The sequence below is a fragment of the Lactiplantibacillus nangangensis genome (genome assembly GCF_005405065.1).
GTDB classification, from domain to species: domain Bacteria; phylum Bacillota; class Bacilli; order Lactobacillales; family Lactobacillaceae; genus Lactiplantibacillus; species Lactiplantibacillus nangangensis.
On record NZ_BJDI01000020.1, the window covers coordinates 1 to 45250 of the forward strand.

Here is a 45250-nt window from a genome sequence, read left to right on the forward strand (position 1 = left end):
AACCTCCATAACTTTGATAACCTAAGGATATCAAGAATATGGAGACCATAAAATACGTCATCTTATTTACTGCTTACGATGAGTGGGCTACTATGATAAGTGAAAACGAAAAAATGAGGTCTGATTATAGTTGTGTGAGTCTAAAAGGCAACCCTCAGCGAGTACGAGAAGTCTCAGGTTTTATGCTGTTTGATGGTTGCAATTGCAACAGCTGCAAAGCTTTATCGCAAGGAGCAACACTGTCAGAGTGGTCAAGTCTATTTATGGTGAACATCGCCCAACAGCCAGTCTTAATGAGTGGGGGCGGAGGGTCATAACCGTGAAACAGAATGCGCTAAGCATTGAAATTGATTAGTGGTTTGTTATACTATTTAAGGAGCAAATGCCGTTTTAGCTCAGCAGGTAGAGCACTTCCATGGTAAGGAAGAGGTCGGCAGTTCAAATCTGCTAAACGGCTTAACTAAAAAAAATCACTTAATCGATAACGATTAAGTGATTTTTTTTAGTTGTGGGCGGGTGTCTGAATGACCTGCTTGGTAAAGTCGCTAAAGAAGGCAAGCATGCTTTCTACCCGTGTATGGCCTAGTTGCTTGACCCAGCCATCAAAGACGTTCTGAATGGCTGCGATCAGCTGTTGATCGATCTCTTGGCCCTTCTTAGTGAGCAGTAAACTCTTCTGCCGTCGATCTGCTGGATTGGCCACTTGGTAGACGTAATCGTATTTGAGTAAGATACTGATCTGTCGTGAAATAGCACTGCGTGAAACGTGGTGACTGGCGGCAATGTCCATTAATAATAAGGGCTTGGGGCTAGTACCGATCTCATGCATAATTAGAAATGCATCAAACGTTAAATGGAATTCCGTAATTGGTTCTGAAATGTAATCATCCATGTAACGTAAAACGGTTGAATAATATTTTAAAAAGTCATTTAGCATTTTGGACTTGTCGTTCATGCCAATCCTCCTCGAAGGTATAATTCCTTTAAAATCAATTAATTGCATCAAATTAATTATAACATTAGTCAATTTATTTCTACATAGGTATCATAAATCTAAATGAATATAATTGGTAGCGTTTTATCACGCAAACTAAAAAACGACCAACATCTCAGCAATGTTGGTCGTTTTTGTGTTAAGCGGTTGTCCGATGACGACGCGCAATTAATGGTAAAATCATACCTAAAGCGACGAAGACGATTGGGGTAATGATGTTTAAGGCTAATTGGAACCACCAGCCACTAGGGTTAGCAGCCATATCAGTCTTAGGCACCATCCCTAAGATGCAGGCAAAGGCGGTGAATAAGAAACACCAACCACCGACTAATTTACCAATCAGTGGGTTCTTTAAGAACATGTAATCGCTCTTGAATTCTTTCAGATGCTTATTCAATAAGATGTAAGCCAGGAAGACCCAGAGGTAACGCATTGGCATCACAACGGAGTTCAAGTTTAAGAGCCAGTTGAATAATTCGTTCATGTTTCCAATACCAAGGGCCGGGATGATAATTAAGATGCTGACCAAGACACCGGTCATAATATAACCGTTAATCGGAACATCTTTTTTATTCATCTTGCTTAAGCTCTTAGGAACAAATTCAGGATCGGCATCACCTAACAAAATCTTTAATGGGGCATCGATTGAGAAGGCTAATGCGGAAACTTGAGCTAAAACATTCGCAATTGCGTATAAGATCAAGAAGAGGTTACCAACATGGTAAAAAGCACCCAAACGTTGGAATGCATAGTAAGCACCGTTAGCCATTAAGTCCTTAGGAATATCATTTGAGTTGAACAGAATCCCCATGGCAAAGGACCCAAGTATGGCACAGACGGCAACCATACCGGCTAAAATCAACATCCCGAGTGGGAACTCACGCCCAGGGTTTTTAGTTTTGTTAACGTACGGTGAAATCTTTTCAGACCCACCGACCGCAAAGACTAACATGGAAACGGTCGTGAAATAAGCAAAGTCAAATTTTGGTAGATATGATTTAATTGAAAGCATATCTGGCGTTTGAACGGTGGCCTTAGTCATCAATGGTGCTGAAACGGCTAAAATAATGAACAGGATCGACATGATAAACATCCCGGTACCAGCGACACTCCCGATGCGTTTCAAGGTCGTTAATCCTAATGAAGCAATCCAGAGGAAGAACAAAAATAGCACTAAACAAATGGATTGAACGACTAATGCTGGGGTGTTGTTGATAAAGTTCCCGTTACCCTTAAATAACCAGCTGAGGGCAATGAGAATCCCTTGAGGTTTCTGGGCCAAATATGGAACGTGCACGATCCAGTAGGTCCAGGCGGCGTAGTAAGCTAAACGCTTAGTACTCGTTGCCCGAATCCAGGATGAGACCCCACCTTCGGCTTCCTTGAAGGTTGATCCAAGTTGTCCCACAATCAAAGTGTAAGGGACAAAGTAGATGATCATGATCAAGATCCAAGAAGTGACCACTGATAAGCCTTGTAACGCAAAGTTATTAACAACGTTACCCAAGCCCCAGACGGCCACGAACGCAATTAGCGCAATGTTGGACCAACGTAGCTGTTTTTCGGTTTTCATAATTTTGCTCCTTTTTTAGTATGAATACGCCTTATTATAAATCGGCAATGGAAGCGTTGACAAATTAATTTTTTGAATGTGAGAAAGCGGTAACATTTCCATTTAATAAATGAGGTTTAGCTGTTAGAATGGCGAAAATTTGCTATTATAGAAGAGGAGTCTTGAAAAAATGTGAATTTAGCGGCTATTAAAGTTGGGTGAAAGTAGGGATAGGTTTGAAGAGTGTAACAATTGGAACGGTGCCTTTGACCGTTGGAATGCCTAAAATAGGCGTTGTTTTGCGGGGAGCCGAGCGTTCGACCTTGATTGGTCAGGCGGCACAGGTCCTTTCATCGGCGGCACAAATCGTTGAGTGGGACTTAACTGGTGCAGACGGTTTAGAAAACCGTGCTGAGCTAATTAATACGGCAACTCAATTGCGCCAAGTTTTGGGAACGATTCCGCTGATTGCGACGTTACAATCGCCGAGTCAGTCAGCCACGATTGATGAGCAGACCTATTATGAAACGTCTGTGACCTTAGTCAATAATCGCTTGGTTGATGCATTAGAAATTGATATGGGCATGGTCACCAAAACGCGCTTTATGGCGCTGACCAAACAAATGCGTGCGCAAAAGATCAAATTGATTTTAAGCGAGACCTATGTTGAAACGATGCCAACGGCACCTCAAATTGTGACCGCTTATCAAACGATGGCTGCTGCAGGGGCTGATATTGCCCGGGTACGGATGCAACCGCAAACCGCCACCGCACTATTGACGTTGATGGCAGCGACTGCCACGGCGGGGACCGAATTAAGCTTACCTTTAGTAGTGACCGCGACTGGGAGTTTGGGACGCTACGCTGCCGCTAGTGGGCAACTATTTGGGTCGACGCTAGTCTTTGGTCGTGTCGGTCGCGTTGGGGGTTCCGGTCAACTACCAGTCAGTCAATTGAAACAGACCTTACAGACGTTAGCAACGGTCGAAGGGGGTTCCTAAAATGAAGTGGCAGTCGATTTGGCGGCACACGAGTTATATTATCCAGACACTGATGATTTATTTTCTACTGATCCAGGGACCCTATGACGTTTGGATTGCAAAAGTCGGTTATCGCTTAGGGGCCTACCTAATTGATATCGTGGGTATCTCAGTATTATTTTTCATTGTTGAACTAAGCTATAATTATTTTCGGCAACGGCTATTAAAGCGTCGACGCAAATAAATCAGACAGCCTTAAAAAAGGTGACTCAGAAAGTTATGCCTTTCTGAGTCACCTTTTTATTATAGTAGAAACAGGTTTAGTTATTTTGTGCGGCCACTAGTTTTTCAACAAAGGCGTCTAAGCGTTGAATATCGTCACCTTCAGGCGCTAAATTGACGAAGACATCATCAGCACCTTTAGTGGCACCCGTTTTAGCTAATGCAGCGCTGAAGTCCGTCACGGCACGGCAGTAGTCATCTTCGTAGAAAGTGTCACCCGAGCCGGCACAACCATAAATCTTGCCAGTCAAATCTAAATCTTGTAAATCATCGTAGAAATCAAGGCCTTCTTCAGGAAGTGCGCCTTCGTCATATGTATAGGGGACAACGACGCAAATGTCGACTTTTTCAAACTCAGTGGCATCTGCCTGTGAGATCTCTTCCTGGGTGACATCAATCCCCAGCTTTTCAAACTTTTCTGTGATCAAATCAGCGACATCTTCATTATTACCCGTGATAGTTGCAAAAATTACTTTGGCAGTTGCCATGTAAACCCCTCGCTTTCAAAAAGTGATACCCCGATTATAACAGAATTTTAATCTGAAATTAAATTAAGCGACATTTATTCGGAAAAGCCGACCGAGAGCGGTTTCTCCGGCACCCATTCCATGCTATAATTTAACTATTATTAGTCGGTTTAACCCGACTAAACAGCGGTTTTACCCGGTAAGTGAGTAAACCTTAAGTTAAAAATGAAAATTGACGTAAGCTAGGGGTAATTAAATTGTCTAAAAAATCAAAAAAGATGGGTCTCGGAAAACGGTTATGGCATTCGATTACCGAACCAATTCCAGACGATAATGAAGATCAAAATAGTGAACAAATTCCATTGGCCTATGACTTAAAGGGGTCATCAGCACCAACTGCTGAAAGTGCTGCGAAACCAACAGCAAGTTCAGTGGGCGCTTCAACGACGGGCAGAACAGCTGAGTCGGCTGATTCCTCAGCACCACAAACGCGTGCAGCAATGCGAGAAGCTCGAGAATCAGCAGCCGCTCAATCACAAGCAACTGTTTCACAACAGGGGCCTGCCGCGACTGTAACCGAATCGGCAGTCAGTGAGGCGACAAAAGTTGATGTAAACGCTAAGTCACAAGTAACGAAACCGGTAGCGCCAGCTAAAGCCCATTCGGCGCAAGCAACAATTACGCCGCGACAGGCTGCTAAGTCGGCACCACGTGCGTCGGTTAGTGAAGCCGTGATTGAGCCAGATTTAGTGGCTGAATCTGCTGGCAAACAACAAGGACGTGTCGTTAGAGCGGCGGCGCCCAAGTCTGCGGACGATCCAGATGCGGCCACTAGCACGATTTCACTGGCTAACAGTACGGCCCGCGTTGCCGCTGGTCGGAAATCACAGGCTGCTGCAGCGACGAATGCCGTCAGTGGTCAAGGCCAACCGGTTATTTCTGTTCATGGTGCAGAACATCCTGACTCTGATGAGACAACGCCTGAATTGCCGTTGTCACGAGAAGAACTTTATGGTGATCAACAACCAAATGGCGGCAGTGAGGCGCCACGCCAACGTCGCGATGAAGTTGATATTGAACCGATGTCACGATTGGCACGTCATGGTGAGAATGAGCCTAATGAGGCGTTAAATGATGAGACCAGTGAGAATCCTCATTTGAAGAAAAAAGGGTCACGGCCACATCAAAAACCTAAGCAACGTAAAAATGGTAAGTTAGTTGCGACTGGGGTCGTTTTATTAATTGTGGCGGCTTTGGGCGCGTTCTTCATGTTCAATCGGGCGAAGACGACAGAAGCCAATGCGCGGACTAACGCTGAAACGGTGGTTAAAGACATTTATACCTCAAGCGCGCAACGTGATATACGGGCCGATGCGTCAAAAGCAAAGTTAGCACAATTACAAACGTATATTGATGAAATGAAGCAATCGGACTCGAAGACCGCCCTACAAACGCAACATGATAATGCGGCCAAAATGTTGAAAGTTCGTCAGCAATATGATGGGTTATACAATACAGATAAATTAGTCAAAGCTAGTGTGACGATGGCCGATGTGACCAACGCCCAGAAAGCTATCACGGATTCTGGCCTCAAGACACGCAAGACTTACTTTACTAAAAAGTATGATAAAAAGTTAATGGCCACAGCTAAGATTGTTAAACCAGTTCGGAAGGCTGATGCCGAGTTCAAGAAACTGTACAACAGCAAAGACAAGCTTAAGGGCAGTGTTTCTACGAGTGATCTCGATAAGGTCCTCAAACATTTGAAACCTTACCGGACTAAGGCGCAATTAGCGGCGGATGACTACAAACGGTTAACGACCGATCGCAAAGCCTTGGCTAAGAAGGAACACTCTGCAGCAACGAGTGCTGCCAATGCAGTCAGTTCCAGCAGTTCAAGTTACAGTGAACCTGAATCTTCGAGTTATTCGAGTGATGATTCAAGCTCGTCAAGTGACACAACTTATTCAAGCACAACGGATACGACTTCTGGTAATGATACGGGAACGACTTCTACTAATAGTTCAAGCACCTCGACGTATTATGACAACAACGACTATTCGTCAAGCAGTAGTTCATCAACTTCTTATGGAACTGATAACACGACTAGCAGCAGTACTGACAGTAGTGACAGTACTGGTGTCAGCACCTATTCGTCGTCTAATTAAAAAGCAACTGGAAGGACGCAGCGTTGATATAAACGTTGCGTCTTTTGTCTAAATTTGAGAGGAGTGTTTTGATGAAAATTGTTTTAATGAGTCAAGCAACCAAACCGGAACAGTTAGCAACGTTGATCAAAAATTATCCGGATTGGGAATTCAAGACACCAGCGACGTTAACGCCGGCGGAATATGATCAAGTTGTGGTGATGTATGGCAATCATCCGTTGTTGAGCCAATTTTTAGCGAGTTCTAAGTCACAATTAGCATTCCTCCAAGTTATTTCAGCAGGAGTGGATTATTTGCCTCTAGCCAAATTAGCTGCGGCAGGGGTGCTAGTTGCCAATACGAGTGGGATTCATGCGGATGCGATTAGTGAATCGGTCTTGGCTGCAATGCTGACGGTCGTTCGTGGTTACCATGCTGCTTGGGAAAATCAGCAAGGTGCCCAGCAATGGTCGCTACCCATGACGACGAGCACATTAACTGGTCAGCAGTTGCTAATTTACGGTACTGGTCAGATTGGTCAATCATTGGCTGCCAAAGCGACGGCCTTTGGGATGCAAGTGGTAGGGGTGAATACCACCGGCCACCCGTCACCCCATTTCAGGAAAACGGTTGCCTTGACTGCAACCGGTCCAGTTCTAAAAACAGCTAATTTTATTGTGAATGCTTTACCGTTAACGCCGACGACCACACACTTGTTCAATCATGAGTTATTTGAGCAACTGCAGCAAAGCCCAATGTTGATCAATGTTGGCCGTGGCCCTGCAGTTGAGACGGCGGATTTGAGTCGCGCCTTGGATCAAAAACAATTGAGTTTCGCTGCGTTGGACGTCACTGAACCAGAACCTTTGCCAGCGGACTCCCCACTATGGCGACGGTCGGATGTGTTGATTACACCGCATATTTCGGGTCAAATTGAACATTTTCGTGAGACTGTCTTTCCAATCTTTCAGGCGAACTTCAGTCAATATGTGAAAACGGGGCAACTTTCCCGCAATCAAGTCGATTTATCACGAGGGTACTAAACTGGTTAAATTGAAGGTGGTCGTATCAGTATGTCGCTTCCGGTTGTTGTTGAGTGCATGCGGCCGAGGGATCGGGTCAAGCCTGAGAAACGTCTTGCCCCTCGCCCGGAAGCTTTGCCTAAACCGCAAATCTTCCGGCCGGTCCGTGGTGTAAGACCGGAAAATTGCCGGTCAAACGCCGCCCACACGGCCGATGTACTCAACAACAACCTACAGCTAGTTAACTGTTTCGAATGAGTGGTGAGTGGATTGCGTCCATTTGGGGCATAACCAACGCCAGTATTACTGGATGCACGATAGAATCGGCACTTTAAGCTCTAGTTGTTTTTAATAAAGGATATACCAAATTCAATTGTAAAATTTGTATGAGCATCAAAAAGGCTGCCAAAACTTGGATTATCCAAGTCTCGACAGCCCTTTTTAACTAGTCATTGTGATTGTTAAGCTATTGAATGCTATCCGAGAATTGAGCCGATTTAGCGCAGGGTGGACTGGCTGAGGCTCAGTGGTGAAATTTTACTTAGGCGGGCGGTTTTTCCCGGCTTAGTAAAAGCCCAGCTTGCGAGACCGCATTTTGGCTCGCAACTGTGGCCACCACGTTCCAGCCTCAGCCGGACCACCCGGAGCGGCAATCAATCGAAAATCACGGATGCTCACGGAAATCTGAAGCCGCACGATCATTGTGGCGCTGACCAATGGCTAAAATGAACACGGTGCTGATAATCAGCAGACTGCCGAACACATCCAACCATTCAAAGCTAACGCCTAAGAGGGCGACGGCAATGACGGTCGCGGATAACGGTTCAAACGCATCGAGTAGACTGGCAACGGTCGGTTGAATATATTTCAGACTTTGTAAGAAGAATAGAAAGGCTAACAAAGTCCCAAATAGCACGACAAAGCTTAATTTGCTAATGTTGCCAAGCGTTAATGGCACGTGGATACTCCAGAACGGCTGAATGCAGTTGAAGAGAATCCCGCCGAGTAGCATCGACCAAGTATTCACGGTCATCGCACTGTATTTGGTCAGTAATTTGGCCGGCATCAACGTGTTGGTCGCGGAGGTCACCCCTGAAAGGAGTCCCCAGATCAATGCCCAGCCGGAAATGACTAATGCGGCGGGATTACCATGAGTCACCAGTAAAAATGCGCCGATGATTGCTAACAAAATGGCGAGCCCTTCCGAACGAGTCGGCCATTGCTGATGCGCAATGACTAACCAGAGTGCGATAAAAACCGGACCGGTGAACTGTAAAATAGTCGCGGTTGCCGCATTACTCGCTTCAACAGCTAGAAAATACGTGAATTGAACCGGCATTAATCCTAGCAAGGTGTAACCGGCAACTTGTAATAAGTCGCTCGGATGGTGCCAAATTGACCAGAGATCAATTTTAGTCACGAGGCTGATGAGCAATAAACAAATTCCAGCGCCTAGCATGCGGATGCCGGTTAGCCAAATCGAGTTGATGTCGGTCGTATCAAAGAGCGTCTGCGCGATGGCGCCTGAGACACCCCAAAAGGTGGCACTGACGCTAGCAAGCAAAATGCCTTTGATTTCGTGTGTCGTTTCCATTAGTACGTCCTCCCAAGTCAAACTGTCTAATCATCATTGTAACTGATTTGACTTGGAAAAGGGGATTTAAAAATTAAGCCGTGGCGGCATCCGTTGTGGTTTCCGTAGTCGCTGCCGCTTGCCGGGTCGTTTCTGCGAGGTGGACTAAGTGGGTCAAGAAGGCGTGCGTCTTCGCTTGATAGTGGTACTTTTGGCCCAGATTAACGAGGTAACCGTTGATATAGTCGACTTCAGTTGGCCGATTGTGCGACATATCTTGATACATTGATGGGTAGTGGAGCGGATTCGCAACTTTGCTGACATAGTTTACGGAGGCCAATTCTTCGGCACGTGTATTCAACATAGTGACACCGTCCCGCTCGCAAACATCGTAAGCTTCATTGATCAGCTGTTTGCTGAGTTCATCAGCACCTGGGTACGCGGCATATTCGCCCATCGTGATTTCAAAAAGCGTGCAAAGGGTATTGACGACGGAATTGAAAACAACTTTTGCGAGCAAGGTACCGCGGAAATTAGTTGTCAGTTTAGGATTAAATTGACATTTTTCCAGTTCGGCAACGACACGGTGGGTCATCTCGTCTGGTTGTTCGGTGTAGTTAGCGAGATTCATCGTGCCAGCACCGCGCGCGCCGATGAAGTCGACGTCGCCAGGGCCATTCAAAACGGTCGCAACTAAGGCCGTTCCCGCCAAAACTTTATCTGGTTTGAAATACTGTAATAATTTTTCCACATGGCCCATACCATTCATGCAAGTGAGCACGTATTGTTGGTCGTTGAAACAGTGGGCGGTTCGTTTGAGAAATTCTGCCAGTTGCATCTGTTTCGTGAAAACGACCCAGACATCCGGTTGACCATGATAATCTTCTGGATAATAAACTTTGACTGGGACCAAGTGTCGGTTCTGATGATCGCGTGAAACGTAGACACCGCCCTGTTGATGCATCTTTTCCACGTTAGGTTCCCAAGTATCGACAAAATCGACCTGATTGCCAGCTTCTTGTAATAAAACGCCGTAACGTAATCCCATGGCGCCTGCGCCGAGTACTGTAAAATGCATATGTATGACCATCCTTTAGATTGATTTAATTAAATGTGATGAAAAAAGCGCCCAGCAGACGATTGTACGTCTGCCGGGCGCTAAGTGCGTGATACCACCGGTTTTCGTCAACAACTCACATTGTTGACCTCAAAACGACCCCAAATTGTTGCGAGTCGCGGCACGATAATGGGTGCAACCATTGAAGGTTATGACGATTAGGGTTAGCCTTCACGCTCACAGTCGATATTCAAATCAGGGTAACCGGTCTGCTTACACCACCTCAGACTCGCTTGACGGTCGGACTGATTTTACTGAACTGCTCATTGCTTTTCTCATCAAATATTAATTGTTCCTTAATCTACACGCCTTTTGAAAAATTGTCAACGCTGGACTTCAATTTCTTAAGAATCTTCGGCAACGACCGATTGAAATGACCGTTTAAAGGTTAGTTGACTTAGGATTCTTTTGTAAGGCCTTGATGACGGCGTTTAGGTTACTGTCGAGGGTTAGGGGCGTCACTTGACCAAAACGTTGTTGCAGAATTTGTTGGGTGACCAAGCTGAACTGGCCGTGTAGCTGTGGCCAGTATTGATCGACCCGGGTCGCATAAACGCTTAAAGTTTGACTAGCCGCACGAGGTAATTGGTGCTCGAACCAATGTTGTAATTGTTGATAACTCTGCGACGGGGTTCGCCAAGGTCGTTGCCAACTAATGAGTCTTAGCCAAACGTGGTAACGGCGCAACCAAAGCGTCGTGAGACCACCGATGAGGCACAACCCAAGTAAACTCGGCCATAGCCAAGGTAGGGCCGTTGTCCGGTTGGTCTTTTTAATGGCTTTGGGTGCGGCGGGACTGCTGGTTGTTGATTGTTCTGAAGAACTGCTGACATTGGTGCTGGGGCTACTGCTGCTAACACTGCTAGACTGTTGAGAACTGCTGTTTGTTTTAGCGGTTGCTTTCGGCGTGGCTTTTTTGAGTCCTGGATTCTGATAGCCGGGGGTTGGATCAAATGGTACCCAGCCAATTCCTGTAAAGTAAACTTCGGCCCACGAGTGGGCATTTGAATTCAAAATTGAATAATGGTAGCGGCCGTCTTTGGTCTTTTGACCGCGAGACCCGCCGGTGAACCCTTGGGCCCAACGTGCGGGAATCCCAATTTCACGCAACATGACGACGAGTGCGGTTGAAAAGTTATCACAATAGCCGCGTTGGCTAGTGAACAGGAAGTAATCCACGTAGTCACGGTCGTTGGGGGTCGCGGGCGTATCCATCTTCGTATAAGTAAAGCGGTTATCATTTTTTAAATAACTGAGCAACGCCTGTACTTTGGCATACTGCGTTGGGGCCGTTTTTATCAGGTTTTCGCTGAGTATTTTGACGCGATTGGGCACTTCTGCCGGGAGATCGGTTTCGGACTCATCGAGTTCCTCGGTCGGCTCACCGGTTGCAGCTTTCAACTGGGCCGCCGTATATTGTTGCGGTTGGAACGCATAGTTGAGCTTGGTGAGCGGCTGCTTGCTGAGATTGATGTAAAGCCGTCCACGTTGCTTGGCATAGCCAATACCATGCCGTTTTTGCTGCGACTTGCTCACGGCCCAAGTGGTCCCACCATAACTGACGGGGACGTAGGTTGCAGTCGCTGCTAGGTTTACTTGGATGGCTTGTTTAGGGCTCGTTGGCGTTTGCAAATAGCCAGAATCAGTCAAAGTCGGTTTGCGACTGATCTTGGTCGACTTATCGACTTCCCAACCTTGTCCTGAATAGGTGTCACGCGTATCGACCCGCCAATAATGACTTTGACTAGCAATCACTTTTAAGGCGACGCTATTGTCATCTTGAATCGCCCCGCCAAGCGTAGTGGTGTCTTCAGAAAAGCCGGTCCGTTTAGCAGCTGCCGCTTTCTCTAAAAAGTTATAGAAACCATGACTACTGAGGGTATTGCGCCAAGCAACGGTTTGTTGAGATAGCTGCTTGAGTGGTTGCCGTCCCCAAGTATTGAGGGTGGTGCCAGCGAAAATTAAGGCGAGTGATAAAACGAGATAAATTGCGTTCGTCCAAGTGACCCGCGGGTGCGCGCGGACGAGCAGGAGGGCAGCCGCTAAACCAACGACGGCTGCAATTGAACTAACTTCATTACGAGTGGCAAATAACGTGACGGCTAAGAGGTAGCTGAGGCTGACCAGCAGGCTTAAATACGGTTGTTGCCAACGGACCGTTAAGAGGGTCAAGGCAATGACGAGCGCCATGATCAGGACCATACTCAGCAAAATCGGCATCATTTGGGTACTACCGGCGTTGCGAAAAGTGCTGGTTTGTTGGATCAGATTGTTCATGAAATGTTGCGCCCAATTAAACGAAAAGGCTTGTTTGAGCGGATAACTGGCGTAACAGCTGCCGATGAAGCTCGCAACAATCAATCCGATCCAAAGCAAATCGAGTCGTGGCCACCAAGTGCCAAGTAGAATCAAGGCATTGACAAGCACGAGAAAAATTAGAATTGGCCAAGGGTGCTGGAAAGTATTGACCGTGGTATAGGTGGTTAGTGGCAGCGCCAGTAGGCCAGTGTGTAAGGCGGCCGTGAGCGCTGTTTTGACTTTTTCAGGCATCGGCCACACCTCCTTTGGGCCACTGAACAGTTGTGACAAGAGCATTATGTGGTTGTAACGCGGTGACCAAAGCAGTTCTTAACGGACTGTCATCACCAAAGACCACAACGCGGTGTTGCCGAATGGCCGTTGTTGGCAGGTCGGTTGCACGATAAGGCTGATAACTCGCAAAAGCTTCAGTGGCGGTTGGCGTGATCAACTGTTGGGTTTGCCCAATCAGGAGAACTTGCCCTGGCAAGGCACTGACTAATTGGACGAAGCTGTAAAAAGCCGCCAGCCGGTCTTCGAGTTGGTCGTCAGTAGTTGCCAAAAAGACCCAACACCAAGACTGTGGCTCATCAGAATTGAGCACGCGTAGCATCGGTTGTTGTTGGCGAGCGGAGAGCTTCCAGTCGATCTGGTTACTAGGGTCGCCCGGCTGATACGCGCGAAAGTCCTGCGTCTCGAAGCCTGGTTGATCATTAGTTCCAGCTTGGTTGGTCCGTAAGATGGGCTGCAGTTGATCAAATAAGGCTTGTGCGGCGACTGGCCGTGGTTGTGGTGGGACGATCAACATCGTCTTTAACGATTGGCGATGTTTTTTCATGAGTAAGTGTAAGGGGTCGGTCTTAGTCAATGTAACGGTTATGTCAGTATAAATGCCGCGAGATAACGGTATGGTGGTCTCAAATCGCCGCATGGCTGAATTGAAAGTGACCGGGATTGCGGGGTCATTTAAACTTAAAGTCACATTGGCCGTGCGCCAACTTTTGGGGAGCGTACAGGCTAAAAGTTGACCGGTCGCGGTCGGGATGAGTTTAGCTTGTACCGTCACCCGCGAGAGTCGGGGTAACAGGCTGAGTAGACTGAGCAGGTCTAACCCCAGTACCATCCAAGCAATCGCCCAACCAGTGGCGTTATTAAAGCTGACCGCGTAGCCGCAAATGATCACGGTGAAGATGATTAGGCCACTATTATGAAAAGACGATTTTAGCCAGTTCATCGACTCGTCCCCTTAGTTGGTACTGGGATTGTTTGCATCAGTTCAGTCACCACTTGTTGTTTGGCGGACAATGATTGGGCGCCATTAGCGAGCACTAAACGGTGACTAAAGGTCGGCACTAAAATGGCTTGAATATCGTCTGGTAGGACATAGTTGCGTTGGTTCAAAAAGGCGTAGGCCCGACTCGCTTGCAACAGGGCTAAGCCACCACGGGGACTGATACCTAAGCGAATTTCGGCTTGTTGACGCGTCGCTTGAACAAGTGCGAGCGCATATTGGGTCACAGCTGGTGCAATCGTGACTTGAGCGACGGCCTGCTTTAATTGGGTCAAATCGCTTTCTGACAAGACGGCTTGTAATTGACGTAATTGCACTTGGCGATCATCACCGGAATACAGCGCCAATTCATCATTGGTCGCGGGATAGCCCACTTGTAGGCTAAATAAGAATCGATCCAGTTGAGCTTCAGGGAGCGGATACGTGCCCGCATATTCACTCGGATTTTCAGTTGCTAAGACGAAGAAATTCGCTGGCAGGTCGTAAGTCTGACCGTCGAGGGTGACTTGTCGTTCAGCCATTGCTTGCAGCAGGGCCGATTGGGTCCGCGGGGTCGCACGGTTGATTTCGTCAGCCAGTAGCATGGTCGTAAAAATTGGACCGGGATGAAACTCGAATTGTGTGGTTTGCTGATTTAAGATGGCGACACCAAGAATATCATTTGGCAAGAGGTCGGGCGTGAACTGGATGCGATTAAAGTCACCAGCGACACTGCGCGCCAAAGCGCGGGCCAGCGTTGTTTTCCCCACGCCAGGGACATCTTCAAACAGGACGTGGCCGCCAGCTAAGAGGGCGGTCACCGTTAATTTAATGATTTCAGATTTACCAACGACGACTTGTTGGATTTGCGTTAAGAGTCGCTCGATTGCTTGATTTTCCACTGAAAATCCCTCCGTTTTTTGGTTGAATTCAATAAGTTCAGAATACACTGTTTAGGCGCCAAAGATGACTTGGAAGACTCACTTTTGTAAGCGATTTCCATTATTGGCTCGAATAGCGTACAATTAAGGTTGTAAAAATGTAGGAGGAGATTAGCGCATGCCAAAATATCTAGTCTTTATGGACATTGATGGCACCTTATTAACAGACCATCAATATGTGACAGAACACACGAAAGCCACCATTGAACGGCTGCAAAAACAAGATGTCATGTTCTACATCGCAACGGGGCGGATGTATGAACTCGCTAAGATCGTGCGTAACAAAATTAATCCAGACGTGCATTTAGTGACGTCAAATGGGGCCGTTTTCGATGGCGCCCAAGGTCGTGAAATTACCAAATTAGGTGGTGCCGCCGTTGAATTAGCCTATTTGATTGCTCGCCGAGACAACTTACCAATGATGTTGTTCACACCCGAAATGGCCTATTATACTGAACAGATTCCACGGTTCGTGGCTCGGAACGCAGCCAACTTCGATGCGGATGAAACGTCGATCGGTTATGCCGAGGTCAAGAGTTTCACGCAGTTGGCTAAGATTGAAGATCAGATTACCAACGGGGTCATTTTAAGCCGTGAAGATATGTCACGCTTAGATTCTGCCCGTGAAAAGTTGACCAGTAGTAAGCTATTACGTCTCTCGTCATCGAATCCAAATAATATTGAAATGATTCCGTTAAACACGGATAAAGGGACGGCGGTCAAACAGATCCAACGGGAACAACAGGTCGATGCCGACCACACTTTTGTTTTCGGCGATGGTTTGAATGACGTTGGGATGATGGCTGAAGCTAAGTACTCAGTCGCAATGGGCAATGCGCTACCACAGGTGAAGTCAATTGCTAATTATGTCACGGGGACCAACTATAATGATGGTTTAGCCCAGTTCTTGGACGATTATTTTGCGGAAACCGCACACTAATGACTAAAAAAACTTCACGATTAGCGTGAAGTTTTTTTAGTTAGGTCAGATTACAATCTAAATGTCGTCTCCGATTGTCGCTGATGACATGCGGGCGTGGGACCGGGCCAAGCCTGAGGAACGTCTTGACCCTCGCCCGGAACCCTTGCCAAAACCGCAAGTGTCCCGGCCGGTCCGTGGTGTAAGACCGGGAAAACACCGCTCTAACGCCACCTTCACGCCCGATGCCATCAGCGGCAATCTCCGACTAGGCTGGTTTTTGAATGATTAAACGACTTGTTTTTTTGGACCAACCCTATATATCTGGCTGCAACTTATTCGCTGTCGTGGATTTAGCCTGGCTGGCGATGATTTCACTGAAAACTTGTTATTACGGCTAACATGATGATACCAACCTTTACAACGCTTTCATCTGTTAACTTTAAGTAAAAGTTCAATGAGAATTAGCGACAAGTTAACGTCAAAAACAGCTGAAATTTATCACTTTTTCGTCAGAAACGAAATTAATTGCTAGGGGTAAATACACCTAAAATAGTGGGTCGACTGACTTAAATTATTAAAATTTTGTTATTAGCAGGGTATCGTTGATTGACTTTCCAGCGAGATTTGGCACACTTATAGATGGAAAGTGTTTTTTAGGAAGTGACTTTGTTGAAGATAGAAATTTTACCGAGCAACACGGCAGTGCCGTTGGCAATCTTGTCACTAACTGGCATTGATAACCGTGAGTTAAACCCAGCCATTGAAAAACAACTGGCCTTACGTCAGTTAACCCCAGCGACGCCGCAAAGCGCACTGGCAGATTTATTAGTCCTAATTGGCGATCGTCATCCGGTGCAGATGCAAGCTTGGGACATGGCCGTTATTCCGGCTGAACCCGTTCAAATTCAAGCATTGCGCGACCAACCCGTTACCTTGTTAGATCAAGATCAAGCCATCTTACCACCAAATTTAGATGCCAAAAGTAGCCGTGTCTTAATCGTGATTGGGGATGCCCAGACGGATGACGCCACGGTTCATGCGACCGGACAAGAATTACAACGGAAAATCAAAGCCTTTTTCGGTCTACAAGCGCGTTTGCAATTTCGGACCGGCTCAACTGAGGTTCAGCGATTGAACACGGTTAAGACCGTTTCTTAGGTGTGATATTAATATCGATTAGTTTAAATTGACGATCATTATAATCAACCCGTGTGACACTGGTGTTTTTTAAGAGTCGTGCGGGGAGATCGTGGGGACTTAATTGGTAAAGAAAGGCACTGAGGACTAGCCCATGCGAAACAATTAAAACGTTGCGGTCTTCGCCAGACTTTTGTGACTCAAAGAGACTGATGCGCCGCAAAGTCCGGTTGATTCGGTCTGTGACGCCGACTAAGGTTTCAGCGGCCCGTGTTTGATCTAAAGAGTTGAAGACCCACAAGAGCGTTGCAAAGCGTTCTTTACTTAACATGAGCTTGACAAAAGTCCCAGGACCAAGCTGCTTGCGCACTTGGTTCACGATCCAAGTGTTTTTAGTGCCTTCGAGGCCACCAAAGTTAAATTCGCGTAAGCCGACGTCAATCGTCGGCTTTTTTAGTTCAGGATGCAAAGCGGTGATGATGCGCGCGGTTTGTTGGGCACGGCCGAGATCACTAATGTAAGCTGCGTCAAAATGGACGTCTGCGAGCATTCTCGCTAAGCGTTGTGCAGAACGGACCCCCTTAGTGGTCAATTTTGAATCGTAAATGCCCTGTAAGCGGTTAGCGGCATTGAGTTCCGTTTGACCGTGGCGGACAAGATAAAGATGAATGATTGCCATGAGAAGGCCCCCTTCGGCTAATTTTGTCATAGCTCAATTGTACGGCGGTTGAGTGATTACGACAAGCTTTAGTTAAGCGCTGACAACAAAATAATTGGGACTTTTAGCTAGGAAGCAAATTAGTTGTGGTCAACAGCGGTTGATAAGGGAAATTATTTCAATATTAGTGATTGAAATAACAAAAATATTATAAGAAATTTTGAATTGTAACGATAATGCACGAGTTTGACTTGCACGATTTAGTTTGGTACGATTCTTCCTGTAAGATTTGCGCGAATCACAAAAATATCAAACAAAACAGGGGTTTTAAAAAATGAAAAAAGCAAGCAAGCAACTATTAGCAATTGGTGCCGTTTTAAGTTTGGGTTTAGTTATCAGTACAACGCCGGCAAGTGCGACTATTAGTAAGCCAGCACCGGAAAAACCAGGGAAGCCATCTGGTGATGCAGGGACGGACAAGCCGACAACTACTACACATGTTGATATTTCACTAGAAGCGTCCGATAACAAAATCACCTTGGTAGACTCACCAACAATCGATTTTAAAGGTACTAAGATCGTAGCTGGAAAGATGAACTTAACGACCAATTCTATTAAGGATAATCTGCGAGTGTTCAATCCTGGTAAGGCTGATGGTTATGGCGTTACAGCTAGGATTGCGGCTTTTAAGGATAAGAGCGTGGCAAATTCGGAAGATAGTTTAAAAGGGGCTCGAATGACGCTGAAAGATCGAGTGATTACTGCAGAAGATACCAACAATCAGTCGAAAGCACCAATTGGTGAAGAAAATGTTGAGTTGAATGGTGACGATAAAAACGTGATGACTGCCAAACCAGGTACTGGGCTAGGAATCTTTAGATTAACGTATAAAGATGCCATGTTAGAAATTCCAGACGGAAATAAGCCAGGAACCTATGGAACAGTAATTACTTGGACTTTGACGGAAGCACCAAAATCAAATTAGTGCGTTGATAAAAAGAAAGGATTGAATTAAATGCGTCAAGGTTGGCGACGGCTAGTGATTGTTTTACTGATTAGTCAATGTTTTGTAGGGATAATTGGTCAAGCCGCCGTCACGGCCGAAAGTTCCTCAGCGATGAGTAGCAGTGTTGTTAGTAACGAACCTGATGAAAAACAGGAAAGTTCCGAGGACAATTCGGCGGACGTTAGTGAGTTATCACAGAGCGGTGTGAGTTCGGAATCGATAGCAAACGATGAGGAAAAGCCACAAACGCCAACGACTATGGCTGATACCGCCACGTCGACCACTGATACAACGGTAGTCGCGGGGCCACAAGTTGAAGCGACGCAATCGGTTGTGGCGACTGATTACAATGGACAAGAACTTGTCCAGGGATTAACGGTCACTGGTGGCAAGTTTGTCCAATACAAATTCAAGCTGAACTGGATAACCGGTGCAACGCTTGAGAAACCTCAATTTTGTTTCTGGCCTTCAAGTAATACGCATGTAACGAAAAGTGCACAATTGGAACAAGCCAACGGGAAGAAAGGCTCATTGAAGTTGAACGGTGATCATTATGATTTGCCATTGCAAGTTCAGCTAAATGCCCAAAATCCTTGGGTGAGCGTTACGGTCATGGTTGAAACTAAGCCGGTTGATAAAGGCAAAACTCAGATTGTTCAAGGTGGCGAAGCTTATTTTGAATATAGTCGTGCGCGCCATAAATTTGCCTTACCAGAGTTCATGCTCGTGGAATGGCATCCACTGGAAGGGTCAGTGGAACAACAAGAGTTTCGTGTTCAACAAGATGGTCGTATTGTAATCAAAGGGAAGTTCTGGCGTAAAGGTGGGTTACAAACTAAAAAAGTTTGGCTTAAAATAACCCGGAATGGTAAGGAGCTATCAAAAGTTGCTATAGATCCGATGACCGCTGAAAATGGGTTTGAACATGTGATTGAAGCGGCCGATTTGGGTCCCGGAAAACATGAGCTCTATCTGCATGCTAAAGACAACCATAATCTTGCCATTCAACCAATCAGACTAACTGTGATCGTTCAAGGTGAGCTGAAATTTGAAAAGGTGTCAGCGAAAGCCAAGTTTGAATCCGTCACGGTGACGGGTGAATCGCAAGTTGCGAGTCGGCAATCTGACTGGCATTTGAAGGTGGCGGATACGCGTGAAGCAGCTAGCAACTGGGTTTTAACGGCCAGTGTTTCTGAATTAGTAGATAAGGACCAGAATCAAAAACTCGCGGGTGGCCTAGTCCATCAAGAACAGGGCAAGACACTCATGTTAGATGCGACTGATGTCGTCATTGCGCGTGGTCAGGCGATGCAACATCAGCCAATCCACGACGTCGCTGGTGGTTGGACGACTGACAGTGGGGTCTTGCTGAAGACGCGTCCGGATGCCGTGCCGGGAAATTATCAAGGAACCATTACTTGGCGATTAGCCGATGTCCCACCAACTGAATGATTAAAAAATCGCAACGCCTAAGTTAATCTAGGGTTGCGATTTTTTATTGGTTGTTTAGATCTTCGCTCAAAGTACGCTTGCTTTCTTGCTTCAAGATTTTCATCATCTTGCGGCGAGCAGCAAAGAATGGAATTCCGATGTGCGATAAGTTACTTCGGAATCGCCAGCGATAATGGTACGTTTTGTCGGTCAATAATTCGGCTGATTGAACGTAGTCGGCATAGCGAAAGGCAAAAAGTTGATCTTCAAGAAAGCTGATTTCTTCGTTGAAGGTTAAGTGATGTGTGGTGATAATTGATCGAATAAAGCACTTGTTCCACGAAAAGCCGCCGACCGTGCCAAAATTAATGTTAGTCACTAAGTCTTTTTGGTCGTAGGTTTTTGCGGGACTAGGCACGGCTAAATAGCCGAAATGACCACAGATTACCAGTTGAGATTTTGGCGCCGCTTGGTAGGCGGACAAAAAGGCCGCCAAAAAGTTTGGTTCGACCCAATCATCCCCGTCAACAAAGCAGAGGTATTTACCCTTAGCAGCCGCCATACCAGCATTTCGAGCCGCAGAAACGCCACGATTTCGGTCAAAGGTAATCACGTGAAAACGTGCGTCACCTTTGATTAACGCCGCAATCTGGTCGCCGGTGTCATCTGTTGAGCAGTCATTAACGACGATCACTTCAAAGTCGGTGACTGTTTGTTGTTGCAGACTAGTCAAGCAAGGATTAATAAATTTATGTTGATTGTACGCCGGTACAACCACTGAAAATAGGGGTGCAGACACGCTAATTCCTCCATCATAATTTGATATACCTTACTATTATAGCCGTAAAGTGTGACGAAATTATAGCGAATTGCCTTATTTTGAGGATAATTTAATTATTTGCGAGATTAGTGGTGTGAAAATAGAGCGCTAACTCCGGATAAACGAAGACCGTATGCGAAAAATCGAGTAAACTATTATTCTTATAATAGTTGCAAGAGTCGAGGGCCATATAGGTTGCGCCGTGGTCTAATTGCATTAAACTGGCTTCTTCTTCCGTCAAGTTGGTGAGTGACAAATAGTCGTCACTGTTGGCGATGCCAATACCGTAAGCTTCATTTAAAAAGTCCCAGATGGAATGGTTAACAGCTTCCGGTGAGAGATAGGGCACGACTGATTTTAAATAGTAGGCTTTTTCCAAGCAATAGAGTTTTTCGTGCCAGTAGCGTAAACGAATCACCCGATAGAGCTCGATACCTTCATCAATTTGCATTTGTTTTGCCAAAGCGGCGTCGGTATGGATCGTGTCAAAGGTGACCACTTTAGAAACGAGATTTCGCGGATGTAGCGCACTGCTTGGCATAGTTCGTGCTGATAAATTAACAACAGTTTTATGCCGTAATTGAATGTTGGCAATAAAATAGCCGCTACCTTGGACGCGGCGTAAAAGTCCTTGTTGATAGACTAAATCAATTGCTTTACGGATGGTGTTACGGCTAGCGTGGTAGCGCGTCATTAACTGCGCTTCTGTGGGTAGCTTAACCTCAAATTCACCATCTTGGATGGCATTAACGAGTTTGGTCGCAATATCACGATACATAGAAATCACTTCTTTCTTCATTGGTCATTGAAGCCCAAATTTATGGGTACAAATTTGATAAATTCGTTTTATTTGAACATTAGGACTTGTTAAATTTGTACCCATGACTTATAATTCTAATTGTAATGAAAGCGGTTTATTAAAGCAACCGCATAATCACAATAATTTAAAAACTATTTAGGAGCGTGTTTATTATGGCTGAAAAAACAATTATGTTGGTATGTGCTGCAGGGATGTCAACTTCACTTTTAGTTTCAAAGATGCAAAAGGCTGCTGAAGCAGACGGTATTGATGCAGAAATTTTTGCAACCGCTGCCAGTGACGCTGACGCTAAGTTAGCTGAAAAGAATCCTGACATTTTGATGCTTGGACCACAAGTTCGTTACATGTTAAGCGATTTCCAAAAGCGCGTTGATATTCCAGTTGAAGTAATCAACATGCAAGATTACGGCATGATGAACGGCGAAAAGGTGCTTAAAGAAGCCGAAGCCTCAATGGCAAAATAATTAAATAACTAGAAACAAAGGTGCTGCCAGACAGCGGATTAGTTATACAACGGTCGGTAGCATTTTAAATTGTGTGGGCACACGAAATAAGCTAACTAAAAGGATGAGTAAAATAATGGCAGAAGAAAATCAAGTACCAGTTGAAAAAGAAGCAAGCTTAGAAACAATCATGGGATTAATTGTTAATGGTGGGAATGCGAAGAGCTCAGCTTTTGAAGCTATCAAGGCCGCTAAGGAAAACGACTTTGAAACTGCTGATGCGAAATTAAAAGAAGCCGACAACTTCTTAACTGAAGCACACAACTCGCAAACATCAATGTTGACTGCCGAAGCCAATGGCGATCATACCCATGTTTCATTACTATTGGTCCATTCACAAGACCACATGATGAATGCCATTACTTTCCGGGATTTAGCTGGTGAAATTGTTGATTTATACCGTCGCTTAGCTGCTGAAGATAAATAGTCAATTCTTTGGGGGACCCAGACGAATACCTTGATGGTGTTGGTTGGGTCCTTCTTTCGTATTATGGCTGGCGGGGCTAGTGCCTCGTTGCCGCCTGCCGGTTGCGCTCATTTAGGGCTGGAACGTGGTGGGCACGTTTGGGAGCCATAACCCGGTCTCCCAAGCCGGCCTTTTACTAATCGGCCGGCAAAATTCGCTGCCCGCTAAGTAAAATTTCACCACTGAGCCCTAAATGAACGCAACCTCTCGGCTAGTTTACTGGTCGAATGCAACGTGCTTTGGTGAAATAACTAGTTTTACGCTAGATTATGAGTTGAACTAGTCTCCTGATTTGATTCAGAGCAGGTTGGGTTAACAAGTGATTTAGTCTTATACTTATCTAAGTGCCTCGTTTAGCATTAAAACTGGTAGAACCGGTTGAGTGTTTAACAAGTAACTATATTAGTAAATTGTCAGGCTAGTTTCTAGTTTAGAAGCTGGCAACAGAATGAAGCGTTATTACTTGCCGCTCCATGTTGACAAATTATTCAGAATAGAACTGACGTCATTTTAGCCGAGAGGGTGGGTGTGCTTAGGGCTCAGTGGTGAAATTTTACTTAGCTGACGGTGGTTTACCGGCCGGTTAGTAAAAGGCCGGCTTTCGAGACCGCACTTTGGCTCGAAACCGTGCCCACCACGTTCCAGCCCTAAGCGCACCCACCCGGCAGGCGGCAAGTAACCACTATCTCAAACTCAATTTATATAAGTAAATTTTTCAAACAAAAACATAGAAATATTAGGAGGATGCAACTATGGCAACAGGATACAAGATGCCCAAAGACTTTCTTTGGGGCGGTGCGGTCGCTGCGCATCAATTAGAAGGCGGCTGGAATGCCGGTGGCAAAGGGGTCAGTATCGCAGATGTCATGACCGCTGGCCGGAATGGTGTGCCACGGAAAGTCACTGATGGCGTTAAAGATGGTGAAATTTATCCTAATCATTGGGGTAACGATTTTTACCATCGCTATCCAGAAGATATTAAGCTATTTGAAGAAATGGGCTTTAAATGTTTCCGGACCTCAATTGCCTGGACACGAATCTTCCCAAATGGTGACGAAGCAGAACCAAATGAAGCTGGTTTGAAGTTCTATGATGATATGTTTGACGACTTGTTAGCGCATGGCATTCAACCAGTCATCACGTTATCTCACTTTGAAATTCCTTATCATCTTGTTAAGGAATACGGTGGTTTTTCAAATCGGAAGATGATCGACTTCTTCTTACATTTTGCTAAAACTGTCTTCAAACGTTACAAGAATAAGGTCAAGTATTGGATGACCTTTAACGAAATCAACAACCAAACAGCTTGGTCCGATCCACATCCATTGTTGCAAAACTCTGGCTTGGAACTCGGCAAGCATGATAACTGGGAACAAGCCATGTATCAAGCGGCCCATTATGAATTGGTTGCGAGTGCGTTAGCGGTTCAAGCTGGTCATGAAATCAACCCTGATTTCCAAATCGGTTGCATGATCGCCATGTGCCCAATCTATCCATTGACCGCTAAGCCACAAGATATCATGATGGCTGAGCGTGCTATGCAGAAACGTTACTGGTTCGGCGATGTGCATTGTCGTGGCGAATATCCAGCTTGGTTACCTAAGTACTTTGAACGTAAAGGTTTCGATATGGACATTACCGCCGCTGACTTGGCGACGTTGAAGGCTGGAACCGTTGATTACGTCGGCTTTAGTTACTACATGTCCTTCGTCACAAAGGACCAAGGCGACGATCCTGAATACGACTTCAAAGAACCCGATGACTTTGTTGAAAATCCATACGTTGAAAAGTCCGACTGGGGTTGGCAAATTGATCCAACTGGGTTGCGTTACGCCATGAACTGGATGGAAGATCGTTGGCACTTACCACAATTTATCGTTGAAAATGGTTTCGGCGCTTATGATAAGAAGCAAGCTGACGGGAGTGTCCATGATGACTACCGGATCAGTTACTTCCGTGATCACATTAAGGCGATGGAAGAGGCTGTAGCGTTAGATGGCGTTAACTTAATCGGTTATACCCCATGGGGCTGCATTGACTTAGTCTCAGCCAGCACCGGCGAAATGGCCAAACGCTATGGCTTCATTTACGTGGATGCGGATGACAACGGTGAAGGTAGCTTTGACCGGTCGAAGAAAGATTCCTTTAACTGGTATAAAGATGTGATTGCGAGCGACGGCGAGAATTTATAGAAGGAGCGTATTTCGATGACAACTACTAAAAGTGGGTTACGTTCAGACTTTCTATGGGGCGGCGCGGTTGCCGCACACCAACTAGAAGGTGGCTGGCAAGCTGGTGGTAAAGGTGTCAGCATGGCAGATGTCATGACGGCCGGTGCCAATGGTGTCCCTCGTGAAATTACTGACGGTGTGATTGCGGGTAAGAATTATCCCAACCACGCTGGGATTGATTTTTACGGCCATTACAAGGAAGACATCAAGCTCTTTGCGGAAATGGGCTTCAAATGTTTCCGGACTTCGATTGCTTGGACGCGGATTTTCCCTAACGGTGATGACCCAGAGCCAAACGAAGCTGGGTTGAAGTTTTACGATGACATGTTCGATACTTGCTTGAAGTATGGTATTGAACCGGTCATCACCTTGGCACACTTTGAAATGCCATACCATTTAGTTGAAAAGTACGGTGGCTGGCGGAACCGGAAAGTCATCGACTACTTCGTGCATTACGCTGAAACAGTCTTCAAACGCTATCGGAATAAAGTTAAGTATTGGATGACTTTTAACGAAATCAATAACCAAACCACGTACACGAACCAGTTCCTAATGGCGACTGACTCTGGTTTAGTTTTGAAGCCAGACGATCCCGACGCTGAAGCATTGATGTATCAAGCGGCGCATTATGAAGTGGTTGCCAGTGCGTTGGCGGTTAAAATTGGGCATAAGATCAATCCTAACTTTAAGATTGGGAATATGATCAATATGACCCCAATTTATCCTTTGACTGCGAAACCTGCCGATATTATGCAGGCGGAAAAGGCCATGCAACGGCGCTACTGGTTTGCGGATGTCCAATCATGGGGCTACTACCCACGTAATATGGAAGCCTACTTCAAACAAACTGGTTTCCGGCCAGACATTACTTCGGAAGACCGCGAAGTCTTATCCGAAGGGACCGTTGACTATATTGGGTTCAGTTACTACAACTCCAATACGGTCGAAGCGAAAAAAGATAATCCAAGTTACCACTTTGTCGGCACAGAAGCCGTTGATAACCCTTATTTAAAGACGAGCGAATGGGATTGGCCAATTGATCCCGAAGGCTTACGTTATTCCTTGAACTGGTTGCAAGACCGTTATAACAAGCCAATGATGATCGTCGAAAACGGGTTGGGCGCGCGTGACAAAGTTGAAGCTGATGGGTCGATTCATGATCCATACCGGATTGATTATTTGCGGGCACACATTGATCAAATGATCAAAGCGGTCAATGAAGACGGTGTCGACTTGATCGGTTATACCCCTTGGGGCTGTATCGATTTAGTTTCCGCCGGGACTGGTCAGATGTCCAAACGCTATGGCTTTATCTACGTGGATAAAGACGACGATGGCAAGGGGACGTTAGACCGTTCTAAGAAGGATTCCTTCTACTGGTACCAAAAAGTCATCAAGACGAACGGTGCGGATATTAAATAATTAATTTTTGAATAACTGAGGTCACCATACTGAGGTCTAATTTAATCAGTAAGGTGACCTCTTTTGTGACTAAAAGTGCTACTATTATGTTATGAATATATAAATATTTACAAAGGTTGAAAATGGCGTCTTAGGTAAAAGTTTGCGCTTACAAGTCGCCGTTTTTAATGCTTTGAGGGGGTAACGTTTTGAATTGGAAAAGTAAAATTGGGTTGGGGTTACTGATTAGTTGTACCGCTTTAACACCGGCATTGAATGCGGATGCGGCGACAACTTATCAGCGGTCAAAGCAGCATTCAGTTGCTAGTCGGCCCTATTATGCCAAAAGTAACGCGGGGAGTACTTATCAGCTTAAAGGGTCTGCTAAGAAGACTACTTTAAGGGCGAACCATGCTTTGAAGAACTATCGGTCAACGACTTGGATGAAGACTAAGACGATGACGTTGAAGCGTAAAGGCAAGTCCACCACTTATTATTATGTTAGAAATGCCAAGAACGGGGCGACTGGCTGGGTTAAGCCATCGTATTTGAAAGCTGGTAAGAATTTCCAGGGTCAAAATGCGAAACGGAGTTCTGGGCGTTACAAGCGCGCCAAAACTGGTAAGTATTTCAATATTAGTGGCAATAATAATTATGTCAAATTTGGCAAAGGTACCACGTTGTCTGCTTCGGCGACATATACACGTTCAAAGACGCGAACGATTTATAAATCTGGTAAAGCTTACCAATATGACTATATTACTAGTGGCAAATCCCATGGGTGGACTTGGCACAGTTATTTGAAGACGGCACCAAAGCCGAAGCCATTTGGCACGACTAAGAAAGTTCGCACAAGTAATGGCATCAGCTACTATCAAACGAGCGGCAATGTCTTGTCAGCTTATTCTGGCAAAAACTTCTCAACCGTTAATGTGGGTGCCCAATACGTGATGCCAAAGCCTAGAAATTACGGGACTAGTGCAACGTTCAATGTGCCAGCGCATTTTGAAACTAAGGCTGGCACGATCAGTCGTTTACGGAGTACGGCGGATGCTGCGAGTCGGTATTCGTTTAAGACGGCTGTTTACTTACCAATTGACTATCCTGGTTTCTCAAGCCAAGCCGTATTTGGTGATCCACAAAGTGCCGCTTTCTCGAAGAATGACCGGTATTTATATGTGATGTATAACGATCCAAAGGAATCAACGAAGATCATGGCTAATCGGACTGGCTGGGTCATTCGCTATGATTGGGCTGCGGTGACTCGAAACGGCGCTATTCGGACTTTACGTCAAGATACCAATGCCTACTTCCATGGTAAGATTGCGAAACCATCGTATATGACGGTGGGACCAAAATTCCAGTCTGGACATGTGCAATCATTGGCGTTAAATCCAAAGACGAATGAATTGTGGTTCATTAAAGCGTACAAGGATAGTTTGACTGCCACAGCGCAACGTTTGAATCAAAACACTTTGAAGCCCGATGCTTCGGTCAACTTTAAGTTGAATTCCAACGTTCACATGGGAAGCACCTTGACCTTTGATAACGCTGGGAATGCTTATTTCTGGACGCAAACAGCCAGCACCTCATGGGCCCCTAAGAACTCGGTTAAGTTCTACAAAGGACAACTGGGTACCAATAACGTGCATTTCAAGTTAGTCATGCAAGGCTTACGGCGCGCGCCAGGTGGTGTCGTGCAATCAGCCAGCTACAATCCACGGGACGGCCGTTTCTATGTTGTTTCAGACGACAGCATTTTCTCAGTGCCAACGTCTAAAATCGGCAACTTACGGACTAGTGATGTGAGTGCCACCAACTTTAGAGGCAATCGTGAATTTGAAGGCTTGATGTTTAAGCACAACACGAATGCTGGGTACTTATTGACCAACAAAGGCCCTGAAATCATGCAGATGGTACGTTAAGTTGCCGCTTCGGGCGGACTGGCATACCGCTGGAACGTGGTGGCCACGGTTGTGAGCCAAAAGGCGGTCTCACAAGCCGGGCTCTTACTAAGTCGGGAAAAGCACCCAACTAAGTAAAATTTCACCACTGAGCAGTATGCCAGTCCGCCCTACGCTGAATAGATCGACTTTTGAATAAAGGTTGGTCGATTCATTAATGATTACTAAAATAGTTTGAAAGATAATCTATGTCTCAATGGATGAGGAATCAATTCAGTTTTGAATTGGTTCCTTTTTTGGGCCAAATTTAGAACTGAAACTTCATTTGAGTAAAAAGAGACAGAGCGAGTACAATTACTTTGCAACCAAGCAAAGTGATTTCTTGTCAGTCATATGGGTTTGTTGGAGCAGTTTGATAGAAGGGGTTAGCGATGGTAGAACAATTCCGTGAGCTAGAAGAACTATCGGTGAAACTTAAAAAGCAAGCAGACTTACACTGTTTAAACGCAGATTATTTGAACGTTTACTTTGAAAACAGTTCCTTTGAAGACTATTTAACACAACATTTAGCCCCGTATTTTTTGAATTCAGTGGAAGATAACCCTCCTCAATTTAACGTGTATTGTTTTATGCTGAATGACATTGAAAAATTTGCAGGCTTGTTCACACAGGTACAAAAGATTAAGCATTATTCTCTGAGTGAAAATAAAGTTTATCAGAAACTTGCAGTCCCCATTTCTGATTGTGAAAATTTCGTCTATGATCCACAGAATCATAGTATTATTCAGGCCAAAAATAATGAAATTACCATCTTTTCGAACAGCTCGCATTACAACCAAGCTTGCAAGCGCGTTATTCGTGATGAATTAATTTATGGGCTAACGCAAGTCAATGATAATCCGGCCATTTTGTTACATTCAGCTTGTGCCATGAGTCAGGATGGTAAAGGAATTTTAATTTGTGGCGATAAAGGCGCAGGCAAAACGACTACTTTGGTTAACCTACTTGCTGCAGGTTATGATTTGGTTAGCAACGATTTGACTTTCGCTAAAATGATTGATGGTGAGGTTTTTGTGAAAGGAACACCGGAAAGCATCAATGTTGGTTTTGGGACAGCAGCAAAATTTAGCCAACTGAGAGATATCATTCCGCCTAAAATGGCGAATTTGAGTGATCATGAGTTATGGCAGACGCACTTAAAACCAGAACTGGATTGGCAAAATCTTGCTAAAAGATTTCACGTCAACCTTGTCTCAGGATGGGTGAGACTGGGGACAATCCTATTTCCAAAAATTGGTGAAAACTTGTTAACAAAAACTAATCAGCTTAGCCAGTTACGGTTGAAACGTGAGCTGGAAAATAACTATCGGGGCATTATTGTTGGTAATAATGTCCCTTGGTCTTCAATTATTCAAAAACGATTAGCATGCGTGAATCAGACTCGTGTAAACCTGTTGCGTAATCGGCTACTTGATACGGAAGCAATTTCCGTGAGGTATTCGGGGGGGAAAGACGTGCTATTGTCTGCAATTCAGAATAGAATCCGGTAGTCAGAAATAGGCCGTTAAACTTTACCACGCTTGAATTAACGATTAATTGTACTAGGATTTTTTACTTAGGATTGATTAAACTAATAGCACGTTGATTACTCATGAATAGATTGGGTAATCAGCGTGCTATTAGTTTTTAGTCGAGTAGATGGAAATGCTAAGACGTTAGTGCTGCATCGCTTTTAATTTTAGCGGCTAATTCAGCCAGAAAATCTTTATCCAGTGGTTGCTGCTTGGTATAGTCGGCCTTATCAGTAGCTGGCATAGGCGCATAAACCGGCAGAAATGTCGGTGAAATCGGGTCGTTATTGAATGTTTGCTTACCGTTAATGGGAGCGGAGGTGGTGATGCTGCCAACTGTAATCACGGCAACGGCTTGATGTTGGCCAATAACGACGGTCTTATTTTGACTAGTTGCGCCAGCTGTGTCGCGACCAACAATCGTCACGCGGGGATTGTGTGCGAGGGCAATAATCGTAAATTCCGCCGCACTGGCGGTTGTTTGGTCGGTAATGACATAAATCCGCTTATTTAATAATTTACCCGTCGACGCCAACGGTTCAGAATCATGCGCCATGCCACCAGTGACCTGATGTTTTGTCAGTCGTACTTTGAATGCTTTGCCGTGGTTGTCGACATCAGACCATAGCGTGCCATTTGGAATTAACGCGCTTAGGCCGGCCACCATTGGGTACACGTCGCCACCGGTGTTGTGCACAAAATTCAAGATGATGCTGTGATCATGACGCACTTGTTGGACTTGTTTCGTTAATGTTTTGACGTAGCGTTGTCTTTTTTTAGCACTATTAGTGTAAAAAGCGGGGACGTTAATGATCTTAAGTTGTCCGACAGTTGTGGTTGACGGCTGGGTGATGTGTTCGATTTTTCCCAATGATGAGACAGCCCAAGAATGAGAATTACCAGCAGACAGCGCTTTACTCAGCTCTTTGACGGTTTTAATTTTCTTCCCATGATCGGTTTGTTTGAGGACTTGTTCCCATGCTTGTGAATCTTCAATGAGGCCTTCCTTAGACATCATCGTGATAGCAGGAGTCGCATCAAAAGCGGGCTTGGACTCTTTTGGCTTAGTACAGCCTGAAATTGTTAAGCCGAGGATTGTCACGGCTATACCAGTGAACAACTTTTTTGAAATGTAACTAATCATGCCAGCACCTTCAATCCGTTATAATCATGTTCATCTATTCACAATCAATATAACACCCTGACTGGTGATTACAACCTGTTTTCTTCAAAATAGTCTTTACTAATCAAAACAGATTGAGGTAACGACTGTTAAGCAAAATTCCGTATCAAAAAAACGTCTTCACAAAGCTGAACAGCCTCGTGAAGACGTTTTAGAATTCGTTAAAAGTAATCGATCAATGCCGGTGCTTCATGTACTAGCACGTGGTCCAATCGTTTCGCTGCGGCGATGTCACCGGTAATTTGGCCGTGTTGCCATTCGCTAGCTAGTGAACGGGTGCCAAATAGGGCTTTCGTCAATTGCTGAATGCTTAGTTGCAAATCTGAACGCTTCGTGAGATCGGTGGTGACGCGATTCATCGTCACTTTGTCGGCCGTCACCTGTAGCTCCCAAATACCTTGGTTTTGCGCCAAGGTCTCATCGGTCACGGCTAACCGAATTGGGGCTAAGTCGCCACCGGCAAATGGATACCGTTTGATGAAGGCATGGAGTAAAACGATTCGCGCCATCATGTAAGGCGTTGTCTTGACGGTCAGTGGGTAAGGATCAGCTAACAAATCTAAGCCGTGTTCGTCACTCGGTCCCTCATAACTGAACGTTTCAAATGAGGTGCCATGCTTCGTGACAAAGTTAGCGAGCCGTTCAAACGCGACTGGCGTGCTGGTCGTCCATTCTTGGATGGCAAAATTAGTGGCTTGCCGTTCATAAATCAGATACCCTTCAATTTGGTCACTCGCATTGCGATAGATGGCGACTGACCAGTCATGTTTCAGACTGAGATAGTGTAACCACCAAGCTGGCCGAATCACGCCGCCACGCTGATTGATTGGCTGAGCGGCATAAAAGTCGTTAACTAACGCCAAGCCTTCGTTACCGTAACGCGTCACTGTGCCACTGAAGTCGCTTGGCTTAAGCCGTGGTAAGTCTTTAGCGGCAATCGTTTGAGTCGCATGGTTGAAAGTCTGTTCATAGCCGAATTTCCGATAGTAACCATATGAAAATGGGGCCAGATAGGATAAGGCAACTTTTTTTGTGGCCATTTCGTTGAGCGCCGCTGTGAGTAATTTTCCCGCACCACCACGACCAGAATATTCTGGCGCACTCATCACGTCGCCAATCCCATTCATCTGATAGGTGACGCCGTGAAAGTTGACCTGAAACGGTAGGCTATACAAACCACTGACTAATTTGTCATGGTCATGTAAGCCGTAGATCCAGCCGTGTTGGTAGCGGTCCATGAAGAACGCCCGTCGTTCAGGCGTATCGTCGCGATTAAAGGCATATTGGTATAACTGATAAAAGGCTTCGCGGTCCTCATCAGTCGTTAACCGTAAATTTTCCGTCATCAGTTACCCCTTCCTTAGTTAGCAGGTAAAAATTTGAAGTCCATCCAAGGCACTAATAAGCCCATAATTGGGTGTTCTTCAGCTGGAATATGACCAACCACGTTGATCCGACCGGTGTTCTTGAAATCGCGTAACGCAATTTGGGTTTCGCCTTTGTATTGGCCGTATTGGTCGTTATCGATTAAGACATCGCCAACATGGACATCATCAGTATGGTGGGCTGGGAAGGCTTCATCTTTGTAGATGACTCGCGTCTGTGAAGAACGGATGACGTAGTCGGAACAGTCGCCACGATAGGTTTGCGATTGATTGAAGAGCGCTGCTTTTTCAGCGTCCGACAAGTCAGCTGGTGTCTCAACGTGTAACAAGGGGAGTGGGCTGAAGAAGACTTCACTAGCAGCCTTCAATTCGGCTTCACTGGCATAGGCGTTTCCAATTAACACGTCATCGATTAAGCCGGTCATTTTCAAATGTTGAACTTGGGTCGCAATTGGTAAGCCCCGGTGATCTTCCAAGGTGCAGAGACCATCTTGCATTGGCCAAGGACCATAAGTGGCGTCGTTTGAAGAAACGAAGGCCGCGGTGTTGATGCAGTAGTGGCGGTATTGTTGCGACGTTTCGACAAAGTAGTTATAGCCTAAGCCGGTATATTGTTGTGGGTAGAAGTTATGTGAACCCAACAAGTTATCTTTTTCAGGGTAGAAGTCCATGATCGTATCGACGTAGTGGGTTCCTTTAGACATGTTAACTTCGATCTTGATGCCATATTCGTTGTGGGTCATGCGGGCTTCTTCTTGGCCAGTAAAGCCAAGGTCTAAACGGACACCCCAAGCACCTAAATTGTGGAAGAATGACAGGTCGTCATAAGAAACGCCTAGTTGTTTGAATAAACCGGGGTTCACGTCGACCATCACTTGTAAGCCAAGTTTGTTGGCATAAGTGATAACTTTTTTAAAGTTTGCGACCACTTCATCTTTGTCACCCTTGATTTCAAGCAGTGAGGTGAAGACGCGTTGATAACCATACTTCGCTGCCAAATCTAAATAAGCAGCATCCTTTTCAAAGGTAGACCGTTCAGGATAGACGGATACGCCAAGTTTACTCATAAAATAATTCCTCCATAATAGTCGTAGTTGTATTCGCTTTCATTGTAGCATGATTGATTGGTCCGTACCAGCGGAAAAGTGAAATTTGTTGGTACAAATTTGAGCGCTGTTTTTATCGCTAGGATTATGCTACGATTTGAGTATTATATTATAGTTTGCTTTGCCGCCTGCCGGTTGGGGCCTAAAACGCTGGAACGCTGTGGGCCATTTTAAAGCCAAAAAGCGGTCTTTAAAACTGGCCTTTTCCTAAGTCCGGGCAAAACCCACCCGCACTAAGGAAAATTTCACGGCTGAGCGTTTTAGGCCCCAACCTCTCGGCTAGCTAACCGTTCAACATTTTTAACTAACCTAACGGCGGGTGGGCTGAAATTGGCTCAGTGGTGAAATTTCACTAGGTTGGCGTTGTTTGCCGACCTAGTGAAAGCCCAGCTTGTGAGACCGCCTTTTGGCTCACAACTGTGGCCACCACGTTCCAGCCGATTTCAGACCACCCAGAGTGGCAAATTAATCACAATTATGGAGGAAAAATGATGACATTTGAAGCAGTATTACCCGCGTTGAAAAAAGGTCAAAAGGCCGTTCGAACTGGCTGGGAAGGGACCGAATTGTATGTGGTTTTACAACCAACCACGACCTATCAAGGTGACGTGTTGAATCCTTATTTCTTGATCAAGACCGCTGACGAAGCCTTTAGCTTATGGTCACCAACAGATTGCGATATTTTAGCCGAAGACTGGCAATTGGTCGACTAATGCAATTTAGCGAGTATCAAGGCCAAACGATTCTCGTGACCGGCGCCGCTTCTGGCATCGGCTTGGCACAAACCCAAGCTTTCTTGGCGCAAGGAGCGAACGTAATCGCCATTGATCGACAACTCCAACCAGCCGGACTCGTTAGTACCACCGCGTTAAACTACCAAGTTGCGGATGTCTGTGATGAAGTAGCGTTGGTCGCGGCAATTAAAGCGGGGGTGGCTGAACTGGGTCAACCCACGATTGTCTGCAATACGGCGGGTAAATTGGATGCGTATCGCCCGACTTTGGACACGAGCTTAACCCAGTGGCAGTCGATTTTAGCGACCGATTTAACGAGCCAATTTATTGTGACCAATACGGTTTTACCAGCGATGCTACAAGCTAAACACGGCGTTTTCGTGAACATGGCGTCGATTGCGGGGCTTGTCGCAGGTGGCGGTGGTGCGGCTTATACCGCGGCCAAGCATGCTATTATTGGCTATACGAAGCAACTCGATTTGGATTACGCCGCCCAAGGTATTCGGGCGAACTGTATTGCCCCGGGCGCAATCGATACGCCGATGAACGCCGCGGACTTTGCGGGTGACGCGAAGATGGCTAAATGGGTCGCAAGTGAAACGCCAGCCAAACGTTGGGCTCAGCCGAGTGAAGTGGCGGACTTAACGTTATTTTTGGCCAGCAGGCACGCTGACTATATTCATGGCACCGTCACCCCAATCGATGGCGGTTGGCTAGAAAAGTAGGTGAGTGTTATGACGGACTGTATTTTTTGTCAACCACAACCATACGTCCTCGAAAACGAGCTGGCAGCGGCGTTTTTTGATATCCACCCGGTTAGTCGGGGCCATTTATTAATTATCCCTAAACACCATTACGCCACTTATTTCGACGTTCCGGCCGCTGATCGCCAAGCGATGGCGGCTTTGATTGACGATGCGAAAGATTATTTGGCTGCGCATTACCAGCCGGATGGGTATAATATTGGCATTAATGTTGGTGCGGCGGCTGGACAGACGGTGATGCACTGCCATGTGCATTTGATTCCGCGCTATCACGGCGATACGCCGCATCCGGAAGGTGGCATTCGTAAGATGTTGCCGGCTGAAAAATAGGATTGAGAGAAGGCACTTTTCAATGACAAATGCACTAGATAAGGCTGGCCGTAAAGGCACCGTGCTAAGCAAACAACAAGTTTACAGCGGGCCAATTTTTAAGCTGGTCAAAGAAACAATCAAGACGCCGGATGGCTTAGAAGTGGAACGCGATTTGATCGATCACGGCAATGCGGTCACGATTTTGGCGCTCACGGCGGATGACCAAGTCGTGTTAGGTTCGGAATATCGGGTCGGTCGGAACTCTGAAACAATCGGGTTGCCAGCCGGCTTAATTAACGCTGGCGAAGATCCACTGACGGCGGCTAAACGTGAATTGCAAGAAGAAACCGGCTATATTGCGCATGATAGTGAAGTGATGACGACCATCAGTTCTTCGGAAGGTTTTACGAATGAAGCGGTGAGCCTGATTTTGACGCACATCGATCCAAGTGAACACGGTGAACGTCACTTTGACCATGACGAATATGTGAATACGCAACTTGTGCCGTTGACTGACGTGATCGACTTGTTAAAAGCTGGGAAGATTCGGTCAGCCCAAGGCATCTGTGCGATTACTTGGTATTTGAATTTCATTCGGAAAGACTAAGTGTAAAGTTGCCGTCTCCGGTTGCCGCTGATGACATGCGGTCGTGGGACCGGGTTAAGCCTGAGAAGCGGTCTTATCCCTCGCTCGGAACAGTTGCCAAAACCGCAATTGTCCCGACCGGTCCGTGGTGTAAGATCGGCAAAAATCAGCCGGTCAAACGCCACCTTCACGACCGATGCCATCAGTGGCAACCTCCGACTATATCGTAGATTTAAGATGAATATGCATACCTTCAAAGGTAAGAAATAAGCAAAATGGGTTTTAGCGTATTTGCTCTGATTGATGAGCATAGTTGAAGGACATAAGTTTAATTAGGACTAGTTATCACAGGGACTAAAACGAATTTCAAGTTATAAAACATTTAGAAGATGAAACTAAAAATGCTTGCCCAATCGAAGTTGATTGAGGCAAGCATTTTTGAGTTATACAAATTGATTTATCAGCTAATTAGTATTAGTGGTTATAACAAATAGTTGCGGTTAATCGAGCGCAGGGTGGGCTGGCATGAGGCTCAGTGGTGAAATTTTACTTAGTTGGGTGGTTTTCCCGACTTAGTAAAAGCCCGGCTTGTGAGACCGCTTTTTGGCTCACAACCGTGGCCACCACGTTCCAGCCTCATGCCAGTCCACCCGGAGCGGAAATTAGCTCAATCTAAACTAGTCCGAAATACTGCTCCAAGAACACCGCCACGCCATCGGCATCGTTGTTCAAGGTGTGGTCGGTCGCGATGGCTTTGACTGCCGGAATCGCATTGTCCATGGCAACGCCGACTTCGGCAGCTTCCAACATCCCAAGGTCGTTTTCTTCGTCACCAAATGCCATCAAATTGCTGTAATCTTCGCCAAAGTGAGCGAGTAATTGTTTCAGACCACTTGCTTTATCCGTGTGTTGCGGCAAAAATTCGAGTAAATTACGACGCGATGGGACGGCATGGAATTTGGCATTGATTTCAGCGGGCAATTGATCGCGATGATCAACCGCTTTGGCCGAAGCACTGACCGCTTTACCGAAACGATCGTCTGCTGGTAAATCTTCAAAGTTAATGTCGCTAAATGGCATCAAGCCTTTCAAAAAGGCTTCATAAGGCGACTTGCCGAGGTCGACTAAGGAGTAGACTTGAGTCAAATCAATAACATCTAGCGGAATGCCGAGTTCTTTGGCATAAGCGTGGAGTGGTGCTAAATCGTCCTTGCTCAAACTGGTTCGAGCTAGAATTTCATTCGTCGCGTTCTGTTGCACGAGGCCGCCGTTAAAGGTAATCGAATAATCATCGGGTTCGGTTAAGCCGAGCTGTTTGATGAGCGGCTGGATCGCCTTAATTGGCCGACCAGTACAGAGCACGACGCGGATGCCAGCGCCATGCAGTTGTTTTAGGACGGTTTCGTTGCGCGGCGAAATCGTCTTTTCAGAAGTTAGTAGTGTGTTATCTAAATCCAATGCAATCGTCGTAATCATGACAAAAATCCTTTCTGCCAACTAATTTAAATTTAAAATTTGTTTAATCGTGGACCCCATGCCTGCCGTTTCAGTAACTTTGTTGTGACGGACGGGGGCATCCCGCAAGTTTTCGACCGTTGCTGGAATCGGTGTCTTGATCAAGTCGTGGAGTTGATCAACGGCAGCGAGTCCGTCAACGGTGACGTCTTCACCAGTAATCGCAGTCAGGACGGCTTGTGGGAACTTATACGGACTAGCCGTTGAAACGACCACCATTGGCCGCTGGTCCTTCGTGGCTGCCTGGTACTGCTTGGCAACGGCGGAAGCGACCGCCGTATGCGGGTCAATCGTGTAATGGTGCCGCGCATAAAGATGATGAATCTCGTATTGGTCTTGGCCTTCCGTAACGAAGCCTGCCCAGAAGTCTTTGATGGCTTGACGCATGGCTGGTGACAAGCTGTACTGGCCGGTCGTCTTCAGGTCAGCCATCAAGCTGGCGGTTTGAACCGGATCTTCACCAGTTAAATAGAAGATTAAGCGTTCTAAGTTGCTGGAAACGAGAATGTCCATCGATGGTGAACTGGTTAAATAAAAGTCGCGGTTTTTATTATAAACGCCGGTATTAAAGAAGTCGGTCAACACGTTATTCCGGTTGGACGCACAGATCAGCTTGTGAATCGGCGTGCCGAGTTGTTTGGCGTAATAGCCGGCCAAAATGTCGCCGAAGTTCCCGGTTGGCACACTGAAGTTGACTTCATCGCCGTTTTTGATTTGGCCTTGCTTGATCAGTTGCGCGTAGGCATAGACGTAGTAGGCCACTTGTGGGAAGAGCCGGCCGATATTGATCGAATTGGCACTTGAAAATTGGAACTGGCTGGCGGCCAACTTTGCGTGTAAGTCGGGGTCGTTGAGCAGTTCCTTGACCTTGGTCTGTGCTTCGTCAAAATTACCATTGATGGCGACAACGTAAGTATTTTCGCCTGCTTGGGTGATCATCTGTTGTTTTTGAATGGCGCTGACGCCATCTTTGGGATAGAACACGATGATGCGGGTTTGCGGGACGTCGGCGAATCCGGCCATGGCCGCTTTACCGGTATCACCGGAAGTGGCCGTCAAAATCACGACTTCACTGGCTAACTGGTTCTTTTTGGCAGCGGTCGTCATCAACTGTGGCAAAATTTGTAGTGCCAAGTCCTTGAAGGCAATCGTTGGGCCGTGAAAGAGTTCCAGATAGTACTGCTTCCCATGCTTCGTCACTGGGGCGATGGCAGGATCATCGAATTGAGTCCCGTAAGCCGCTTGAATGCAGGCTTTTAACTCGGCTTCAGTGTAGTCGGTGAAGAATAATTTCAGCACCTCGTAGGCAACTTCCTGGTAGGACATGGTTGCGAGTTGGTCGAAGTCAAAGTGGGCGGTCGGTAAGTTGACGGGGACAAATAAGCCGCCGTCGGGAGTGAGCCCTTGTAAAACCGCTTGCGAACTAGTCATAGTGCGACTTGCAGTTTCGCGGGTACTGCGATAAAGTGTTTCCATGGATGAACGTCCTTTCAATTGATTTTGTCTAAATGATACACTAAATTAGACGCGAACGGGGACGTTTACAAGAAAAAGCCCCGGACATTTCATGAATTAGACCAATTTAAATTCACGAAAATGTAACCGGTTACGATAGAAGGAGTTAACAAAATGCAATTAGCAGGAATTTTACACCGGCCTGAGAGTGAGGACACGGCGATCTTAGCGGATCATCAAGTCTTGATTCGGCTACAGACGGCGATTGATGATGTGGCGCAAGTTGAACTAGCTTATGCGGATATGTATTTGTGGCAAGAGGGCGCGCCGATGCACCATGTGGCGATGCAAAAAGGCTTAGCCACACAGGCCAATCAATATTGGACGCTCCCAGTTGAGCTACCGACTAATCGGGCGATCTATGCTTTCAAGTTGACGGATCAAGCTGGTCAGACGATCGGTTATGGCGATGAGGGCTTCTTTGATGATACCGCCGCCAATTGGGCTGTCGCTGGTCGCTACTTCCATCTGCCTTACTTACACGTGAGTGACGCGGAATTGCCACCGGCTTGGGTCAAGCATACTGTCTGGTACCAAATTTTTCCAGAACGCTTCGCGAATGGCGACCAGACCAATGACCCTGCCGACGTGCAACCATGGGGCCAAGGCCCGGTCAAACGTGATTCGTTCTATGGTGGCGACTTACGCGGCATCATTGACCATTTGAATGATATTGCGGCGCTAGGTGTGAACGGCCTGTACCTCTGCCCAATTTTTACGTCACCATCGAATCATAAATACGATACGATCGACCATTTCGAAATTGACCCACATTTTGGGACGAAAAAAGATTTTCAAGAGTTAGTCGATCAAGCCCATGCGCGCGGCATGAAAGTTATGCTAGACGCCGTCTTCAATCACTTTGGTGACCAATCGCCGCAGTGGCAAGACGTGATCAAAAATGGCCAGCAGTCACGCTTCGCTGATTGGTTCCACATCCATGATTGGCCAGTTGGTCGTGATGCCAAGACCGGTGAGCTGAACTATGAAACGTTTGCTACCGGCGCAGCCATGCCGAAGGTGAATACGCAGAATCCGGCCGTTCAGCAGTATTTGATTGATGTGACGAAATATTGGATCGAACAATACAACATCGATGCTTGGCGTTTTGATGTGGCGGATGAAGTCGACCACGGTTTCTGGCGCAAACTCTGTGGCGCCTTGCGCGCGGTTAAGCCGGATGTTTATTTGTTGGGCGAAGCTTGGCACAGCAGTCAGGCCTTGGTCAGCAACGGCCAGTTTGATGCGGTTATGAATTATCCGTTGACGCAGCCGATCCTAGCGTTGTTTAAGCACGAGTTAACGTTAAAAGATTATGTCGGCAAAACCAATTTACAGTTGATGCAATATCGCCAACCGAATCAGCAAGTCATGTTTAATGCCATCGACACGCATGATACCGCGCGCTTGTTGACGGTACTGAATAACAATGTTGATCAAGTTAAAGCCGCGTTGACGCTATTGATGTTATTGCCAGGAACACCATGCTTGTACTATGGGACGGAAGTTGGCTTAGCTGGCGGACCAGACCCTGACAATCGGCGTTGCATGCCATGGCAACCAGCTGACCAAAATTTAGATATGCGGGCGTTTGTGACCAAGTTAGTCACTTGGCGGCAAAGTCAGGCTGACTTTTTAGCGGACAGCCAATTGAGTTGGCAGATTACGGCTGATGTCTTGCGGCTGACACGTAAAACGGCTGGTCAGACGGTTTCGGGGACGTTTAACTTGGGACAAGCAGCTGTGACAGTTTCGGATAGTCAAATTGTGTTAGCTAATGGCTTGAAAGATAGTGTGCTTGCTGAAAACGGATTTGTATTGACCGTCGATTAGTTTAGACTTCCGCCGCCGGTTGCCGCTGATGGCATGCGGCCGTGGGACCGGGCCAAGCCTGAGAAGCGTCTTGCCCCTCGCCCGGAACAGTTGCCAAAACCGCAATTGTCCCGGCCAGTCCGTGGTGTAAGGCCGGCCAAAGATCAGCCGACCAAACGCCACCATCACGACCGATACCATCAGCGGCAACCTCTGGCTAGATTAGTGGGTTTAGATTTTTAAGGTAGTTGAGACGTGAAAAGGGCCAGAACTTCTTATCAATTCGAGAAGTTCTGGCCCTTTTTTGAAAGGCTATTTTTTGCCTCAGCCTTATTTAAAATTATTAGTTTGGATAATCAATAGCTTTAATTTCGCAATAGTCAAAGCTTCGTTGGCCGGTCAACTGGGTCATGACTTCGCCGTGAGTGATGCAGGCGATGCAGTCATAGTGTGCGGCGTACCGAGCGAAGACGGCGTTGACGCGTGCTTGGACTTCGTCGGCGGTTTCATAAGGGTAGGGGAAGTCAGCGGGGCGACTATGTGGCGTCCGTTTATATTGGGTATAGGCGCGGGCGACTTGTCGATTGTTTTCAATTAACGTCCCGGTACGGTCGGGTTGCCATTCATGTAAGTCGAGTTCGACGGTCACTGGCACGGCAACTTGTCGAGCAATCTCAATCGTGGTCGCCATCGCGCGCGTAAAGGGTGATGTCAGGATCAATTGGACTTGTTGTAATTCCGGTTTTTGCGCACACTGCTGGGCCATTTTCACCCCAGCAGGCGTCAACCCACCCAAGTCGCGGCCGTACCCAACGTAGTGCTGATTAGTGACATCGGTATAGTCAGGTTCACCATGGCGAATTAAATAAATTTTCAACTTAAAGCCTACTTTCACAAATTTTTACCAAAAGCCCGACACCTAAATCGTTTAACAAAATTATCTAAGTTACAAAATTTTTTTATGGATTTAACTCGTACCAAATTGATTAAAAGCTGGGGTGTCGGTTTACGGTTATGACGCCAAAAATCACTATAAATTTATTAATTGTCAGCTTTTGAATTTTAGGGGTAACGGGGTAGTTCTTTAGCCGAGAGGTTGGGGTCGCTGAGGCTCAGCGGTGAAATTTTTCTTAGCTGGAGGGGCTGGTCCAGCTTAGAAAAAGGCCGGCTTACGAGACGGGGTGTGGCTCGGAAACGTATCCACCGCGTTCCAGCCTCAGCGGACCCAACCGGTAGGCGGCAATCGAACGCAAATCAACGAACCTACCACGCGCCAATAAAAAAAGTCGCTGAAATCCATGAGATTTCGAGCGACTAATCAACTTTATTTAGTTGCGGCTGGTTTAATGCTGCGGCCTTGGAAGAATTCAATTACGATCAAGACAACGTAGCAGATCAGCACGATACCCAACAAGTTCGTTGTGTTGACGTTGCTGGATAACCAGTAATACTGCCAGTGTTGGTTGTTAAAGACCCACCAAACTAACAAACCGGCTAAAGCGCCTAAAGTGTTCATAATTGCGATAAAGAAAATATTGCCATTTTGTTTTTGGCCGGCCCAGTATGCTGATAAAATGGCCATCCAAACGCCCCAGACGATTAAGCCCACGACAACGACCCAATAAATAATTGCTGCGATCATTGGTACTCCTTCTTTCTACAAGTTAATAACTTTATTTTACCATGAATTCGATTACATTGGGAGAGCTCAGTGATAATTTTCACAATCAGTTGTGTAAATAAGTTTGGTGGCATTACTTGTTATTTAGACCTGATTTATTTACAATTAGGTAATAATAACAATGAAACAGGGAAAGGGTTGGCCTATCAATGACTTCTGCATGGAACTGGATTGGAATCATTGCTTGGATTATTGCTTTGGCGGTGTTTGTTTGGGTATTTCATCATATCCGCGTCCGTCGCATTAAGATGATCGTGGAGCGCAAGCATACGTTTGAATGGCGTAATTTAATTGGTAGCGGCATCGAGCTAATTATCGCCTTTGGGTTAGTCATCGGCATGGGCTATGTGACGTTTAATCGCCACGTTAATTTATCGGACACGAAAGCGGTCAAAGTGACCTATAGCTACGAACCGCTTGTTTTGCGCGTGGGGACGGAAGGGTCTTACTACGTGGCTGTGGATCGGAGTACGAGCAATAAGCCGGTCCATGTTTATAACTATTGGGTCAAAGGGGCAAAATACACGGTCTCCAGCAACAAAGCGACCGTGATCAGTAGTTTGAAACAAGCCAAAGTTTTGGATACCGGGATTCCGTGGTCACAAAAAGCGTTACAAAAACAAGATAACAAGCATGAAAATGCCTACGTGGTTAAAATGACTGCCACCTATCAGCCCTCATTTATGAATGGGTTAGGCGTGCGAGTCGGCCATCAAGCCGTTACCCGTTGGTTGCTCCGCGTACCGGCACAATCATTTATTAATACGACCGATGTTCAAAATCAATAATTAAAGATTAGGATTGGCTGGGGGTAAACCTCAGCCTTTTTGGTGCAATAAAATTAACGGATTGCTAAAAGTTGTTAAATATTTATATTTAAAATAGTTTTTAGTTTATGCCAGTCTCATAAAGGGGTAAACTAATGTTGTCACAAAATTTTGGTAATTGGCCAATTTTTATGATTAATGATCAAAAAAGTTATGTCAGATGAAGGAAGCGGAACCGATGATAGTCGAGCAAGATACACCGCTATTCGTTTGTGGCGTCATTGGGGATGAAACCACTTTAGTCGTCAACAAATGCTTAACGGGGCCATTTAAGAATCGTTATGACCTGGCCACGGCGCCAGTGTCCATGACCCAAACGATGAGTGAGACCGTGACGAGTATCACTGCCACGGAGACAGGCTTACAAACAGCCATTGAAAAACAATTAGGGACGCTTCGTTTGCTGTTGCCGGCAGCTGAAGATGAGATCGGCGTACGGATGATTTTGAGTACCTTTTACTTGTTGGAACCGGTTGGTGGGCAACTGCTGACGGAACGGCCGAAGTATACTGAGTCGTTATCGGCTGGGGCGGCCCGCGTGTCGTTAAACCAACTCAATTGGGGCAACAGTTCGCCACTCGTATTACAGGCAAAACGTTACTTGGAAACGGGGACTTTCCCGATTGCCGATCAGTTGATTGCCAGTTATGCGATTCCTGATCAGCCTCAATTTTTAGGGCACTAGGTTGCTTGACAATCGGTAATGGACGTTGTAAGTTAGAAATAACTTAAAAAATGAAACGTTGATGAGAAGAGTAACTAAGATTGCCCCGACAGCGAGTCAATGGTTGGTGGAAATTGATGCGGTGATTTTAGCGAAGATGAGCTCGGAGTTGGTCAGTTGTTGACGCAGCTGGTCCGGATTGGTCGCCGATATCAGATTAAGCGTTAATTTAGCGCGGTAATGAGGCAGCAGTAGCTGTGAAGATAGGTGGCACCTCGGAGTGAAAACTTCGTCCTTCGTAATGAGGACGGAGTTTTTTATTTTGGTCATGAACGGTCGAAGGGAAGTTTTAAGATGGATCAAGCAGCATTTATTGAAAAATACGCAACGAATCGGTTAAATACCAACTCACTAAAATGGGACGCGTTGGATGAACGTTATGGCAACAAGGACTTGATTGCAATGTGGGTCGCCGATATGGAGTTCAAGGTGCCTGAACAAGTCACGCAAGCCTTGACGGAGCGGGTGGCGCATGGTGTTTACGGTTATTCATTTACGCCGGATAGCTACTATGACGCGTTCTTCAATTGGGAAGAACAGCGGCACGGCTTGACGCTAAAAAAGGACTGGATTCGTTTTGGGACGGGCGTGGTTAACTCACTGTACGCCTTAGTCAATGCCTATACGCAACCGGGCGACGGCGTCTTAATCTTAACGCCAGTCTACTATCCATTTTTCAATGCAGTTCAAGATAACCATCGCCAACTGGTGACGTCGGAATTGCGCAATGACCATGGGAGTTATTCGATTGATTTTGACGACGTTGAAGCGAAAATTAAGGCTAATGAAGTCCGCTTGTTTATTCAATGTTCACCCCATAACCCCGTGGGCCACGTCTGGACCGAAGCCGAAGAAACGAAGCTTTTGGCGTTGTGTGAACAGTATCATGTGCTTGTGGTGTCGGATGAGATCCACCAAGATTTAGAGATTGACCCCGAAAATCACCCATTCATTTCGGCGTTAACAGTCGCTAACCAGCGTTTCGCTGATAATGTGATCGTGCTCAATTCACCATCGAAGACCTTCAACGTGGCCTGTTTGCTGAATTCACACGTCATTATTCCGAACGCGACCTTGCGCCAACGTTATGATGACTACAGCCAGATGACTAACCAGACGGAAACTAATATCTTGGGTCAAACTGCTGGGGAAGCCGCCTATAAATACGGCGCTGAATGGCTAGATCAAATCTTGGAAATTGTGCGCGATAACTATCACTATTTGACGACCGAATTGGCTGCCCATGCGCCGAAAATCGTCGTCGCCGATTTACAAGGAACGTATTTAACTTGGTTGGATATTCGGCCTTACGTTAAGCCAGAATATACGCGCGAGTTCATTCAAGATAAATGCGGCTTAGCCGTTGATTTTGGCGAGTGGTTCAGTGCCAACGACAAAGGCTTTGTCCGCTTGAACTTAGCGACTGATCCTAAATACGTCCATCAAGCCGTTCAAAATATCTGCCGCTGTTTAGACGAACTAACGAAATAGAACCCTCATAGGATCATTCATCAACAGCCGTTTGACAAAGAGCCTATAAAATACGTCCTTGGAAAACTTAAAATTCCGAGGACGTTTTTTAATTTTGAAAAG

The 45250-nt window shown here is 46.1% G+C and carries 40 protein-coding genes, 1 tRNA gene and 1 other annotated feature; of the genes, 23 read left to right on the top strand and 18 right to left on the bottom strand.

Annotation, left to right across the window (positions count from 1 at the left end; genetic code table 11):
• The first annotated feature begins 384 nt into the window (after positions 1 to 384).
• Positions 385 to 457: transfer RNA gene (locus FFM70_RS12940), tRNA-Thr, on the top strand.
• 45 nt (positions 458 to 502) lie between these two features.
• Here the strand turns inward: FFM70_RS12940 and FFM70_RS12945 are convergent.
• Both FFM70_RS12945 and FFM70_RS12950 read right to left on the bottom strand, forming a co-directional pair.
• Positions 503 to 955, bottom strand: a complete 453-nt coding sequence (locus FFM70_RS12945) for a MarR family winged helix-turn-helix transcriptional regulator (protein WP_223877503.1) — start codon at positions 953 to 955, stop codon at positions 503 to 505.
• A 178-nt stretch (positions 956 to 1133) separates the two neighbouring features.
• Positions 1134 to 2570, bottom strand: coding sequence for an amino acid permease (locus FFM70_RS12950; RefSeq protein WP_171002379.1), 1437 nt, complete (start codon positions 2568 to 2570; stop codon positions 1134 to 1136).
• Between the two features lie 212 nt (positions 2571 to 2782).
• Between FFM70_RS12950 and FFM70_RS12955 the strand changes: the two genes are divergently transcribed.
• Positions 2783 to 3547, top strand: coding sequence for a type I 3-dehydroquinate dehydratase (locus tag FFM70_RS12955; RefSeq protein ID WP_137617264.1), 765 nt, complete (start codon positions 2783 to 2785; stop codon positions 3545 to 3547).
• Between the two features lies 1 nt (position 3548).
• Entirely contained in the window at positions 3549 to 3770 is a 222-nt protein-coding gene (locus FFM70_RS12960; RefSeq protein WP_137617265.1) for a hypothetical protein, read from the top strand.
• A 76-nt stretch (positions 3771 to 3846) separates the two neighbouring features.
• Here FFM70_RS12960 and FFM70_RS12965 read toward each other — a convergent pair whose 3' ends face one another.
• Complete coding sequence (locus FFM70_RS12965) at positions 3847 to 4296, bottom strand: flavodoxin (protein WP_137617266.1); 450 nt, start codon at positions 4294 to 4296, stop codon at positions 3847 to 3849.
• Positions 4297 to 4532: 236 nt separating this feature from the next.
• Here FFM70_RS12965 and FFM70_RS12970 point away from each other — a divergent pair, with 236 nt between their 5' ends.
• Positions 4533 to 6443 (top strand): hypothetical protein, encoded by a 1911-nt coding sequence (locus FFM70_RS12970; RefSeq protein WP_137617267.1) that lies wholly within the window; start codon positions 4533 to 4535, stop codon positions 6441 to 6443.
• Between the two features lie 71 nt (positions 6444 to 6514).
• On the top strand, positions 6515 to 7465 hold the full coding sequence (locus FFM70_RS12975) for a phosphoglycerate dehydrogenase (protein WP_137617268.1): 951 nt from the start codon (positions 6515 to 6517) through the stop codon (positions 7463 to 7465).
• Positions 7466 to 8108: 643 nt separating this feature from the next.
• Here the strand turns inward: FFM70_RS12975 and FFM70_RS12980 are convergent.
• From FFM70_RS12980 to FFM70_RS13000, 5 genes are all read right to left on the bottom strand, one after another.
• Complete coding sequence (locus FFM70_RS12980; protein ID WP_137617269.1) at positions 8109 to 9038, bottom strand: DMT family transporter; 930 nt, start codon at positions 9036 to 9038, stop codon at positions 8109 to 8111.
• A 73-nt stretch (positions 9039 to 9111) separates the two neighbouring features.
• On the bottom strand, positions 9112 to 10095 hold the full coding sequence (locus tag FFM70_RS12985) for a ketopantoate reductase family protein (RefSeq protein ID WP_137617270.1): 984 nt from the start codon (positions 10093 to 10095) through the stop codon (positions 9112 to 9114).
• A gap of 70 nt (positions 10096 to 10165) precedes the next feature.
• Positions 10166 to 10410: a binding site (T-box leader), on the bottom strand.
• 105 nt (positions 10411 to 10515) lie between these two features.
• Positions 10516 to 12684: a DUF4129 domain-containing transglutaminase family protein gene (locus FFM70_RS12990; protein WP_171002378.1), complete on the bottom strand. Its 2169-nt coding sequence runs from the start codon at positions 12682 to 12684 to the stop codon at positions 10516 to 10518.
• Complete coding sequence (locus FFM70_RS12995; protein WP_137617272.1) at positions 12677 to 13666, bottom strand: DUF58 domain-containing protein; 990 nt, start codon at positions 13664 to 13666, stop codon at positions 12677 to 12679. The genes FFM70_RS12990 and FFM70_RS12995 overlap by 8 nt, the downstream gene beginning before the upstream one ends.
• A complete protein-coding gene (locus FFM70_RS13000) occupies positions 13663 to 14604 on the bottom strand; it encodes an AAA family ATPase (protein WP_223877504.1) in 942 nt (313 codons plus the stop codon). Before FFM70_RS13000 ends, FFM70_RS12995 begins: the two co-directional genes overlap by 4 nt.
• Before the next feature lie 157 nt (positions 14605 to 14761).
• On the opposite strand from FFM70_RS13000, the gene FFM70_RS13005 reads away from it, so the two are divergent.
• The gene (locus FFM70_RS13005) at positions 14762 to 15583 is read left to right on the top strand and encodes an HAD family hydrolase (protein WP_137617273.1); all 822 of its coding nucleotides are present in this window, start codon (positions 14762 to 14764) and stop codon (positions 15581 to 15583) included.
• A 642-nt stretch (positions 15584 to 16225) separates the two neighbouring features.
• Positions 16226 to 16723 carry a hypothetical protein gene (locus tag FFM70_RS13010; RefSeq protein ID WP_414672093.1) on the top strand — a complete coding sequence of 166 codons (498 nt, stop codon included), beginning with the start codon at positions 16226 to 16228 and terminating at the stop codon, positions 16721 to 16723.
• Here the strand turns inward: FFM70_RS13010 and FFM70_RS13015 are convergent.
• Positions 16707 to 17381: a histidine phosphatase family protein gene (locus tag FFM70_RS13015; protein ID WP_137617275.1), complete on the bottom strand. Its 675-nt coding sequence runs from the start codon at positions 17379 to 17381 to the stop codon at positions 16707 to 16709. The genes FFM70_RS13010 and FFM70_RS13015 overlap by 17 nt on opposite strands.
• A 313-nt stretch (positions 17382 to 17694) precedes the next feature.
• Between FFM70_RS13015 and FFM70_RS13020 the strand changes: the two genes are divergently transcribed.
• Both FFM70_RS13020 and FFM70_RS13025 read left to right on the top strand, forming a co-directional pair.
• The gene (locus tag FFM70_RS13020) at positions 17695 to 18345 is read left to right on the top strand and encodes a WxL domain-containing protein (RefSeq protein WP_137617276.1); all 651 of its coding nucleotides are present in this window, start codon (positions 17695 to 17697) and stop codon (positions 18343 to 18345) included.
• Positions 18346 to 18375: 30 nt separating this feature from the next.
• Positions 18376 to 19818, top strand: a complete 1443-nt coding sequence (locus FFM70_RS13025; RefSeq protein ID WP_137617277.1) for a hypothetical protein — start codon at positions 18376 to 18378, stop codon at positions 19816 to 19818.
• Positions 19819 to 19861: 43 nt separating this feature from the next.
• On the opposite strand, the gene FFM70_RS13030 is transcribed toward FFM70_RS13025, so the two are convergent.
• Entirely contained in the window at positions 19862 to 20596 is a 735-nt protein-coding gene (locus FFM70_RS13030) for a glycosyltransferase family 2 protein (RefSeq protein ID WP_137617278.1), read from the bottom strand.
• A 91-nt stretch (positions 20597 to 20687) separates the two neighbouring features.
• Positions 20688 to 21395 carry a GntR family transcriptional regulator gene (locus tag FFM70_RS13035; protein WP_137617300.1) on the bottom strand — a complete coding sequence of 236 codons (708 nt, stop codon included), beginning with the start codon at positions 21393 to 21395 and terminating at the stop codon, positions 20688 to 20690.
• 194 nt (positions 21396 to 21589) lie between these two features.
• Here FFM70_RS13035 and FFM70_RS13040 point away from each other — a divergent pair, with 194 nt between their 5' ends.
• From FFM70_RS13040 to FFM70_RS13065, 6 genes are all read left to right on the top strand, one after another.
• Positions 21590 to 21901 carry a PTS sugar transporter subunit IIB gene (locus FFM70_RS13040; RefSeq protein ID WP_137606760.1) on the top strand — a complete coding sequence of 104 codons (312 nt, stop codon included), beginning with the start codon at positions 21590 to 21592 and terminating at the stop codon, positions 21899 to 21901.
• A 115-nt stretch (positions 21902 to 22016) separates the two neighbouring features.
• Positions 22017 to 22367 (top strand): PTS lactose/cellobiose transporter subunit IIA, encoded by a 351-nt coding sequence (locus FFM70_RS13045; protein WP_137606759.1) that lies wholly within the window; start codon positions 22017 to 22019, stop codon positions 22365 to 22367.
• A 791-nt stretch (positions 22368 to 23158) separates the two neighbouring features.
• A complete protein-coding gene (locus FFM70_RS13050) occupies positions 23159 to 24598 on the top strand; it encodes a 6-phospho-beta-glucosidase (protein ID WP_137617279.1) in 1440 nt (479 codons plus the stop codon).
• Positions 24599 to 24613: 15 nt separating this feature from the next.
• Positions 24614 to 26059, top strand: a complete 1446-nt coding sequence (locus FFM70_RS13055) for a 6-phospho-beta-glucosidase (RefSeq protein ID WP_137617280.1) — start codon at positions 24614 to 24616, stop codon at positions 26057 to 26059.
• 188 nt (positions 26060 to 26247) lie between these two features.
• Entirely contained in the window at positions 26248 to 27963 is a 1716-nt protein-coding gene (locus FFM70_RS13060) for a hypothetical protein (RefSeq protein WP_137617281.1), read from the top strand.
• Between the two features lie 410 nt (positions 27964 to 28373).
• On the top strand, positions 28374 to 29492 hold the full coding sequence (locus FFM70_RS13065) for a phosphoenolpyruvate carboxykinase (ATP) (protein WP_137617282.1): 1119 nt from the start codon (positions 28374 to 28376) through the stop codon (positions 29490 to 29492).
• 157 nt (positions 29493 to 29649) lie between these two features.
• Here FFM70_RS13065 and FFM70_RS13070 read toward each other — a convergent pair whose 3' ends face one another.
• From FFM70_RS13070 to FFM70_RS13080, 3 genes are all read right to left on the bottom strand, one after another.
• A complete protein-coding gene (locus tag FFM70_RS13070) occupies positions 29650 to 30657 on the bottom strand; it encodes a S41 family peptidase (protein ID WP_137617283.1) in 1008 nt (335 codons plus the stop codon).
• A 200-nt stretch (positions 30658 to 30857) separates the two neighbouring features.
• Entirely contained in the window at positions 30858 to 32042 is a 1185-nt protein-coding gene (locus FFM70_RS13075; protein WP_137617284.1) for a GNAT family N-acetyltransferase, read from the bottom strand.
• Positions 32043 to 32056: 14 nt separating this feature from the next.
• The gene (locus FFM70_RS13080) at positions 32057 to 33148 is read right to left on the bottom strand and encodes a DUF871 domain-containing protein (RefSeq protein ID WP_137617285.1); all 1092 of its coding nucleotides are present in this window, start codon (positions 33146 to 33148) and stop codon (positions 32057 to 32059) included.
• Positions 33149 to 33678: 530 nt separating this feature from the next.
• On the opposite strand from FFM70_RS13080, the gene FFM70_RS13085 reads away from it, so the two are divergent.
• The 4 genes from FFM70_RS13085 to FFM70_RS13100 are packed head-to-tail and all read left to right on the top strand — an operon-like array spanning position 33679 to position 35604.
• A complete protein-coding gene (locus FFM70_RS13085; RefSeq protein WP_137617286.1) occupies positions 33679 to 33900 on the top strand; it encodes a DUF2829 domain-containing protein in 222 nt (73 codons plus the stop codon).
• Positions 33900 to 34646 (top strand): 3-oxoacyl-ACP reductase, encoded by a 747-nt coding sequence (locus FFM70_RS13090; RefSeq protein ID WP_137617287.1) that lies wholly within the window; start codon positions 33900 to 33902, stop codon positions 34644 to 34646. Before FFM70_RS13085 ends, FFM70_RS13090 begins: the two co-directional genes overlap by 1 nt.
• 9 nt (positions 34647 to 34655) lie before the next feature.
• Positions 34656 to 35015, top strand: coding sequence for an HIT family protein (locus FFM70_RS13095; RefSeq protein WP_137617288.1), 360 nt, complete (start codon positions 34656 to 34658; stop codon positions 35013 to 35015).
• A 22-nt stretch (positions 35016 to 35037) separates the two neighbouring features.
• Positions 35038 to 35604 (top strand): NUDIX hydrolase, encoded by a 567-nt coding sequence (locus FFM70_RS13100; protein ID WP_137617289.1) that lies wholly within the window; start codon positions 35038 to 35040, stop codon positions 35602 to 35604.
• Positions 35605 to 36255: 651 nt separating this feature from the next.
• Here FFM70_RS13100 and FFM70_RS13105 read toward each other — a convergent pair.
• Entirely contained in the window at positions 36256 to 37059 is an 804-nt protein-coding gene (locus tag FFM70_RS13105) for a Cof-type HAD-IIB family hydrolase (RefSeq protein ID WP_137617290.1), read from the bottom strand.
• 21 nt (positions 37060 to 37080) lie between these two features.
• A complete protein-coding gene (thrC, locus tag FFM70_RS13110) occupies positions 37081 to 38574 on the bottom strand; it encodes a threonine synthase (protein WP_137617291.1) in 1494 nt (497 codons plus the stop codon).
• A 153-nt stretch (positions 38575 to 38727) separates the two neighbouring features.
• On the opposite strand from thrC, the gene FFM70_RS13115 reads away from it, so the two are divergent.
• Positions 38728 to 40446, top strand: a complete 1719-nt coding sequence (locus FFM70_RS13115; protein WP_137617292.1) for a glycoside hydrolase family 13 protein — start codon at positions 38728 to 38730, stop codon at positions 40444 to 40446.
• Between the two features lie 322 nt (positions 40447 to 40768).
• On the opposite strand, the gene FFM70_RS13120 is transcribed toward FFM70_RS13115, so the two are convergent.
• Together FFM70_RS13120 and FFM70_RS13125 are read right to left on the bottom strand one after the other, a co-directional pair.
• Entirely contained in the window at positions 40769 to 41302 is a 534-nt protein-coding gene (locus tag FFM70_RS13120; protein WP_137617293.1) for a histidine phosphatase family protein, read from the bottom strand.
• A 447-nt stretch (positions 41303 to 41749) separates the two neighbouring features.
• Positions 41750 to 42067: a hypothetical protein gene (locus FFM70_RS13125; RefSeq protein ID WP_137617294.1), complete on the bottom strand. Its 318-nt coding sequence runs from the start codon at positions 42065 to 42067 to the stop codon at positions 41750 to 41752.
• A 188-nt stretch (positions 42068 to 42255) separates the two neighbouring features.
• Between FFM70_RS13125 and FFM70_RS13130 the strand changes: the two genes are divergently transcribed.
• The 3 genes from FFM70_RS13130 (at position 42256) to FFM70_RS13140 (ending at position 45148) form a co-directional block, all read left to right on the top strand.
• A complete protein-coding gene (locus FFM70_RS13130) occupies positions 42256 to 42894 on the top strand; it encodes an LVIS_2131 family protein (RefSeq protein WP_137617295.1) in 639 nt (212 codons plus the stop codon).
• Positions 42895 to 43111: 217 nt separating this feature from the next.
• The gene (locus FFM70_RS13135; RefSeq protein WP_137617296.1) at positions 43112 to 43618 is read left to right on the top strand and encodes an NUDIX hydrolase; all 507 of its coding nucleotides are present in this window, start codon (positions 43112 to 43114) and stop codon (positions 43616 to 43618) included.
• A 333-nt stretch (positions 43619 to 43951) separates the two neighbouring features.
• A complete protein-coding gene (locus FFM70_RS13140) occupies positions 43952 to 45148 on the top strand; it encodes a MalY/PatB family protein (RefSeq protein ID WP_137617297.1) in 1197 nt (398 codons plus the stop codon).
• Positions 45149 to 45250 lie beyond the last annotated feature (102 nt).

Coding starts and splice junctions, on each gene's coding strand:
- FFM70_RS12945 (WP_223877503.1), bottom strand. CDS start 955: ATGAACGACAAGTCCAAAATGCTAAATGACTTTTTAAAATATTATTCA.
- FFM70_RS12960 (WP_137617265.1), top strand. CDS start 3,549: ATGAAGTGGCAGTCGATTTGGCGGCACACGAGTTATATTATCCAGACA.
- FFM70_RS12965 (WP_137617266.1), bottom strand. CDS start 4,296: ATGGCAACTGCCAAAGTAATTTTTGCAACTATCACGGGTAATAATGAA.
- FFM70_RS12975 (WP_137617268.1), top strand. CDS start 6,515: ATGAAAATTGTTTTAATGAGTCAAGCAACCAAACCGGAACAGTTAGCA.
- FFM70_RS12980 (WP_137617269.1), bottom strand. CDS start 9,038: ATGGAAACGACACACGAAATCAAAGGCATTTTGCTTGCTAGCGTCAGT.
- FFM70_RS12985 (WP_137617270.1), bottom strand. CDS start 10,095: ATGCATTTTACAGTACTCGGCGCAGGCGCCATGGGATTACGTTACGGC.
- FFM70_RS12990 (WP_171002378.1), bottom strand. CDS start 12,684: ATGCCTGAAAAAGTCAAAACAGCGCTCACGGCCGCCTTACACACTGGC.
- FFM70_RS12995 (WP_137617272.1), bottom strand. CDS start 13,666: ATGAACTGGCTAAAATCGTCTTTTCATAATAGTGGCCTAATCATCTTC.
- FFM70_RS13005 (WP_137617273.1), top strand. CDS start 14,762: ATGCCAAAATATCTAGTCTTTATGGACATTGATGGCACCTTATTAACA.
- FFM70_RS13015 (WP_137617275.1), bottom strand. CDS start 17,381: ATGGCAATCATTCATCTTTATCTTGTCCGCCACGGTCAAACGGAACTC.
- FFM70_RS13020 (WP_137617276.1), top strand. CDS start 17,695: ATGAAAAAAGCAAGCAAGCAACTATTAGCAATTGGTGCCGTTTTAAGT.
- FFM70_RS13025 (WP_137617277.1), top strand. CDS start 18,376: ATGCGTCAAGGTTGGCGACGGCTAGTGATTGTTTTACTGATTAGTCAA.
- FFM70_RS13035 (WP_137617300.1), bottom strand. CDS start 21,395: ATGTATCGTGATATTGCGACCAAACTCGTTAATGCCATCCAAGATGGT.
- FFM70_RS13040 (WP_137606760.1), top strand. CDS start 21,590: ATGGCTGAAAAAACAATTATGTTGGTATGTGCTGCAGGGATGTCAACT.
- FFM70_RS13045 (WP_137606759.1), top strand. CDS start 22,017: ATGGCAGAAGAAAATCAAGTACCAGTTGAAAAAGAAGCAAGCTTAGAA.
- FFM70_RS13050 (WP_137617279.1), top strand. CDS start 23,159: ATGGCAACAGGATACAAGATGCCCAAAGACTTTCTTTGGGGCGGTGCG.
- FFM70_RS13055 (WP_137617280.1), top strand. CDS start 24,614: ATGACAACTACTAAAAGTGGGTTACGTTCAGACTTTCTATGGGGCGGC.
- FFM70_RS13065 (WP_137617282.1), top strand. CDS start 28,374: ATGGTAGAACAATTCCGTGAGCTAGAAGAACTATCGGTGAAACTTAAA.
- FFM70_RS13070 (WP_137617283.1), bottom strand. CDS start 30,657: ATGATTAGTTACATTTCAAAAAAGTTGTTCACTGGTATAGCCGTGACA.
- FFM70_RS13075 (WP_137617284.1), bottom strand. CDS start 32,042: ATGACGGAAAATTTACGGTTAACGACTGATGAGGACCGCGAAGCCTTT.
- FFM70_RS13080 (WP_137617285.1), bottom strand. CDS start 33,148: ATGAGTAAACTTGGCGTATCCGTCTATCCTGAACGGTCTACCTTTGAA.
- FFM70_RS13085 (WP_137617286.1), top strand. CDS start 33,679: ATGACATTTGAAGCAGTATTACCCGCGTTGAAAAAAGGTCAAAAGGCC.
- FFM70_RS13090 (WP_137617287.1), top strand. CDS start 33,900: ATGCAATTTAGCGAGTATCAAGGCCAAACGATTCTCGTGACCGGCGCC.
- FFM70_RS13095 (WP_137617288.1), top strand. CDS start 34,656: ATGACGGACTGTATTTTTTGTCAACCACAACCATACGTCCTCGAAAAC.
- FFM70_RS13100 (WP_137617289.1), top strand. CDS start 35,038: ATGACAAATGCACTAGATAAGGCTGGCCGTAAAGGCACCGTGCTAAGC.
- FFM70_RS13105 (WP_137617290.1), bottom strand. CDS start 37,059: ATGATTACGACGATTGCATTGGATTTAGATAACACACTACTAACTTCT.
- thrC (WP_137617291.1), bottom strand. CDS start 38,574: ATGGAAACACTTTATCGCAGTACCCGCGAAACTGCAAGTCGCACTATG.
- FFM70_RS13115 (WP_137617292.1), top strand. CDS start 38,728: ATGCAATTAGCAGGAATTTTACACCGGCCTGAGAGTGAGGACACGGCG.
- FFM70_RS13125 (WP_137617294.1), bottom strand. CDS start 42,067: ATGATCGCAGCAATTATTTATTGGGTCGTTGTCGTGGGCTTAATCGTC.
- FFM70_RS13130 (WP_137617295.1), top strand. CDS start 42,256: ATGACTTCTGCATGGAACTGGATTGGAATCATTGCTTGGATTATTGCT.
- FFM70_RS13135 (WP_137617296.1), top strand. CDS start 43,112: ATGATAGTCGAGCAAGATACACCGCTATTCGTTTGTGGCGTCATTGGG.
- FFM70_RS13140 (WP_137617297.1), top strand. CDS start 43,952: ATGGATCAAGCAGCATTTATTGAAAAATACGCAACGAATCGGTTAAAT.